We start from the raw sequence: 56,824 nt of genomic DNA, 5'->3' as shown, positions 1-56,824 counted from the left end.
TCCTCCGCCCGATTTCGGCTGGAAGGGTCGGGACGAGTCGGCCGTCAGGCCCGCTCGGGCGGGCTCCGCGTCTCGTGTGCAGGCAACCGCCTACGACGCAGCCCGTTTTGGTCCCCAGGAGGCGCTACTCGAGCGACTGCGTCAGGGGGGCGATGACGCGCCGACCCTTGCGGAGTTCCTGCGCCGGATGTGAGCGCCCGGTGCCTGGGTGCGGCCTACTTGGGCCCGAGCAGCAACCAGGCGATCAGACCGACCAGGGGAAGAAACAGCAGGATCAGGATCCACAGTACTTTCACTATGGGGGTCGCGGGGCTTTGTGCGGTCCGCACGATTGCCCAGATCACGATCAGCAGCCAGATCAGGCCCAGAATGCCGGTGACTTCAATGCCCATGTAATGCTCCTTGCGAGGCTTGGCCCGGAAAGGCCAAGCCTGTCGGTTGACGTCTCCCAAGCTGATAGCACGTGTACCGCCCCGGCGCCAATCCGAACGGTGAGGAAATGTGCCGGGCGCCGCAAACGACTACCCTGCGGCCCGATCATCAGCGAGCTTTCAGGAAGGAGAACCATGAAGATCTGGGTCGACGCGGATGCCTGCCCCGCGGTCATCAAGGAGATTTTGTTTCGTGCGGCGAAGCGGACGGGGGTTCCGGTCACGCTGGTGGCCAATCAGCCGATGCGCACGCCGCCGTCGAAGCTGATCGACTCGATCCAGGTCGGCGCCGGGTTCGACGTGGCCGACAACGAGATTGTCCGGCGCCTTGGCGCCGGGGACCTGGTCATCACCGCGGACATCCCGCTGGCCGCGGATGTGATCGAGAACGGTGGGCAGGCGCTGAATCCCCGGGGCGAGCTCTATACTCCCGACAACATCCGCGAGCGCCTCAGCATGCGCGACTTCATGGACACGCTGCGCTCCAGTGGGGTCGAGACCGGCGGCCCGGCGGCGCTGGGCCCGCGCGACCGCCAGGCCTTCGGCAATGCCCTGGATCGCTGGCTTGCTCAGAACGTGAAATAGCGTCCTCGGTCTCCCTGAGGACAACCTATTGAGAGATCACACCTAGATGCGTAGCTGGCGGATCAGTTTCAGGGTTTCGTTGGCGAGCTGTACCCAGTCATCATCCTGCGCGGTACTCCGGGATTCCTGCGCAACGGTGATTGGATGGTCCCGGCCGGGGCTGACAGTCCCTTGTCGATATTCCTTCGGCGAGGATGGGGCGTTGTTCCAGGTCCGCGGGGCCTGGCGATGGTGGCGTGAAGCGTTCACTGGTGGGTCCGTCCTTGATCGCGGGTGGGTGTGCGATTTACCTGCCGAGGGTAACGGCGGCGATGCCATCAGCTTGAGCGCGCACCTCCGAACGAAAGCGCTCGTGAAGTTCGACGGGGCCGACGTCGCGCGAATGCATCCGGGTTTCCTTAGGCCCGTCATTCAGGGGTGAATGGGCGTGACATGGCGCAGTTTCGGTAGGCTGGAGCCGGATAAGCGTCGGCAGTCGCCGCGAGTGCAACTGGGAGAGAAGATCGTGCTGAAAGGGATCAATGCCGTGTGGCTGGGGCTGGCCATGACCGCCGTGCTGGTGGCTTGCGGGGGCGAGCGCGTATCGCCAGTGACCCTGGAACAGCTGGCTGCATCCGCGCCGGCCTTCAATGGCGAACTGGTGGAAACCGAGGGTGTCGTGAATCGTTTTGATGATCCGGAACACTACTGGCTGGAAGACGATGACATCAACCGCGTGGCGGTCAAGCCCGGTTCGGCGGTGCGCGATCACCTGGGCGAGAACCTGCGGGTGGTGGGGCGCTTCTCCTACCACCCGGAAGAGGGCCGGCGGATCGAGATCGATGCGGCCGCGACCGCAGCCCTGCGGGCGTCTCCCTGAACTGCCAGCGCAGGGGGGCGATATCGGGAATTTTCAGAAGCAAAGGAGTCGTGATGACGGAATGGATTGACGTAGCCCCGGTGGGGACCATCCAGGATGGCGATCATCGCCTGGTGGAGACAGCGGATACCGAGGTGGCGATCTTTAACCTGGGTGGTGAATATTTTGCCGTGGAGAACCTCTGTACTCACGAGGATGTGCCCATCGCGGATGGTGAGATCGGCGCCGATGACTGCATCACGTGTCCGATGCACGAAGCCCAGTTCTGCCTGCGAACCGGCGAGGTGATGGCCGCGCCTGCCGAGGAACCACTGACCCGGTTCCCCGTGCGTGTCGAGGGCGAAATGGTTCAGGTGGGAAAGCAGCCGCTGGACGCTTAACGAGACGCGGATCGCGCGTTCGCGGTGGGGCCCCTGTTTTCCGAGACAAGGCGCAATGCGCAGCGCCGTAGTCACTCTCCGGCCAAGCGGCGCAACGCAGGATCGGGGAGCAGGGGGCGCCAACCCCTTGAGGGACCGGCCGCCCGTGCTTGGTGGCAATGGGCCCGCTGACCGCGTTGCGGCTCCCTTATGTAGCACGGCTACACTTCGCTCACCGCGCCTTGTCATCGAGAAAAATGGACTCGAGCGCGAACGCTCGAATTGATCCGCATCTCCTTAACGAGCTCCCTGTCCGACGCGGAAACTGTGACGGATGCCCCACTTTGGCCGCGCCTGTACACTATAGGCGGGCTCACGTGGAACTCACGCGAGCCACCACGCGGCAATACGAGGACACCTCACCATGGCAGGCAGGGAGCATACAGACAGAGAAGCACGGGCCGCGGTCTGGTCGGGTCTGTCCGGTTTGTCGGATGCCCAGCGCCAGCAATTGGTGCGCGGGATCGTCCCGCGGGTGACCGATCACCTTGAGCGCTGTCTGGAATCCGTCGCGCAGGAGTGGTTCGCTGGCGGTGACGAGGCCGACAGCGCGGAGTGGGCGAACCAGCTCCAAGGCTATCAGTATGTGCTGCGTCGCCAGTTCGAGGAGGCCCTGGAGCGTGACTTTGTCTCCACAACCTACCCACCCGAGTACGAATTCTCCGGTTCCAGCTACGCCGATGACAACTCCGGCCTGCAAATCCTGGACGATTACCAGTCCACCCGACGCTCCCTGCGTCACAAGCTCGAAGGGCTGGTCCGTGAGCAGAACCGCTACTCCTGGTTCGTATTCCTCCAGGCCGCGCGCGAGGATCACCGCTTCGAGCACCCCGGCTGGGCGCCGTGGTCGCCGCTGAACTGGTACGAGCGTCTGATCGAGTCGGCCGAGGAACAGTTCGGCCGGACGGATATGACGCTGGGCCTGATGCGAGCCTATGTGCGTTGTCTGGGCCAGACGGCCGCACCGACCCTGGCCTTCGTGGTCGAGACAGTCGAGGCCTGCGGGCTGGTCAGAGAGCCGGTGTCCGAGGCCCCGGAGGGCGACTTGCCCGGAACGTCGCGGCGTGCGAGCTGGGCCCAGGCCACCCGGGAAGGGGGCCCCGCCTCGGCGTCGGAACCGGCCGCGGCGGAGGGCGGCGCACCTGGGGTCAGGGGAGCAGGGGGCGTTGCGGTTGCCGGCGCTGTGATGCCGGCCGCGGATGCCGGCCCGGCGGACTGGTTGCAGTGGGCGGCGGCGGCCGGCTGGGTGCCATCTGGCCATGGAGCTGTGGTGGGCGGGGGCGGCGGCCCGGCGACCGGCGCCGCCGTGGTGGCCGAAGCGATGGCGGAACCGCCGATCGAGAGCGTCATCGAGGGTGTCCTGGCCGGCGTGTTCGCCGAGGTGTCGCGCCACCTCGATTGCCATGCGGCGTTTCGCGCGATGATGCTGGATTTGCAACCGCTACTGGTGCGCGCGGTCAGCCGTGACCTCGACTTCTTCCACGACCCCAGGCACCCGTTGCGCGAATGGGTCGGCAGTCTGATCAATACGGGCGTGCGGATCAGCCCCGAGGTCAGCGCGGAAGACTCGGAGGTGGTCAGCCGCTACCTTGATGCGATGCGCCAGAGTATCGAACACTTGGGGAACGTGATCGATGATCTGGATCGCCCGGCGGCGCAGGCGTTGCGGGAGAACTGGGACGCGGCCGTGGCCGCGGAGGACGAATACTGGCGGGCACAGGCCGCCGCGCGCGCGGCGCCGATGTGTCAGAAAGAACGCGCGGCCCGTGCCCGGCGCACCCTGACGGTCTGCGTGCTGGAGACCGGGGCCGAGCTTCCGGAGCGCTCCGCCGAGCAGATCGCCGAGGCCTGGGAAGACCTGCTGGCGGTGGACGAGGCGGCCGTGCAGGTGCTGGACGCCGAGGTGCAGGACGTGGTGCGGGCCATCTGCAACCAGGCGACCCCGCAGGAAGCGAATCCGCTGGTGCAGCGGATCGTGGTGACCGCACGCGAGTTTGGCGCTGACGAGGCGCGCGTCAAGGCGGTCGTGCAGCACCTGGGCCAGGCCCATCTGCAGCGCATCCGGGCCTCCGCTGACGAGCCGCGTTTCGATCCCCAGGCGCGAATCCAGGCGCGGCGTGCCGTGCGCCTCGAGGATGACGACCCCGACCTGTTGACCGATCTCGACGATCCCTGGGTCTTCGATGCCAGCCGGATCCGCACCGGCGAGTGGTTCGAGATGGTCGACAAGGCGACCGGGCAGTTTCACCGCATGGGCCTGGTCTGGCGCGGTGAGGCGACCCGCGGCTACCTGTTCCTGTCGCTGGATCTGGGCGCCAGCCGGCGCCACTCCCTGCAGGGTGTGGCCCAGGAGCTGCGCGAGGGCCGCATGCGCCCGCTCCCCGACGACAACCCGCTGGATGCCCTGCTCGCCTGACCGGCGCCTTTGCGCCAAAGGTCAAAGCCATCTCTGGCACCACGAAGGTACGAAGAGGGATCAAGGGTGGGGGCACCCGAGAGGGTCCGGAGACGGCGAGGGAATCGGGGTGAGAGCGTTGGTGCCGAGTGCCGTACGGGCTTTTCACGACGACGCGCCTGGTATCGGGCTTGAGGCACCCCGGATTATGGTGGAGGTAGGGTGCGTTGAGCCCTGCCAAACGCACCGTTCGGGGACTTTCGCGTCCATCTGGAGTGTCCCGACGTTAGGCCCGGGGCAGGCGCACTCGCAGGTGGGTCGCGCCGATGACCGCGGCCGGTACCAGCAGCAGATTCACTAGCGGGACCATTGCCAGCAGCGTGGTCCCGGCGCCGAAGCTCAGGGTCTCCAGCCGGTGGGCGCGCACGGTCTTGCGGACCTCGGCGAATGCCAGGCCGTCGTTGGCCAGCGGCGCCTCCAGGAACTCCACGGCCAGCACCCAGCTCCCGAACGTGAACCAGGCGATCGGAGCCAGCAGGTTCAGGCCGGGAATGATCGTGATCAGGAGTACGGGGATAAAAAGCAGGCCGTAGTAGCCGGCCTTGCGCAGCGCGGTTACGGTCGCGTGGCCCATCTCGCCAAGGAACGAGCGCGCCGGCTGGCGGGGCTCGTGGCCCAGTCCGCGCGCGGTGCGGTAGGCCAGCGGCCCGGAGAACGGGCTGGCGATGATTGCCGCCAGCGCGACGGCGGAGACCCCAAAGGCCACCAGCAACGCCAGTGCGAACAGGGGCCACAGTAGCCAGGCGAGCCAGTCCCAGCCGCCGGGCAGCCAGGCCGCCAGAAGGGCCTCGAAGCCGAGCCCGGCGGCCGTCGCGAGCCCGATTACGACCAGGATGTTGATGATCAACGGGCCGATCACCAGACCGCGCAGGCCCGGGTCGAATACGCGCGCGAGCCCGCGAAACGGCGCGAGGAAGGCGAGCAGCGGCGTCAGGCGGAGGGTGCCGGCGGGCACGGATGTGCCCTTAGCGGCGTACCCCAAAGATCGCGAGTACGAGGCCCACGACGGACATGATCCCGCCGGCGATCAGGTACATGCGCGTGTCGTCCGTATAGCGCCCCATGAACTCCTGGTGCAGTTCCTCGCCCAGGCTTTCCGTGGCGTTGTAGCCCATCACCAGCAGGATGATGCCGCCCACCAGCAGTGCAATGCCGAGAATTCGCGTCCAGTGCATGTCGTATCCCCTTGTTGTTGGGTGCCTCCCCCGAATGTAGCACCGATCCGCTCCCTCGGCGTCATGGCAGTGCACATCATGGGACGGGTTTTGTAGGAACGGCCTGCCCGTGCCTTGTTCTGGCAAACAGCGCCGTAGGATGCGACGAGCGCAGCGAATCGCATCCTACGTTTGTTGTCCGAGTCCGGCTTTGTCGGGGGCTTCGCGGCCAAGGCCGTTCCCACAAGATCCCCCTCATGGAATTGGTGGCCCCCAGCCGGCATCGCGATCGGCTTGCAGGCGAAGCCCCGACCAAAGCGGGCGATTGCCGAGCCTCTCGGCCTGGCCGGTCAACCCGTGAAACCCGGCTCCAGCCCCACGCCGATGCGCGCGAGTCGGGCGGCGCCGCTGGCGGCATCGTCGTCCTCGGCAGTGGTCACCGGCAAACCCAGAATCCGGCTGCGGATGCGTGTCCACACGGGGTTCTGGGCGCCGCCACCCAGGGACACGACACGCTCCACGCGCGGGGCGCCCAGCTCGGACAGGCGCTCATAGCCGTCGTGCTCCACCCGGGCAACCCCCTCGAACAGCCCCTGCAGGAAACGCACGTCGTCCTCGGGGCGGGGCGTGAGGCGGGGCTTCAGCTCGGGGTCGTTGACCGGGAAGCGCTCGCCGGGGCAGGGCAGGGGGAGATAGTCGAGCCCGCTGTCGGTCTCGGGGTCGATCGCGGCGCTCAGCCGCTCCAGGGCCGCATCGTCGAACTGCTGGCGCAGTACCGCGCCGCCGCTGTTGGAGGCCCCACCCACTAGCCAGCGCCCCAGCAGCCGGTGGCTGTAGATCCCGAGTTCCGGGGCGTAGATCGGTTCCGGGGCCAGCTGCTTGATCACCAGCGTGGAGCCCAGGCTGGTCACGCCGGTGGTGTCGTCGACCACACCGGAGGCGAGGAACCCGGCGATGCTGTCGGTGGTGCCGGCGACCACCCGGCAGGCCGGGTTCAGATGCAGCGATTCCGCCATTTCCGGGTCCAGCGGGCCCAGTACCGTCCCGGCCGGGACCACCTCCGGCAGCAGCGCCGCGTCACTGCCCAGGGTCTCCTGCAGCCAGTTCGGCCAGCCGCCCCACAGCGCGTCGTAGCCGAGCTTCAGGGCGTTGTTCTCGTCCATGCGGTCGAAGCGCCCGCGCAGACGTCCGGTAACCCAGTCGGCCTGGTGCAGGACGCGGCGCACGCCGGAGAGCCCCTCGTGGCGCCGCAGCCACAACAGCTTGGCCGCCGACGAGCTGGGGCTGTGCACGGCGGAGTCCGCGGGCGCGACCCCGGCCAGCACCGACAGCATGTCGGTGGCCCGGGCATCGTTGTACATCAGGGCCGGATGGGTCGGGCGTCCGTCGGCATCCAGGCGCAGCAGGGTGGCGGAGGTGCCGTCCACCGCGATGGCGGCGGGCGCGCCGTGCAGATGCGCGGCCGCTTCGCGCAGCAGCTCGCGCACGATGGCCCACCACAGCGCGGGGTTCTGTTCCGCCCGCTGCTCGTCGCCCCCGACCGACGCCGGCAGTGCCCGGTGCGCGCTGTGGATGCGCGCGCCCTCCGGGTCCAGCAGCGCCAGCCGGATCCCGGAGGTGCCGAGGTCAATGCCGATGGCGTGCATGGCGGGCTCGGTCAGCCGTTCATGTCCAGCGGGCTGCGCGTCGGCGCCGGCAGGTGCACCGGCTCCGGGGGCGTCCAGCCGGGCTTGCGATGTTCCGCAACCACCGTGGTATAGACGCCGCCACGCACGTTGAAATACGAGGTCAGGCGCATGTAGCGCGGGTCGGTCGCCGCCACCAGATCCGCCAGGATGCGGTTGGTGACCGCCTCGTGGAATGCGCCCTCATCGCGGTAGGACCACATGTAGTTCTTCAGCGACTTCAGCTCCACGCACTTGCCGTCGGCAACGTACTGGATATGAATCTCGGCGAAGTCCGGCTGCCCGGTGGCGGGGCACAGGCAGGTGAACTCCGGGACGCGGATATAGATCGCGAAATCGTTCTCCGGCGCCGGGTTGTCGAAGGTTTCCAGGGTCTTGCTCGGCTGGCTGGGCATGGGTTTGTCGCGTCCTCGGTCGTTCCTGTGGGAGCGGGCCTGCCCGCGAAGCCCCCGCCAAAGCGGGAGGCAAGGAAGGCTTGGCGTGCAGGCGCGCCGCAGGGTTTTGTATGGTTTCGTGAAGCGGTTCGTTTGTCGAACGGGTAGTGGGTCACGGTAAAGGTCGAAGCGTGTACCATTCTAACCCCGACTTTCCTGACCGCGGATAGCGCCGAACGTGCGACTCGCCCGAATCAAGCTGGCCGGCTTCAAGTCGTTCGTGGACCCGACCACACTCGTCCTCCCCGGCAACCGGGTGGGCGTGGTCGGGCCGAACGGCTGTGGCAAGTCCAATACCATCGACGCCGTGCGCTGGGTCATGGGCGAGTCCTCGGCCAAGCACCTGCGCGGGGACTCCAGCGAGGACGTCATCTTTAACGGCTCCTCCAGCCGCAAGCCGGTGGGGCAGGCCTCCATTGAGCTGGTGTTCGACAACTCTGACGGCCGTCTGGGCGGCGAGTACAGCGGCTACGGCGAGATCGCGGTCAAGCGCGCGCTGACCCGCGACGGCCAGTCCAAGTACTTCCTCAACGGCCAGCGCGCGCGCAAGCGCGACGTGGTCGACCTGTTCCTCGGCACCGGTCTGGGCCCGCGCAGCTACGCCATCATCGAGCAGGGCATGATCGCGCGACTGATCGAGGCGCGCCCCGAAGAGCTGCGCGTCTACCTGGAGGAGGCGGCCGGCATCTCCAAGTACAAGGAGCGCCGTCGCGAGACCGAGAACCGCGTGCGCCACACCCGCGAGAATCTGGAACGCCTGGACGACGTGCGCGACGAGGTGTCCAAGCAGGCCGAGCGCCTGAACCGCCAGGCCGCCACCGCGGAACGCTACCAGGCGCTGGCCGCCGAGCGCCGGCGCAAGCGCGCCGAGGCGATCCTGCTGCGCCTGCAGGCCCAGGAGCAGGAGACGGAGGCCAGCCGTGCCCGCCTGAACGACGCCGAGACGGCGTTGGCTGCGAGCCAGGCCGAGGCACAAAAGGCGCAGACCGGCACCGAGCAGGCACGCCAGGAGCGGGTCGAGCTGGAGGCGACCACCACCCAGGCACAAAGCGCCTATTACGACCGCGCCGCCGAGGTCTCGCGCCTGGAGCAGTCCATCCGCCATGCGGAGGACGAACTGGCGCGCGAACAAGCCGAACTGCGCCAGCTGGAAAACCGCATCGAGGCCGCCGCCAGCGAACACCAGTCGGTGGAGGCGCGCATCGCCCAGGCGGAACAGGAGAGCACGCAGCGTCAGGAGGCCGCCACGACCGCCGAGGCCGAGCGCGAACGCCTGGAGGCTGCCGCCGAAGGTGCCGAAACCGAATACCAGAGCGCACGCGAGGCGCTGACCGAATGGGAGCGCTCGCTCGCCGAGCCGCGCCAGAACGCCCAGCTCGCGCGCTCGCGCATGGACAATGCCGAGCATCTGCTCAAGCGCGTCGCCCAGCGCCGGGAACGCGTGGAGGCTGAACGCGCGGCGCTGCCACAGACCCACCCGGGCACCGAGGCCGACCGCCTGGACGCGGAACTCACCGGGCTGCGCGAGCGCTTGCAGGGGCTGCAGGGCGATCGCGACCAGCAGCAGGCCGCGCTGGCCGATCTCGAACAGGCCCAGCGCGAGGAGCAGGACACCCTGCATGCCACCGAACGCGAGGCCCGCGAGGTCGCCGGGCGCTTGGCCGGGCTGGAGCACTTCGCCGGCGAGGACGACCCGAAGGAGACCCGCGCCCGCCGCGAGGCCTGGGCGCGCGAGCACGGTCTGGACCTGTCGCGCCCGCTGGTGCAGCAGCTGGAGGTGGCCGAGGGCTGGGATACCGCGGTGGAGATGGTGCTGGGCAGCTGGTTGGAGGCCGCCGTCACCGATCAGCCGGAGACCGCGCAGGATCTCCCCGAAGCGATGCTGCGCCTGGTCGGCACGGGCCTGTCGCACACGCCGGAGGTGCCGGCGGGGAGCCTGGCCGGGCAGGTACAGGGCTCCCCGGTCGTCACGGGCTGGCTCGCCTTGGTGCATTGCGCGGAGGACGCCGACGCGGCGCGGGCACGCCTGGCCACGCTGGCGCCGGGCGAGAGCGTCATCACGCCGGACGGCACCTGGCTGGGCCCGGGCTGGGTCGCTCATCGCACGCTGGAGGGTGGGGCCAGCGGTGCGGTGGCCCGGGTCCGCCTGGCGCGCGAGCTGCAGGAACGCCAGGAGGAACTGAGCACGCAGGTGAGCCGGCTGCAGGCCGCGCTGGAAGAACGCAACGAGACCATCGCGGCCACCCGCGCCCGGCGCGAGGCGCTGGACGGGCAGATCCGCGAACAAAAGGCGCAAATCGACGACCGCGAGCGGCGCGTCCAGCGCCTGCGCGACCAGGCGCGGCAGCTGGAGCAACAGCAGGAACGCATCGACCGCGAGGCGGGCGAGCTGGACGAGGAGGCCGCGCGCGCCCGCGAGCAGTTCGCCGCCGCGGAGGCCGAACGCAACGAGGCCCTGACCCGCATCGAGACCCTGGAGGCCGACCGCGCCGCTCTGGAGGCGCGGGTCGAGGCCGCGCGCACGGCCCAGACCGGAGCCCGCGACGCGGTGCGCGCGGCGCGCGACGCGGCCAACCAGGCGCGCATGGCCGAGCAGGAGGCGCGCCATCGCCTGGAGCGCGAACAGAACGAACGCGGGCGACTGGAGCGCCAGCGCGAGGACGACGCCCAGCGCCGGGAGCGCCTGGCGCAGGGGCTCAGCGACCGCCAGGGCCCGCTGGAGCAGTGGCGCGCGGACCTGCAGACCGCGGCGGAACAGCGTCAGGCCGCCGAGGCCCGCCTGACCCAGGCGCGGGCGGACCTGGAGGCCTGCGACGCGCGGCTGCGCGAGCTGGCGAGCACCAGCACCGAGCTGGGCAACCGGGTCGAGGCGCAGCGTTCCACCTGCGAGGAGCTGCGCCTGGACCTGCGCGAACGCTCGGTGCAGATCGAACAGCTCAAGACCCAGTTCCAGGAATCCGGCTTCGCCGCCGAGGCCCTGGCGCCCGAGCTACCGGAGGACGCGACCGTCCCCGCCTGGGAACAGGCGATCGGTGAACTGGATCGCAAGATCGAGAAGCTCGGGCCGATCAACCTGGCGGCGATTGACGAGGCGCGCAGCCTGGAGGAGCGCTCGCGCTACCTGGAGGAGCAGCACGCGGACCTGATCGAGGCGCTGGAGACCCTGGAGGCGGCGATGCACCGCATCGATCGCGAGACCCGGGCCCTGTTCAAGCAGACCTTCGACCAGGTGAATGCCGGGCTCGGGCACAAGTTCCAGCGCCTGTTCGGGGGCGGCGAGGCGCGCCTGGAGATGACCGGCGATGACCTCCTGGATACCGGCGTCACCATCATGGCGCGCCCGCCGGGCAAGCGCCTGTCGACCATCCACCTGATGTCCGGCGGCGAGAAGGCGCTCACCGCCTCGGCCCTGGTGTTCGCGATCTTCGAGCTGAACCCTGCGCCCTTCTGCATGCTGGACGAGGTGGACGCCCCACTGGACGAGGCCAACGTCGGCCGCTTCTGTGACCTGCTGCGCGAGATGTCGGAGCAGATCCAGTTCATCTTCATTACTCACAACAAGGCAACGATGGCCATGGCGGAACAGCTGATCGGCGTTACCATGCACGAGCCGGGCGTGTCGCGCCTGGTTAGCGTGGATATCGACGAGGCTGTGGAACTGGCCGAGGCCTGACCGTCGGTACCGGGATCAACGAGGTTTTTTGTGGATTGGATGCGTATCAGCCTGGTCATTTTGGGGATTGTCCTGATCGCGGGGATCTGGGCCGCCCATCGTCTGCGCGCGCGGGCGCAGCAGCGCGATATGGAGGACGATGCCGCGGACTGGGGCGACGAGGCCGTACATATCCGTGCCAGTGACGAGCCGGGCGACAAGCGCTGGTACGAGCCGGCCGAGCCCGGGGACTCCGCTGAACCGGAGGCCGGCTGGGGCGATCCGCTCGATACCGGCCGCAGCGTTCGCACCGGCGGCGCGCGCGAACCCGCGTTCGACGAGCCGCGCATCCCCGGCGCGGCGCGCGAGGAGCGCCACGAGCCACACCTCGGCGTGACCGCCAATGACGACGAGCCGGATCTGGAATCGGACTACGGCCGGCGGGGTGAGCGCGCCCAGGACATCTACGGCGTGCTGGACAGCGACGACGAGCCCACGCCGCCCCCGCCGCACGGGGCATTCGAACCGTCGCCCGAGGATCGCCCGGCCCGTGCCCGGCGCAAGGGTTCGGCCAGCGCCCCGGTCGAGCGGGCCCGCGAGGCGTTCGGGGGGCTGGGTGCACGGCTGCGCTCCGGCATGGATCGCCTGCGTCCGGGCAAGCTCAAGCCAACGCGCGCCGATGACACCCTGGGCGAGCATCTGGATCCGGACCACGAGATGAACCCGGATCTGATCGAGCAACCGGCGCCGGATATGGACACGCTGGGCGAATACGTGTCCGAGCCGCGCGTGGTGGGGCGCAATCCGAGGGCCGACCGCCACCCGGCGGAGGAGAAGATCCTGGTGCTCCATGTGGTCGCGCCGCGCAACAAGCCGTTTACCGGCGTTGCCCTGGGTGCGGCGATGCAGCGCGCCGGAATGACCCCCGGCGAGATGGATATCTACCATTTCTTTGAACCGGAGACGGATGCCGGCGTGCCGCTGTTTTCCGCCGCCAACATGGTCCCGCCCGGCACCCTGCGCGAGGAAGACCTGGCGGACATGATGACGCCCGGTGTCACGCTGTTTACCCAGGTGCATCGTAGCGCCGAGCCACAGCGCGCCTTCGAGGCGTTGCTGGAGCATGCCCACGTGCTGGCGCGCGATCTCGGTGGCAGCATCCTGGATGCCCAGCAGTCCACCGCGACCAACCAGACGCTGGCCTACATGCGCGAGGACCTGAGCGACTGGCTGCGTCGCCACCGCCCGGATGTGCTGCGCCGGCGGAGTACGCGGTGAGCCGGTCGGGTTCGCCTGCCTCGCAGGCTGGCTCGACGGATTCTCCGAAGACGCGCATCGACGCGCTGCGCCGCCAGATCGAGCATCACAACTACCGCTACTACGTGCTCGATGACCCCGAGATCTCGGACGCCGAGTTCGACGCCCTGATGCGCGAGCTGGAGCAACTGGAGGCGGACCACCCGGAGTTTGTCACCCCCAATTCGCCCACCCAGCGCGTGGGCGCCACCCCGGCCGAGGGCTTTGCCACGGTCCGGCATCGCCTGCCAATGCTGTCGCTCGCCAACGGCTTCGAGGCGGACGCGATCCGCGACTTCGACCGCCGCGTGCGCGAGCGTCTGGCGAAACAGACTGGCGACCCTGCGCGCGGCGAGGGCGCCGTCACCTACATGGCCGAGCCCAAGCTGGACGGCCTCGCCATCAGCCTGATCTACGAGGATGGCCGCCTGGTGCAGGCCGCCACCCGCGGCGACGGCGAGACCGGCGAGGACGTAACCGCGAACGTGCGCACCGTGCGGCCGATCCCGCTGCATCTGGGCGACCGCTTCACCGACGATGCCCCGCGGGTGCTGGAGGTGCGTGGCGAGGTCTTCATGCGCCGGGCCGATTTCGAGCGCCTGAACGCCGGGCTGGAGGCCGACGGCCTGCGCGGGTTCATGAACCCGCGCAATGCCGCTGCCGGCAGCCTGCGCCAGCTGGACTCGAAGGTGACCGCGCGCCGCCCGCTCAGCTTCTTTGCCTACTCGGTGGGCTTCGTCGAGGGCGGGACGCTGCCGGACACCCAGTCCGGCACCCTGGACTGGCTGCAGCGCCTGGGCTTCCCGGCCTGCCCGGAGCGCGAGGTGCTGGAGGGCGTCGAGGCTTGCCTCGACTACTACGAGCGCCTGGCCGCCCGCCGCACGGGGCTGGATTACGAGATCGACGGGATCGTGTACAAGGTGGATGCCCTGGTCGATCAGCAGCAGCTCGGCTTCGTCTCGCGCGCGCCGCGCTGGGCCATCGCCCACAAGTTCCCGGCGGAGGAGCGCACCACCACGCTGCGCAATGTCGAGTTCCGTGTCGGCCGCACCGGCGCGCTCACCCCGGTGGCGCGCCTGGAGCCGGTGCTGGTGGGTGGGGTGATGGTCAGCAACGCCACGCTGCACAACATGGACGAGATCGCGCGCAAGGACGTGCGCATCGGCGACCGCGTGATCGTGCGCCGCGCCGGCGACGTGATCCCCGAGGTGGTCGGCCGCGCCGGCGGCGAGCGCCCCGCGGACACCCGCGCCATCGAGATGCCCGCGGCCTGCCCGGAGTGCGACTCGCACATCGAGCGCACCGAAGGCGAGGTCGTCGCCCGCTGTACTGGCGGGCTGGTATGCCCGGCGCAGCGGCGCGAGGCCCTCAAGCACTTCGTCTCGCGCCGCGCGCTGGACATCGAGGGCTTCGGCGAAAAGATCATCGAGCAGCTGGCCGACGGCGGCATCGTGCAAAGCCCGGCGGATCTGTTCGCCCTGGATGCCGAACGCCTGGAGGCGCTGGAACGGGTCGGCCCCAAGCTTGCAGAGAACCTGGTCAACGCGCTGGAACAGGCGCGCGAGACTACGCTGGCGCGCTTCATCTTCGCGCTGGGCATCCGCGAGGTGGGGGAGGTCACCGCCCGCAACCTGGCCGAATACTACGGCGACCTCGACACGCTGATGCAGGCGGATGCCGAGGCGCTGCAGGAAGTCCCGGATGTCGGCCCCATCGTCGCCGAGCACATCGCCAACTTCTTCGCCGAGCCGCACAACCTCCAGGTGATCCGCGCCCTGCGCGAGGCCGGTGTGCACTGGCCCGACCCGCCCGCGCGTCCGGAAGCGGAGGAGGGCGATACAGTCCCGCTGGCAGGCAATACCTATGTCCTCACGGGCAGCTTCGACACCATGACCCGCGACGAGGCCAAGGCCGCCCTCGAGGCCCGCGGCGCCAAGATCACCGGCTCCGTCTCCAAAAAGACCACCGCCGTCATCGCCGGCGCCGACCCCGGCTCCAAGGTCACCAAGGCCGAATCCCTCGACATCCCCATCCTCGGCCCCGACGACCTCGCCCAACTCCTCGGCTGAGGCAATTTGGGCTGTCGCAATTTCACTGTGGGAGCGGGCCTCGCCCGCGAAACGCCTGCCGGTGTCGGGCTTGGGCGGGAGGCATTCGCGGGCAAGGCCCGCTCCCACAAAGCTCGTTCTGCAAGTAAGTGCTTCAACAAGTCAGGGAGGTTGGAATGCCACGGAAGGCACGAACGCACCGTCTGCGCCTCGGCCGTTTCAGCGAGCCGGGGCGGGTCTATCTGATCACCGCGGTCTGTGCTGATCGGCAAGCCTGGTTTTCGCAATTCGACCAGGGTCGCTGCGTCGTTCATGCGTTGCGCGATCTGGAAGGCGCGGCGTCGACGCTCTGTTTCGTGGTCATGCCTGACCATGTGCACTGGCTGATGCAGTTGGAAGGGGGTGACCTCTCCAGTACCGTGCAAAAGCTCAAGAGTCTCACTACCCGCCGGATTGGGCGACTGCGGAGGTGCACATGTCGAGTGTGGCAGAGCGGCTTCCACGACCGCGCATTGCGCCGGGAAGAGGATCTCCAGGCGGTCGCCCGCTATGTGGTGGCGAACCCGCTGCGGGCAGGGCAGGTCGGCAATCTCGGTGATTACCCCCTGTGGGATGCGGCCTGGCTGGAGTAAGGGGCTGGATGGAGTTTGGCGGGGGCTTCGCGGCCAGGGCCGCTCCCACAGTGAATGAGGCAGGGAGCGGGGATGGAGTCTGCTAGCGGCAGCGGCCCTGTGGGAGCGGGCCTGCCCGCGAAGCCCCTGCCAGCATGGAATGATGACAACCCCTTCAGCGATGAGTGCATTTTTATCACGGTTTGCTTATGCTCCGCTCGCCGCGATGGAGAGCGGCAGCGCCCGGCACGTACACTTGCTGTAGTGTAATTCAGGCAATTTTTGTGGACGGGAGAGTCGGGCGAGACATGCCGGAACGGTGTTGCAAATCATGCTGAGCCGGAGCCTGGAAAGGCTGCTCAAGCTGCCGCGCTCGACAAAGCGCTGGCTGATGGTGCTGGCGGATGTGGCCATGCTGCCGTTGGCGCTGTGGTCGGGCTTCGCGATCCGCCTCGCGGAGCCGTTCCCGACAATCATGCAGGAGACCTGGTGGCTGTTCCCTCTGGTGGTGCTGGTGGGCATACCAGTGTTCGCAAAGCTGGGTTTGTACCGGGCGGTAATCCGCTTCATGGGGTCCCGCACGATCTGGGCGGTGGGGTCCGGTGTGGCGGTCCTCGCTCTTGTTTTGTGGGCCGCCGTTGCGATCGGTCGCGTGGACAGCTTTCCGCGTTCCGTGCCGATCAACTTCGCGATCGTGGCCTTTATCTATGTCGGCGGCAGCCGGTTCCTGGTGCGCACGTGGTATCGCTCGATCATCGAGGCGGCCTCGGGTGCCGAGCCGGTGGTGGTATTCGGGGCGGGCGAGGCCGGAGTGCAGCTCCTGTCGGGCCTCAAGGCGGGCGGCCGCTTCCGCGTGGTCGCCTTCGTGGACGAGGATCGGAGCCTGCAGGGGAGTTCGATCGACGGGATTCCCGTCCATAGTCCGGATCGTCTGGAGCGGTTTGTGTCGCGTTTTCGGGTCAAGCGGATGCTCCTGGCCATCCCGTCCGCGACGCGCCAGGAACGCCGGCGCATTCTGGAACAGCTGGAACCGCTTCCGGTGTACGTCCAGACGGTCCCGTCGATGGAGGCCGTGGTCTCCGGGCATGCGAGTTTGGAGCAGCTGGAGGACGTCGACATCGCCGATCTCCTCGGTCGTGATGCCGTACCGCCGGACCCGGAGCTACTCACCTGCAGTGTGCGCGACCGCATCGTGATGGTTACCGGGGCGGGCGGCTCCATCGGTTCGGAATTGTGTCGGCGCATCATTCGTCTCGAACCGGCGACGCTGATCCTGTTCGAGCGCAACGAGTTTGCGTTGTACAGCATCGAACGCGAGTTGCAGGAAACCGCGGCGCAACTGGACCGGTGCCCAGCCATTCACGCGGTACTGGGCTCCGTCACCAATGCGCGGCGCGTGGCCTCCGTGTTGGCGGAACACGGCGTACAAACGCTGTACCACGCCGCGGCCTACAAGCATGTTCCGATCGTCGAGGCCAACCTGATCGAGGGCGTGCGTAACAATGTCTTCGGTACCGCCGTGCTCGCGGAGGCAGCGCTCAATGCCGGCGTGGACCGCTTTATCCTGATCTCCACCGACAAGGCCGTGCGCCCCACCAACGTCATGGGCGCCACCAAGCGCCTGGCCGAGATGGTCCTGCAGGATCGCGCCCGCGCGCAGGGCGGGACCATCTTCAGCATGGTGCGCTTCGGCAACGTGCTGGGTTCGTCCGGCTCCGTGGTGCCGCTATTCCACCAGCAAATCCGCGATGGCGGCCCGGTCACGGTGACCCATCCGGAGATCACGCGCTACTTCATGTCCATCCCCGAGGCGACCGAACTGGTGATCCAGGCCGGTGCCATGGCCGAGGGCGGCGAAGTCTACGTGCTCGACATGGGCGAGCCGGTCCGCATCGTGGATCTGGCGCGCCGCATGATCCACCTGCATGGGCGCCAGGTGAAGGAAGACGGCGTGCCCGAAGATGGTGTGGAGATCGTATTCACCGGCCTGCGTCCGGGCGAGAAGCTCTACGAGGAGCTGCTGATCGGCGACAACGTCCAGGCCACAGGCCATCCGCGGATCATGCGCGCACGCGAGGACTGCGTATCGGCGAAGGACCTGCACGCAGCCCTCAATCAGCTGGACCAGGCCGACCGCGACATGGACACCGAGCGGGCCTGCCGAACCATCCGCGCTGTAGTACACGAGTACGCCCCGGCCAATCACCCACCGCAGGAACGCGTTGCGGGGTAAGGCGGGCGTTAACCTTTCGTGCCCCCGATCGCATCATTGTTCATGGCGCCCCAGTATCCTTGGGCGCTGGGCAAACGTGCCAGCGCCCTTGCGCCCCTGTAGGAGCCCGCGCCGGACTTTGGCAGGGGCTTCGCCGCCAAGGCGGCTCCTACGGGTGGCAGGCGCGCGGCCAATGATTTTGGCTACACCGATTGCAACAGGAAGGAATCCAGGAATGAAAATCGCAGTCGCCGGGACCGGCTATGTCGGGCTTTCCAACGCCGTCCTGCTCGCGCAGTACCATGAGGTCGTCGCGCTCGACGTGGTGCCGGAGAAGGTCGAGCAGATCAACCGCAAGCACTCCCCGATCATCGATGTCGAGATCCAGGACTTCCTGGAAAACCATGCGCTGAACCTCAAGGCCACGCTGGACAAGCAGGAGGCCTATGCGGACGCGGACTTCGTGATCATCGCCACGCCGACGGACTACGACCCGCAGACCAACTACTTCAACACCTCTACGGTGGAGTCGGTCATCCGCGACGTGCTGGAGATTAATCCGCACGCAGTGATGGTCATCAAGTCCACCGTGCCGGTCGGCTACACGCGCGAGATCAAGGCGCAGCTGGAGACCGACAACATCCTGTTCTCGCCGGAATTCTTGCGCGAGGGCCGCGCGCTGTACGACAACCTGCACCCCTCCCGGATCATCGTCGGCGAGCAGTCCGACCGCGCCGAGACCTTCGCCCGGCTGCTGGCGGAAGGCGCGATGGACGACGATATCCCCATGGTCTTCACGCACTCGACCGAGGCCGAGGCGATCAAGCTGTTCGCCAATACCTACCTGGCCATGCGCGTGGCGTATTTCAACGAGCTGGACAGCTACGCCGAAGCCAACGGCCTGGATACGCGCCAGATCATCGAGGGCGTGTGCCTGGACCCGCGCATCGGTAGCCACTACAACAATCCCTCTTTTGGCTTTGGCGGCTATTGCCTGCCGAAAGACACCAAGCAGTTGCTGGCCAACTACGACGAGGTCCCGAACAACATCATCAAGGCCATTGTTGACGCGAACCGCACGCGCAAGGACTTTGTTTCCGACGCGATCATCAAGCGTCAGCCAAAGGTCGTCGGCATCTACCGCCTGGTGATGAAGAGCGGTTCCGACAACTTCCGCGCCTCCGCCATCCAGGGCGTGATGAAGCGCATCAAGGCCAAGGGCATCGAGGTCGTCGTCTACGAGCCGGAGCTCCCCGACGACGAGTTCTACCGCTCCCGCGTCATCCGCGACCTGGACGAGTTCAAGCGCGTGTCCGACGTCATCGTCGCCAACCGCATCACCGACGACATCCGCGACCAGACCGACAAGATCTACACCCGCGACCTCTTCAATAACGACTGATAGTCCGCCTCCCACCGCCCACCTGTAGGAGCCCAGCCTCTGGACGAACAGGCCTGTCCGACGTCGCAATCGCCGAGAGGCTCGGTTCCTACAGGCCCAGAGCCACCGCAGCGAAGCGAAGAGCCGGGATCTCCAGCGGTAGCATCGTCCCGATGGGGCCGCCAGAATCCAGTCCCTCGCGTTGCCCTTTCTTGCGCGCGCGTCCCATTGCCACGCGACCGGCCCATATGCTCTACTTTCGCCCTTCGTTCACCCCGTGAACGCACAGTCAGTAGCTTCCCCCCGGGCGGGCCCGCGAAAATCCGGGTACACCGTCCCGGCGGTAGCGTGCCCAAACGCCGCCCACCGGCTCGATAACCTATTGATTGAAGAAGACCTTCACCTGGAAGTGCTCCGCCTGCTGGAGCGCGAACCGGACATGAGCCAGCGCCAGCTCGCGCGGGCGCTGGGCCTGTCGGTGGGCAAGACGCACTACGCGCTCAGGGCCGTGCTCGACCGCGGCTGGGTCAAGGCGCAGAACTTCCGCCGCTCGGATAACCGCTCCGCCTACCTGTACAAGCTCACGCCAAGCGGCCTGCAGGAAAAGGCCCGCCTGGCGTACGGCCTGCTGCAGCGAAAACGCGCCGAGCACGAAGCCCTGATGACCGAAATCGAACAACTCCGGGCCGAGCTCCGGGACGCGAGGCCCGAGGCCGTAGCCCCGGAGCCCCGCAATCCGTAGGAGCCGCCTTGGCGGCGAAGCCCCTGCCAGAGTCGGACGCGGGCAGGGGCATTCGCCTGCGAGCAGGCTTGTATGTTTAACCCCGGCAGGCCTAGAAAGGGTCTGTCGGGGTGGAGGGACGAAGCTGGCATCTGGCCTGTGGCACAGACGGTAGGAGAGTTCGTCCCACCCCTCACCTTAAACGCCGATAAGGAATCGATCGGCTCGGGACCGACGATAGATGGCAAGCCAGCGTTCGGTGAGGCCCCGACAGACAACTCCAAGCTAGCTCGGGAGGTGTAATGATGGCAACGCATCGGATCGGGGTCGATGTCGGCAAGGCCGAGTTGTGGATCAGTATCGACGGTGAAACCGCACAGCCGTGTCCCAACGAGCTCCCGGCGATCCGCCGGTGGGTCCGTGGCCTGGAGGGGCCGGCCGACTTCGCCCTGGAAGCCACCAACGACTATCACCTGGCCCTGGCGCTGGAGGCTCATCATCAGGGCCACCGGGTGTATCTGGTCAATGGCTATCGCCTCAATCGCTACCGCGAGAGCATCGGTGGCCGGGCCAAGACCGATGCCGGGGATGCTCGGCTTCTGGTGCGTTATCTGCAACGCGAACAGGACGAACTGCGCCCCTGGACACCGCCGCCCGAGGGCTACCGGACCCTGCAAAAGCTGCTGCGCCGGCGTGCCACGCTGGTGCGGGCACGGGTCATGCTGGAGCAGAGTCTGCGAGGCGTACCCGAACTGCAGTCCAACCTGAAGCAGCTGCTTCAGGAGATCGGTCGGCTGGATGCCGTCCTGCAGCGTGTGCTGCGCGAGACGGTCGGTCGCGCCGGCTGGTCGGATCACGCCCGACGCTGCCAGCAGATCGAGGGCGTCGGACCGCTCACCGCGGCAGGCCTGACCATGGCGTTCCAGCGGGGGGCCTTCCGCAGCGGTGATGCGTTCGTCGCCTTCCTGGGGCTGGATGTCCGCATACGCGACTCCGGCACGAAACGGGGGCAGCGCAAACTCACCAAACAGGGCGATCCAGAGTTGCGACGGCTGCTCTATCTGGCCGCGATGCAGGCCAAGTCGAAAGCCACCTGGAGCGACTACTACCAGCGCTGCCTGGACCGTGGCCTGGCGACGACCCAGGCCCTGAACGCCTTGGCTCGAAAGCTGGCCCGCGTCGCCTTCGCCCTGATGAAAAATCAGACCGATTACCAACCTAAGATCCCTTGTGGAGAGACATAGAATCTCCTACGGGGCGCGGCTCAGCGTCACGCCAACCGTCATCTGTGCGGACCACCCGTCCCCACCGTCATCCCGGCCGCGGCGAAGCGGAGAGCCGGGATCTTCAGCGGTTGGGGCACCGTCCGCGTTGGAGATCCCGGATAACCGCTTCGCGGTTTCCTGGATGACAAGCCTGAGGATTTCGCGGTTTCCGGGATGACGAACGGTAGGGGCATCGTGGGGACCCGAGGAGAGGGGGCATTGCGGGTGCCGTTGGGATCATGTCGGTGTGACACCTGCCGAACTTGGGCAGCCCCGCGCCGTGCTATACTTGTATAGCAATTTCTCGGAGGTATCCCCATGCTGGCTTTGCGTCTACCTGAAGATGTGGAAGAACGCCTGGCTGCCTTGGCCAAGGCCACAGGCCGTAGCAAGAGCTACTATGCGCGTGAGGCGATCGTTCAGCATCTGGAAGACCTTGAAGACATCTACCTGGCCGAACAACGCCTGATTGACCACCGCAAGGGAAGCGGCGAGACGGTCTCCATGGATGAAATGAGACGTCGACTTGAGCTGGACGATTGAGTTCGACAAACGCGTGGAAAAGGATTTCCGCGCGCTGGACAAGCAGGCCGCCAGGCGGATTCTGGAATACCTGAACGAGCGGATCGCGCCCCTTGACGACCCACGCAGGCCGGGTAAACCGCTTACTGGAGAACTGGGCGAATACTGGCGCTATCGCGTTGGTCCGTACCGTGTCATCGCGTCGATTGAGGATGAGCGGTTCCGGGTGCTGGTCATCCGCGTGGCTCATCGCAATACGGTCTATCGCCAGGGGAAGGTATAAGCCCCGCATAACCACGGATTCTGCCCTGTAAGAGCCCAGCCCTCTGGGCGATAGGGCCCAACCAATGCCCCAATCGCCGAGAAGCTCGGCTCCTACAGGTCCAGGGCCACCTTGCGTAGAACGGTTATGCCGGCCGAAGCGAAGGGAAGGGCCGGGATCCGGGGGTGCGGTCGCACAATGGGTTCGGGACGGCTATCATTGTCTTTATGGCAAAGATTGCCAATAAAGTTGGAGGTTTGTGAGGCTATGGCGACCATGAACGTATCGCTTCCCGACCCGATGAAGAACTGGGTCGAAAAGCAGGCCGAATCCGGTCGGTACAGCAACGTCAGCGATTACGTGCGCGATCTGATCCGTCACGACCAGGAGCGTGCCGAGAAGGTCGAGCGCATGCAGACGTTCGTCACGGAAGCGCTGGAGAGCGGTCCCGGCCAGCACAGTATGGAAGAGCTCCGCGAGCGGGCGGCGCGCCAATGTTCCGGTTCCTGACCTGGTAGGTAATGCCCTTTTACCTGAGTGAAAAGGCGGAGGAGGATGTCATCTCCATCTTCGTCCAGGGCGCAGCAGAGTTTGGTCTTGACCAAGCAGGGCGGTATCACGCAGCGCTGGAGCGCCATTCCGGTTCCTGGCGGAGAACCCGCTGGTGGCCCGCGAACGCGCCGAAATCGCTCCGCCTGTCCGTGTCCACCCGTTTCAGGCGCATATCGTCGTCTACATCCTCGACCCGGTTGGCGACGTCTATATTCTCCGGGTGCGCCACGCACACGAAGATTGGCTTCCCAACCCTTGAGGTTCGCCGCAAGCCGATACGAGCCAGCCAACGCCCCAATCGCCGAGAGGGCTCGGCTCCTACAGATTCGGAGCCAACGGAGCCAAATGGTCATCCCGGCCGCAGCGAAGCGAAGAGCCGGGATCGCCACCGGTTGGGCCGTCCGGACGCACGAGATCCCGAATAACCGCTCCGCAGTTTCCGGGATGACGGTGGGGTGGTGTGAGAAAATAAATCTGTCCCCGTTTCATGTCCCCCTGATAGCGGCGCACGCGCGGGCAACAGAATCCGTGCTAGTGACCAACAATGGGCGCGAGTTCGAGCGTGTGCCCGGGTTGCAGGTGCAAAACTGGGTGTCGGCACATTGACCGCGCGCCGGTATCCCCGCGCCGACACGCGGCAGCGTTAGTCCGCGGCCGGAGCGGCACGATTCGCCAGTTCGTTCCTCCTCAGCATAATGCTCCACCCGACAATAAATTTGTCCCCTTTACCCGTACCCCCACCCCGTCATCCCGGCCGTAGCGAAGCGAAGAGCCGGGATCTCCACCGGTGGGGGCCGCCCGGACGCACGAGATCCCGGATAACCGCGACGCGATTTCCGGCATGACAGGGTGAGAGGTGCGGTTGCCGGGAAGAAGCCTCCAAGCCCAGCCCCCTGGGCGATGGGCCCAACCAGCACCCCAATCGCCGAGAGGGCTCGGCTCCACAGTTAAAGGCCACCCGCACCGACGCCCTTCGCTACACGTCCTCCCGGCCATCGTCGCGGCGAGTGTGAACAATCAGTCTGTGTCGTTTTGCTCTCTTACACGCCCGTTCCGTTGCCACGCGACCGGCGCATATGCTCTACTTTCGCCCTTCGTTCACCCCGTGAACGCGCAGTCAGCAGCTTCCCCCAGGGCGGACCCGCAAGAAATCGAGGTGCACCGTCCCGGCGGTAGCGTGCCCAAACGCTGCCCGAGACCCATATAATCCATTGATTGAAGAAGATCTTCATCTGCAAGTGCTCCGCCTGCTGGAGCAGGAGCCGGACATGAGCCAGCGCCAACTGGCGCGCTCGCTGGGCCTGTCCGTAGGCAAGACGCACTACGCCCTCAAGGCTGTGCTCGACCGCGGCTGGGTCAAGGCGCAGAACTTCCGGCGTTCGGACAATCGCTCGGCCTACCTGTACAAGCTCACGCCAATCGGCCTGCAGGAAAAGGCCCGCTTGGCGTACGGCCTGCTCCAGCGCAAACGCGCCGAGCACCAAGCCCTGATGACCGAGATCGAACAGCTCCGCGGCGAACTCCAGGGCACCGAGCCAGCAAACGAGCCCCCGACGCCCTAGATGGTACGAAAAGGCGAGCTGAACGCACCCGCAGCTGGGCCCAGCCCCGCGTAGGAGCGGGCTCGCCCGCTAAGCCCCGGCCAAAGTCGGACATGCACCAGGCGGGTCGCATACGCGACGTCCGACCGCCACTCGCTCTTGGTCAGCCAGGCCGCAGCGAAGCGAAGAGCCGGGATCTCCGGCGGGTATTGAAAATGGCGTCACCTAACCAGCGAACAATGACTTGATCCGCGACATCCTGCACAGCCTGAAATGGAGCAGCCGCCTGGGCGCCAAGTTTTTCTGGGCGGCCCCGGCCGCGACCAGCGGGGTGGTGTTCTTCACCCTGGTGTCGCAGCTCTCCATGCTGCTGGCCTTCTTCCTCCCGCTGAAGGTTATCATCCTCCTAGGGTCGGACGGGATCCCGCGCTATTTCCCGCCGGCGTTCGAGCAGTTCGACCGCGATGCGCTGATCGTCTGGCTGAGCGCCGCCGCCGTCGCGTTCTACGGCCTATATCTTCTAGCCGAGCGGTTGATCACCTTCGGCGCGGAACGGGGTGCTCGGACACTGCTGGCCCGCAGCCGCAAGATGGTGCTGTTCGAAAATCAGGACGAAGAGGCTGCCCAGGCATACAAGCGCCACGCCGAGATTATGGCAGCGGGCGTTTTCGTTCTGCTCGCCATTGCAGTCCTGTACTGGTTGTATTCCAGCGTGGCTTGGCTGGTCAGTGGATATGTGGTTCTGGTTGCCGTGACCTTGCTGGCGGGTTGGGGCATCAGCGAACGCTGGAGAGCAGTGCTGGAGGAGAACCTGAATGGCTGGCTGAAGGTGGCTGCTGGCGTGGGGTTCATGCTCGCGTTTGCGTATCTCGTGATCGACTTCCTTTATCGCGATCCCCCGGGTCTGATCCCGGCGATCATTGCGCTTCTTCTGTCCCGCCAAGGTTTCAGTCGCTTGGAGAGCATGATCTCGGCCCTGGTCAAGCAACGCGCCCTGCGTGCCAAGCTCGATGCGTTGTTTTTCCACGGAACCGCGTTCAGGCCCGAACGGGACATGAACAAGGAGACCATATGGAACCTGTTGACGCCGGAGCAGCGGGCAAAGTGGGTGCCCGAAATCCTTGCTGAAATCTGTGGAGAGGGCGTCCCGACTCAGGTGGACGCTCATTGGCTGCAAACGGGCGTCCCCCATGTGGCCGTGTTGCGATGTGATATGCCCGACGGTGCGGGCCTCATTATCAAGCTGTATGAACGCCATCGCACCTCTCTGGCCATGCACGAATCGACGTTGCTGGCCGATGCGCCCCGCGGTCTGCCAAGCCTTCGGTGGTTGGGAGGAACTGATTTTCGCGGCTTCCGCTGCCATGTCCTCGAACTACCTGTGGGGATGCTAGACGGGCAGAGCGTCTCCGCTGGGGGCGTTCAGGAGCTCCGAAGCAGCCTGTTTCAGGTATCCCCTTCCCCGGCTCTGATTACACGCTACACCCGTTCGCGTCTCCTGCTCTGGCAGCGGCTGACTCATGAGATGCTGACAAGAATCAGAAGCGTGGAAGATGGCACTGCCGCAGTTCAAGCCGTCGACGCCTTGCGGGAACGACTGGAAAACTGGCGCAAACATCTCGCGCAGATGCCACTTGCGTTTGTCAGCCCGGATATCCGGCCCATGAACATTTTGTTGGCCAACGGCGACAAGCCTCGACTACTCCATTGGGGCCGATGGGCGCTCGAACCGGCTGGGGCGGGTTGGCCAACCAGTCCTAATGACCTGAAGGCTCTAGAAGAAGCATGTGAGAGAGCTGCCGCAGGGCGTGCTCCTGACGGGGCTGTCATTCCCGAGCAGGCAAAGTTGGCGGCTTTCAGTACCGAATTTGAACGCCTCTGGCAACAGCAGCAGTACACCCGGGCTCTCAAAAGCGTCCACCAAATCCTGGAGACGCTGGAGCGACTGGACGCCCCGATTGAGCGAGATGAAACTCGGGCATGACTTCTGCTCATTCTCCTTTGATGCCATCAGGTGAAGCGCTTCGCGCGACCGCGCCTTTGTGTTCGGTCATTGTGCCCGTGTATGACCACTGGACCCTGGTTCCGGGGCTGCTCGACAGCCTGGCCGTTCAGACTCTGCCGCAAGCGGACTTCGAAGTCATCTTGGTGGACAATGGCTCCACACACTTTTTTCCGCCCAGCACGCTTCCGAACAATGTTCACATTGTCCACGGCGAATCTCCCGGCTCGTATGCAGCGCGCAACGAGGGCGTGCGCCACGCCAAAGGAAAATGGCTCGTGTTTACCGATGCGGATTGTCGAGCATGCCCCAACTGGCTCGCTAGCATCCTGGAAAAGACAAAAGAGGCCGGCAAACCGGAACTGATTGCCGGGGGTATCCAGATGTACACTGCGTCATCTCAACCCAATGCATACGAGATCTACGATATGATCCGCGGCATACCCCAGGCGGCCTACGTTCGCCGGGGCTATGCCGCGACCGCAAACTTGATGGTGCCAAAAACCATTCTTGCAAAGCTCGGTGGCTTTGACGCCCACCGGTATTCGGGCGGCGACGCAGACCTGTGCAAACGGGCTCGCGCCCGTGGGTATGCCCTGCGCTACGCGCCCGACGCCATGGTGTATCACCCGGCCCGCCGCACGTGGGACGAACTGGCTACCAAGGCACGGCGGATCAAGGGAGGGCAATTGCGTTGCGGAGCACCGTGGACCCGATTTTACTGGGCCATTCGCACGCTCTTGCCTCCGTTTCCCCTCTATTACCGTTTTGCTACCTCGACGGGATATCCCGTTCGTTTTCGCGCTGTGGCCGTTGCCATCCAAACTCGTTTGTGGGGGCATGAGTTTCTAGAGATGGGGCGCCTTGTGTTAGCAGCGGGAGCGCGGGAGCGGCGCTAGGTGTGGAGTCTTACTCCGCTAACCTCGGACCTTCCGAAGCAGCCTATTGAGAGCGCTTAAAGTTTTGGTATCTAGTATTGAGTAAGAGCTGTAGCCCGCTTCAATATCGGTCCATATGATGGAATTATATCGTTACTGTGTTAATTAATTTGGAGAGAGTTCTACGTGTTTGAAAATGCATCCATTCTTGTCACGGGAGGGACTGGGTCGTTCGGCCATACCTTCATTCCCATGTTGCTTGAGCGCTATTCCCCGAAGCGTGTGATTATCTTCTCGCGCGACGAGATGAAGCAGTGGGAAATGGCCAAGAAGTTCGACGGCGATCCGCGCGTGCGCTTCTTTATCGGTGACGTGCGTGATCGCGAACGTGTCTACCGCGCGCTGGACGGAGTCGATTACGTGATCCACGCAGCCGCCTCCAAGATCGTCCCTACCGCCGAGTACAACCCTTTTGAGTGCGTAAAGACCAACGTCACCGGCGCCATGAACGTCATCGACGCCTGTATCGACAAGGGCGTAAAAAAGGTCGTGGCGCTGTCCACCGACAAGGCCAGCAGCCCGGTCAATCTCTATGGCGCCACCAAGCTAACCTCCGACAAGCTGTTTGTGGCGGGCAACCACTACGCGGGTCATCGCGACACGCGCTTCGCCGTAGTGCGCTATGGCAACGTCATGGGATCCCGCGGTTCGGTGATCCCATTTTTCATGTCCATTCGCGACCAGGGCGTACTCCCGATAACCGACGACCGCATGACGCGTTTTATGATCTCGCTGGAGCAGGGCGTGGAACTGGTCTGGCATGCATTCGAGGACATGGAAGGCGGGGAGGTGTATGTCAAGAAAATCCCCTCCATGAAAGTAACCGACCTGGCGCGAGTAGTCGCGCCGGAGGCGCGGCAGCAGATTGTCGGCATTCGTCCGGGTGAAAAGCTGCATGAAGAAATGATCGGCGCCGACGACGCCTATTACACCTACGAATATCCCGATCACTTCAAGATCCTACCGGCCATCAACGGCTGGGACCGGGACGCCAATCGCATCAAGGATGGCACGCGCGTGCCGGAAGGCTTTGTCTATGCCAGTGACACTAACACCGAGTGGATGAGCGAAAACCAACTCAGTGAATGGGTTGACGCCAACTGGGAAAAGATCGGGGCCATTTGATGATTCCCTACGGGCGACAGGACATTCGTCAGGAGGACGTGGACGCCGTCGTCGAGGTGCTGCGTTCGGACTTCCTCACCCAAGGGCCGGTGGTGCCGCGTTTCGAGCAGGCCGTGGCGGATCACGTTGGCGCCCGGCACGCGGTCGCGGCCAATAGCGCTACATCCGCGCTCCACATCGCTTGCTTGGCCCTCGATCTGGGCGAGAGTGACTGGCTCTGGACTTCGCCCATCACCTTCGTGGCCTCGGCCAATTGCGGTCTCTACTGCGGTGCGAAGGTGGATTTCGTTGATATCGACCCTAAGACGTACAACCTCTGCCCCGAGGCATTGGCTGCGAAGCTGAAGCAGGCCGAGGAGGAGAGGCGTCTGCCCAAGGTGCTGGTTGCCGTTCACCTTTGCGGCCAGCCCTGCGATATGGCGGCAATCCACGAACTGTCCCAGCGCTATGGTTTCCGCGTGATCGAGGACGCCTCGCACGCGATTGGCGGCCAGTACCGGGGAGAGCCCATCGGTAATGGCTCTTACAGTGATATCACCGTATTCAGCTTCCATCCGGTCAAGATCATCACGACCGGTGAGGGTGGCATGGCCGTCACCAATGACGATGAGCTTGCCCGGCGCATGTCCCTGTTGCGCAGTCATGGCATAACGCGAGACCCGGAATGCATGACCCACGAACCGGACGGCCCCTGGTACTACCAGCAGGTCGATCTGGGCTTCAACTACCGCATGACCGAGATGCAGGCGGCACTTGGGGTTTCGCAGATCGAGCGGCTGGATGCCTATGTCGTGCGGCGCAATGAATTGGCCGAGCGTTACGACCGCCTGCTCGCCGACCAGCCGGTCACCACGCCCTGGCAGCATCCGGACAGCTATTCGGGGCGCCATCTCTATGTGGTCCGGTTGCAAGTTGACGCGATTGCCCCATCTCACCGTGCCGTATTCGAATCACTCCGTGAACAGGGCATTGGGGTCAATCTGCACTATATTCCCGTCCATCTTCAGCCCTGTTATCGGCAGATGGGCTTTCGGCCGGGTGACTTCCCGGAAGCGGAGCGTTATTACGCCGAGGCCATCAGCCTGCCACTGTTCCCCCTGATGACCGAGGGACAGCAAGACGCGGTCGTCTCGGCCCTCGAGGAGGCGCTTGCCGGATGAGAGTGGCCATCATCCCCGCCCGAGGTGGCAGCAAGCGCATTCCCCGTAAGAACATTCGATCTTTTTGCGGCAAGCCGATGATCGCGTGGTCGATCGAGGCCGCCCGCGCCAGCGGCTGTTTCGATCGCGTGATCGTCTCCACGGATGACAGCGAGATCGCCGCCGTGGCTGAAGAACATGGCGCCGAGGTGCCCTTCCGGCGTCCGGCGGAATTGGCCGATGATCACACCGGCACGGTCCCTGTCATGGCTCACGCTATCGAATGGTTGCAGGAAAGTGGCGAGCGGTGCGAAGCCGTTTGTTGCCTGTACGCCACCGCGCCCTTCGTTCGGCCCGAAGATCTCCGCCGGGGACGAGACGTATTGGAAGCGGCGGATGCGGATTACGCCTTCTCCGTGACCAGTTACGCCTTCCCCATCCAGCGCGCATTACGGATCAACGAGGGCGGTCGCGTGGCGATGTTCCATCCCGAATACGCGAACACTCGTTCCCAGGATCTTGAGGAGGCCTGGCATGACGCGGGCCAGTTCTACTGGGGGCGTTCCGAGGCATGGTTGTCTGGCAAGCCGATCATGACGTCCGATGCCGTCCCCGTTCAGTTGCCGCGTGAGCGTGTGCAGGATATCGATACGCTCGAGGACTGGCGACGGGCCCAGTGGTTGTTCAAGGCCATGCAGGCTGAGGCTGGCGGGACCCAATGACGCGAACCGTTATCTTCCGGGCCGATGCCTCGGTGCAGATCGGCACCGGACATGTCATGCGTTGCCTTACACTGGCTGATGCGCTTCGAGAGCAGGGTCACGCCTGTCATTTCATCTGCCGAGGACACCCCGGCAACCTCATCGAGGCCATCAGGCAGCGTGAATTTCCCGTGCACACCTTGCCCGTTGCCGAAGAAGGAGGTGGTGCCGAAGATGGGAACAGCGAAATTGCCGCGGCCGAACCCGCCCATGCCCGCTGGCTTGGGGCGTCATGGGAGGTCGATGCCCGGCAGTCGCGGGCGATTATTCGGGAACTGGATCCGGCCTGGCTGGTGGTCGATCACTACGCGCTGGATGCCCGTTGGGAAGCCGCCGCCCGGTCCGAAGGTATGCAACTGCTGGTCATCGATGACCTTGCCGACCGTTCCCATGAAGCGGATCTCCTGCTCGATCAGAACCTAGGTCGCGAAAGCAGCGATTATTCCAGCCTTGTGCCGGAAAGCTGCCGGCGGCTGATCGGGCCTCGATACGCCTTGTTGCGCCCGGAGTTTGCTCGCTTGCGCGAGGACAGCCTGCGAAGACGCCACTCATCGCGCCTGAAACGGGTGCTGGTCACCATGGGTGGCGTGGACAAGGACAATGCCACCGGCAAGGTGCTCGATGCACTACGCGAGTGCCCCTTGGGCGATGAGGTCGAAATCGAGGTGGTGATGGGCAGCAACGCGCCTTGGCTTGAAGCGGTACGGGCACAGGCCGCGGGCATGCCTTGGCCGACCGGGGTGCGGGTCGATGTTCGAGACATGGCTAAGCGCATGGTCGATGCCGACCTCGCCATTGGCGCTGCGGGCAGCACGTCCTGGGAGCGCTGTTGTCTGGGACTACCTGCCATGATGGTGGTATTGGCCGAGAATCAGAAAAGTATCGCCGAAGCGTTAGCCAAGGTGGGTGCGTGTGTCTACCTGGGTGACGTCAAGAATGTGGATCAGTTTCCCGACTATTGGGGCAGACTGTCCGAGTCCAGGGCGCGGGAGGCCATGTCCAAGGCAAGTGCGGCGGTAACCGACGGGCAGGGAGTGGCAAGGTTGTGCCAACAGATGGGGAACAAGCCAAATGCACGAGAACTCTAGCGCTGTGTTGCGTCCTCTCGCGGCAGATGATCTGGAGATGGTTCGCGCCTGGCGCAACCATCCCGACGTTCGTCGATTCATGTATACCCAGCACACGGTGGAGCGCGACGAACACGAGGGTTGGTTCGAGGTCGCCGCATCCAATCCGGATAAGAATTTGCTCATTTTCGAGCGGGGTGGTGTCCCGAGTGGTTTCGTCAACGTGACCATCGCAGACCCGTCGGCCCGACGGGCCGAGTGGGGTTTCTATCTGGCGCCTAACGCGGAGAAAGGAAGCGGGTTTCTGCTGGGCCAGCTTGCCTTGGGTCACGTGTTCCGGGATCTGGGGCAACACAAGCTGTGTGGTGAAGCACTGGCCTACAACCACCGTTCAATTCGTTTCCACGAGCGCCTCGGGTTCCGACAGGAGGCCTGCCTGCGTGACCATCATTTTGATGGCAACCAGTTCCATGACGTTATTGGCTTCGGACTGCTAGCAACAGAGTGGCTCGAGGAAAAAGGAGATCAGACCCAATGAAGACACCGAGTATTGTCATCGATGGGCGCCGTATCGCTATCGACGAACCGCCGTACGTGATTGCCGAGCTGTCGGCAAACCACAACGGCAAGCTGGAGACGGCGCTCCGGATCATCGACGAGGCCAAGAAGGCGGGCGCCGATGCAATCAAGCTGCAGACCTACCGCCCGGATACCATCACGCTCGATTGCGACAGCGACGATTTCCGGATCCACGGTGGGTTGTGGGACGGGCGGACACTCTATGAGCTGTACGAAGAGGCCCACATGCCCTGGGAGTGGCACAAGCCGCTATTCGAACACGCCCGCAAGCTCGGTATCACCATATTCAGCTCACCGTTCGACGCCACGGCAGTGGAGCTGCTGGAGGACCTGGGAGCCCCCGCGTACAAGATCGCCTCCTTTGAAGCCGTGGACTTGCCCCTGATCGAATACGTCGCCCGCACAGGGAAACCCATGATCATTTCCACCGGCATGGCCGATGCCGAGGAGATACAGGAAGCCGTCGATGCCGCGCGAGGCGCCGGCTGCGACCAGTTGGCGATTCTGCATTGCGTTAGCGGTTATCCTGCACCGCCAGGGGACTATAACCTCAGGACGATACCCGACATGATCGACCGTTTCGGTCTGGTAACCGGCCTGTCCGACCACACGATAGACAACACCACAGCGATTACGAGTGTCGCCCTGGGTGCCTCCCTGATGGAAAAGCACTTCACTCTCGACCGTAGTGGCGGAGGGCCCGACGATAGCTTCTCCCTCGAACCCGAGGAACTAGCTGCCTTGTGCCGAGACGCCAAGACAGCATGGCAAGCTCTGGGAAAAGTCGATTATGGAAGGAAAGCTAGCGAACAAGGCAACGTAAAGTTTCGGCGTTCCTTGTATTTCGTGAAGGACCTGAAGGCGGGGGATGTCATTACGGAAGATGCGGTACGTAGTGTCCGGCCTGGATATGGGATGGAGCCTAAATACACTGCCGACATTATAGGGAAAACCGTGGTCACTGACGTTAAATCCAAGACCCCAATCAAAAAAAGTCTCATATCATAATGCCCCGTGCCCCCTTGCCGTCGTTTATAAAGTGGCGTCAGCCTGTGGCTATCGGTTTGTCTTTCTGCTTTAGGTAAACTGTTTTATGTATTTTCGCATTCAGCTCCTTGAAGGGGTCCGTTCATTTAGGCCTGTATATCAACGGTATCGCGGGTTTCTCTATCCGTTAGCACGTTTGGCTGTAAAAATTCCAAGTATAAAAAAACTCAGAGATGTTGCAATAAATGGGGATCAAGCGGAGTGCCTCCTGCATGAGCAGGACATAGAAAACGGACTTCAGGGCCAGGATGTTCATGAGGCTGTACCACGGCTTATTGGAAAAACGCCGCCGCGCCATCAAGCCGCCACTTTCGAATATGTAGTCTTATTTTATCGCGAAGCTGTCCAGTACGACGACCTGAAGATCGCCGCGGAGTATTTTTCCGATTGGCTAGATAAAAACTACCATCGTCTTCCAGGACGGCACTTCATTCATTACCTCGAAGTCCTGGCATTTTCTCTGCGAAGCCTCAATGGCCGCGTGCATGGTCCACTCCCAGTTGTCAACTTCAACCACATCCGTTCCGAAGCACAACATTGCCGAGCATATCTCACTTATATTTCCGCGTTGGCTGATAACCTGGAGTTTGCACGCGTAGAACGTCTCTTTGATTCCCCTCCGGGGGGAATCGATACTTTGTTTAGAGCAGTCAACGGGTTAGGGAAAAAACCTGTCCGTGTCGAGTTGGATGTTTCGCCCCGACTTAATGCACAACATTACGGCCTTGCTGCACTCAAAGCGCGCCTTCTTGATCTCGGCCTGGAAAGGTCCTTTGTCGGAATGATAGAGGCGACAGTTCTGTCGGACTCAGAAAAACTGATCGCCGCCGTGAACGAAGAGTTGAACTTGCGTCCGGTGGATAACTATCTTGGTCAGAACAGATTGCGCGTAAGTACGCTGTTTCCACCGGTCCTTGACCGGCTCATTGTAATCGGACGAACAGATGTTGGCCGTGAACTGCTCGAGCGAGTTAGGCCGAGCCTACGTGAATGGGCTATTGAAAACCTTGAAACGCGATTAGCAGTTCACGGCTTGGATAAAGAACGCGCGACCCGTTACCTTCAACGCAAGTCCACGCGTTCAGCGGTTGCGCGGAAAGAACTGATTTCCCATCGATGGAGTGGCGGGGATTTCACAGGGGCAAGAGAACTTGTGGAGGAGGCAGCCTCAAGAAATTCCCCCATCCGTAAGCGGGTAGCGGATCAACATGCCATAAACCAGCTACGTTTTCTCGAAGAGACCTCGTTCTTCCTAAAGCGTGTTTCCCAGCCCGCTCAACCGTCGGGCTACGTTCTGATGGCATCCTTGGGTTGCCTAAATACGCTAGCAATGGTCACGCCTGCATTATTGGAGTTAAAAAGACGTGGGTTTGTCACGGGATCCCTAATGAAAGGGATTTTGGATCAGGATCCGCCAAGCACGGCGCATCGCAAGATAAAAAGCCTATTTAATTGTATAGAGTCTAGAAAAGAAGACGGTGATGTGGTTCTGGATTGGGAAATAGATTGGGATAATTGCGTCGTTGCGGCTGAGGGTGTAAACGTCTACCAAGGAATTTACGAAAGTCTGAGCGTTACTTATAGGCGCGCAAGTATCTCAATCGACGAGGAGCCCTTTGCTTCTACTTTCGACAAAATATTGCGTCAATGCGACTTCATGATCCGCGTTTGTAAACGTATCGAAAGCGCGGCAGAAAGTGTGACCGAGCCGGTCGTCCTTCTCGGGAGTAACGCCCATATCGCCCCTTTTTCAGTATTCCGAGACTTCGTTCTGCGGCGTTGCCATCCGAACCTTCGCTTCGTGGTCGCTAATGTGGCTTACGAAAACTACTACTCAAACCTTGGTAGCAAAGAGTCGGGTTCGATGGCAGTGGTAGATATGTCGCTCTATCCTACGTGTCGAGCGCCATTCCTAGCCCTTCCTCAACGATTTGAGAAGTGGTACGAAGAAAACAGGGATAGCGCGGAGGTGGCCGAAAGATTTTCCGAATTGGTACGAAAAAATAGAAACGGCCGAACGGGTGAGATCGCAGCGGCGCCCATCATAACGCGGCTGGAGGAAGCGCGGCGCGAAGGGCGGCGCATCGCCTGCTGTTTCGGAAAAATACTCTGCGATTTGGCAGTACCGTATGATGGTGGCCCAGCCCACCGTGACATGAGGGATTGGCTACATCATTCGGTCGAAGTCGCTCGTGAAAATCCGGATCTTCTGCTGTTGATTAAGCCTCACCCTCACGAGTTGCGCCCTGAGATAGCGCTGGAACTTACCGAAAAACTAGAGGATATTGTGCCGGAGGATATTCCGGAAAATGTGGTCTTTCTCGATCATTCGCAGTTCAATACGATTGATTTGGTTCCATATCTAGATCTTGCGGCTCTTTGGAATGGCACGGCATGTTTGGAATTGACCGGCTTGGGAGTGCCCGTGGTGATGTGCAGTCATTTTGGGCGTCATGACTATCCGGTGCGCCTAAATTACCCGAAAGATCGTGATGATTATGAATGTCGGCTTGCCACAGCAGAATTTCGGGAACCTGGGGTTGACCTGAGGAAAAAGGCGATGGCTCTGCTTCATTACATGGGCACGCACGACGTGGCTATCCCGAATCGTTATGCGCGTCGCCCTGTCAGCAATGACGGTATTGGGGCGCCCGTTTGGTACACGGATCGAATGGAGGAGTTTCTCAGGTCAGGAGACCCTCACATGTCCTTGGCTGCGGATAGGATCATAGAAGGGGTTGAAGGGACCGATGGCTCGGTTTAATCGAGTGTTCGGTGAGGTCGGGGTGTTTGATGCCTGGCCTCGGCGGCTTGGCGTAAATATTTACTTCGCCTGAAAAGGTTCGCAAGTGGAACGAACCTAAGCCGCTGTTTTTGTCAAGCTTAAGGAGCGTGTCCTGTTGCAGGCTGGCTGAAAACGAGCCGGCCGGTCTGCGTTGGATCCCGCGGTGAGGCAAAGCGCTACGGGCCGCGAGCTTATTTTAGGCACCCGTCGTCGGGCAAGGTGCAGTTATCCCGGGTAGGGGGGGCATTGCCCGTGTCGCTGACAGCTCTGCGAGACTGGGACGTGGGCCTAAAAATATACTTCACATGTGTTTCGCAAAGGTTTTTTATGTTCTCGAGGCTGCGCTCTTGCAACAAAGCGATAAGGCGAAAGCTCAAGAAGGGCAGCACAGCAGCCTTCGGTCCAGCCTTGGATTTCAACGACCGTGCCTTGGACGTCAAGCTACTGGGAAGCTATTTGTCCGAAGGCGTCTCGGCGAACTTTCGTTACCAAATTTTTTGGCACCTCTTCCGTCTGAAAAATTTTGCGACTGCTGCGCGAGTGGGTGCCGGGATCGATCCCCGCAGACTGGAGCTCAGAGAGCAACTTTTTATTGTGCAGGCACTAATAAGTGGTTCACAAGGTGTTAATGCGGATCGTGTTCTGGAAAGGGTGATATCGGATCATGCGGTTAAGGAGCTGACTCCCACTGAAAAAGTGGCGCTTATCGACAGAATTGTAGCGTCTGGTCTTCCGCGTGAACAGAAGATCGAGATTCTGAAGTCGTTTTATTCGTGCAGATGCCCCGCGCATGGCTTTAAAGATGACGAATATGTGAAGTTCTCGATTTATCGGACCTTGGCTGATGCGCATGAAATCGTTTTGCTGGAAGACTATCTCGATCTAACCGGTCTCGAACGAAGATCGCCGAGCTTTTTGTTTAGGGTTTTCGCCCATCTTAGGTCTGAGGGTAATGTTCGACAACTCAGCGAGTTCGCGCGCACCTGCTCACGCGAGAAGGTTGTGCGAGATCTTGATTGGTTCAGGCTCGCGATGAAGTATTTCCCGGAGTTTTTGGTTGAGAACCGGGTTGGCGTCGCCGAATTGCGTTTCAAGTGGCGAGATGACTTAAATATTCTCAGACGTGCGCATGAATGCGGGAGCATGGGTGAGTTTTTTCGAGAAGTGACGCGCCAATGTTCTGAGCACCATCAAGGCGCGTTTGATAATAAATCAATATACGAGAAGGACGCGTTTCTGTATGTCCTTATTGGTTTGGATTTGTTGGATGATGCGAATGCGCTCATAAGTAGTGCCGCGCTGCCCAATACGGTGCTAAGTGCACAGGTTGTTTCGGGGTTTGATCGACTTTTGGATGACGATTATCAATCGGCATATTATCTTTTCGCGAATGTTTTAAAGGAAAATCCGGCGAATACCCATGCGGCCCTTGGGTTGCGGTTTTGCTTGCCCCGGAATGGGCAATCGGTTAGCGAAATGGCTCGCATTCGTGGGGAGATTGGTTTTGGTGCGGCTGGTTATGGTCGGCCTGGGCCTTCCCGCGCGAAAGGTAACTCTGTTTCGGAGTCGGTTATTTGCGATCTGATGGCCGGGGAGTATCAGAAGGGCTATTTTCAAAAACGTCATCAACCGCATTGGAAACTATTGAAGCGGAAATTGGGCGCTAGGTTTCTTAACTATGACCCGCTGCCTGAAGGTGGTTCCCTGTTTGTGATCGCTGATGATGGTGTGGGTGACGAAGTTCGGGCCGCACAGTTCTACGGGTTGTTGGAGAAACGCTATGATCGTGTGTCTGCAACTTGTGACCCCCGACTTTTAAATATCTTTCAAAGGGCGTTCCCGTCGATACAGTTCGTTCCAGTGCCTCGAGCTCGGAGCGGCGTGGTGAATAGTGTAAATAAAGGCGAGAGGATGTCCGGGCTAGGGTTGAAGCTGCATAATTACTTGACGAGGGAGGTTTTTGAATCGTTTGATCGTTTTGATCACGTGACCTTTGGACAGAATCTGTTCTTTAATCATTTCATCGGTAATCTTGGTCGCCCGGAAACGGGTGGGTATCTCGAGCGATTTGGGCGGGAGTCAACACGTCCGCACCTTCCCGAGGCCAAGTTTAAAGTTGGCCTCCTTTGGCGAAGTCATTTGGCTAGCGGAGGGCGCCGTTTTATGTATTTGGCCATCGAAGAGCTTTCTTCGATTTTTGATGTGGATGGTGTCGAGTTTTGGTCGTTGCAACATGAGATCACAGGCGAAGAGGCAGAGTGTTGTCGGTCTCATGGAGTTCGCCTAATTGAAGACGTAAACTTATTTAATGATTTTGACGGTTTGTCGGAGCGGATTAAAGATTTGGACGTAGTGATCGGGATCAGTTCACTCCCGGTCGAGTTGGCGGCTGCTTTAGGTGTTCCTGTATGGTTGCTTGGGTATTCGCCGGAGAATTATTACCTCCGGACCAAGGGGGGGCGGTCTGAAGTGGATCATCTGACGCTGAATTCGAGGATAATTGCTCCATCGTGGATCGATTTCACCGCCCCCAGGCGTGACTGTGTTTATTTGACGGTTAGCGAGGCGAGGGCACGTCTCGAACATCTCATGCATGGATCGGGCCATCAACCTGCCGGGCTTAATTAGTGTTTAAGTCGCACTTATATATGTTCCGATCGCCGCTAAAAACCGCGTTTCAAATGATGTCCTTGATGGGCACGTTTGGGTTGTTAAAACTGTTTCGTCTCACTCGTTCCGCTGTTGTTGGTCTTTCGCAGATCTTTGAGGTTATCAACAGGGGCGAGTTTTCCGATTACCAGATTAGGGATCTGAAAACTAGACACGGAATGACTTTTGAGAAATTGAGTCGAAAGAGTATGCGTGCCCGGTTGGTTGAGAAGGTTTTAAACACCAGCCCCGGCTCGTATCAGCATTCCGTTGGTCAAGTGTTGTATTTTGGAGGTTCGTGGAACAACGAGCGGGAGTTTTACTTTTTCTCGGATGTAGTTGCCGATGGGGCCCCTCTTTTCTTGTATTCTCGGGAAAATAATCTCGCATTTTTTGAACGGGCTCCGTTAACTACTAGTCCGGTGCTCGAAGGGCTCAAGAAGATTTTGCTTCTCGCCACGGTGGCCTTTTCCTATAGGCTTGAGGCAAATGCGGGCACGGTCACCCATTTGGTCCTGTTCTTGAAAACCTTTGTTCGGATGCTGATGTACTTCGAGCAGGACGTGAACCGGCTTCCCCGGCTGGCGGTTGTTGCCAACGACCACTCGGTTACTGCCGTGGCGTTTTTTTCCGTCATGCAGTTTTTTCGTGTGCCAACCGTGTACCTGCAGCATGCCGAAGTTAGCCATGCCTTCCCGGCTCTGAGATTTGATCACAATATTCTTCGGAATATTCATTCTCTGGATGTTTATCGTTCAATCGGAAAAATTCGTGGGAAAGTTTATGTAATTCCCCGTGACCCTAAACTCGTTGATTACGCTGCTCTTGATCAAGAGATTGATGAGCCGGTTCTTGTTGGGGTATACCTGACGTCGATTGTTGATCGGCATGGCGTGCGGGAAACGGTCCAGGCGCTCAGGTCCAATCCTTCTGTTGGTGGGATTTTCATCAAACCTCATCCGAGAACTGGAATAGATAACCTACCGAAGTTGTCGGGCGTTGATGTGGTTGACGAGGTGCCTGACACCCCGCACGTTGCTGTGGTGGGTAACTCGTCAATCGTCGTCGAGATTCTCCGTTCGGGAAACCGGGTTTATAACCTTTTCAGACTTGATGAGGTGGATAAAGATTATTACGGATTTGTTGGTAATCGTTTGGTTCCCGAGGTTTCACTGACTGATATTCGGGGGCGATTCTGGTTGGGTGCTTATATGGGTCCAGGTTGGAGGGAGTCGATAGAGTATTATGCTCCGTCGCCAGGCCCGGACATTGAGAAAGAGATTTCCAGGTTAAAGAATGACATTGCGAGATATGTGGCGTAGGTTGCCCTTGCCACGGGCGGCCAAAAGGTTAGTCGTGTTGACACTCCTCTCGATTTGGCGGGTGATCGCCCCAACGAAGGCGCGCAAGTACGTTGGCAGGAAGGGTGTGTATCTGTTCATGCCGATCAATGGCGTGGGGCTTGGGCACTTGAATCGGTGTCTCTCCGTTGCCTCGGCCTTGAAGAAGCAGGAGCCGGAAGCAGAGATCGTATTTCTGACGACGAGTATCGCTCTGCCCATCGTGCATCGGTTCGGATTTTCGTGTCACCACGTGACGCCCGCAGCGCTGGCGGGCGCAGACGTGGGTCCTTACGAATGGAACCGACTGTTTGCGAACACGATCGAGGAGGTGATGTCGATCTATCGTCCCGGCAAACTGATCTTTGACGGCAGCTACCCGTACACGGGATTGCAGAAGGTCATTGCGTCCTACAAGGGAAAAATGTCCTTCTGTTGGATCAAGCGTGGGTTGTACAAGAGTTCAGTGGATACCGACCGGCTCGCAGAGCAGCTACGGTTATTCGATAGTGTGGTCTCCCCTGGTGAGATATCTGGCACCGACAGGGCAGGACCTCAATCGGGTCGAGCTCTGGAGGACGGTCGTTTGCATGACGTCAATCCGATCTACCTGCTGGAGCCGGCAGAAATACTCACCCGATCAGAAGCGCGGGAAGCACTGGCGCTCGATCCCAAAAGAAAGGTTGCATTCGTGCAGCTCGGTGCTGGGAACATCAACGACATCGAGGATTTGCAGAAAACGGTGGTGGAGGTGTTGCAAGAGTCCGGGTTTGAGGTTGTCGTTGCCAAATCGCCAATCTCGCTTGGGGAGTCTTCGGGCGGAACGGGGGCAGACCGGGAGATTGTCGACTTTCCTACCAGCCGATTCATGAATGCCTTCGACCTCGCCGTGGTGGCCGGCGGGTATAACTCGGTTTGCGAGTCGGTTGTCTATGACGTACCCACGATTTTCGTGCCCAATTTGTCGACGGGCTCGGACGATCAGTTGAAACGCGTTGAATCCGTAGCGAAAGCCGGGCGCTTCGAGGTGATTGCCGAATTTGGCAGGGATAAGTTCTCGGGACTTGTCGAGCGTTTGACCGGTGAGGAGCTGAGGAAGCGGGAAGAACGGGAGGGGTTTCACTTCGAGAATGGTGCCAAAGAGGCGGCGCGGATCATCAGCAGTCGGTGAACGACGGCTGCGAAGCATTGTGTCGGGTCGGAGCCCATTTTCATTTATTCTGCGGGGTTTTCCGGCGCGACTGGGTGCTGGACACATGCTTACGGTCACGATAGGGGCTACGGTATGGACGGACTTCTAGCTGAGGGTCTTGTCGCTCTAGGGCGATGGGGTCTGGGACCCGCTTAACGGGACTGGGTAGACGGCGGCTGCAGTTGATGCTGCCTTTTCGGGCGGCCGCCGTCGCGCTGTCTATGAGAAGATAACTGGATTTGTGACCGAGCACGGACGCGGCCTGAGGCGTGTGCTTCCGATTCAGCTAGCAAAAAAATTGACATGGATGAGAGGAAGCGCAGGGGATGGACATGACGAAAGACCGCGTCGCAGTAATCGGCCTGGGTTACGTGGGGCTGCCGCTGGCGGTGGCCTTTGGGGCGAACCGGCCGGTGGTGGGGTTCGACGTGAATGCGGCTCGGGTGGCTGCGCTGCGCGCGGGGCATGACGACACCCTGGAGGTGACGGACGCGGAGCTCGCGGCGGCGGTGCAATTGAGGGTGACGGACGATACGGCGGCGCTGGGGGAGTGCAACGTGTTTATCGTTACCGTGCCTACGCCGATCGATAGCCACCGGCGACCGGACTTGGGTCCGCTGCTGACGGCCAGCCGCACGGTGGGGCAGGCGCTGTCGCGGGGGGATCTGGTGGTATACGAGTCCACCGTGTATCCCGGGGCGACGGAGGAGGACTGCGTGCCGGTGCTGGAGAAGGTCTCCGGGCTGCGCTTCAACGAGGACTTTTTTGTCGGCTACAGCCCAGAGCGCATCAATCCTGGGGATCGCGAGCATCGGCTGAGCTCCATCGTCAAGGTGACCGCCGGTTCCACGCCGGAGGCGGCGGAGCGCGTGGACGCGCTCTATCGCGAGGTGGTGACAGCGGGCACTCACAGGGCCAGCAGCATCCGCGTGGCGGAGGCGGCCAAGGTGATCGAGAATACCCAACGCGATGTGAACATTGCGCTGATCAACGAGTTGGCCGTGTTGTTCAATCGGTTGGGAATCGATACCGAGGAAGTGCTACAGGCCGCCGGGTCCAAGTGGAACTTTCTTCCGTTTCGGCCGGGGCTGGTGGGGGGGCACTGCATCGGGGTGGATCCGTATTATCTGACGCACAAGGCGCAGCAGGTCGGACATCATCCGGAGATCATCTTGGCCGGACGTCGTCTGAACGACGGCATGGGCGCGTATGTGGCCGGCGAGCTGCTCAAGGCGATGATGCACAAAGGCACGCGCGTGCAGGGCGGGCGCGTGCTGGTGATGGGGCTGACGTTCAAGGAGAACACCCCGGATCTGCGCAACAGTCGGGCGGTGGACGTGGTGCGGGAGCTGGAGAGCTACGGGCTGGCGGTGGATGCGTTTGACCCCTGGGTGAACCCGGCTGACGCCGAGCACGAGCTGGACGTGGCCCCCGTGGCGCAGCCGGAAGCCGGTGCCTACGACGCGATCGTGCTGGCGGTGGCCCACCGCGAGTTCCGCGACCTGGGCGAGCAGGGCATACGCGCGTTCGGCCGCGATCCGCATGTGCTGTACGATTTGAAGTACCTGCTTCCTCGAGGTGCAGCCGATGCGAGGCTCTAGTTGTCAGGTCTCCTTGGTCATATCTGCGTTTTAGGAACGAATCCTGGCGTTCATGCTGTCAGGCCTTGAGGGTTCCCACTGGGGTGCGGTGGCCCAGCCTTCCGGCCGATGTGATGGTTGTACAGACGCTGGTAGGCCCGATGCGCTTTGCCCAAGAGGTGGCCTGAGTCGAAGTCCTGGGTACCCAGCAGGTCGGCGGTGTCCGTTGAAGCGTTCGACCCTGCCGTTGGTCTGCGACCGCTAGGGACGGATCAGGCGGTGCTCGATCTCGTACTTGGCACACAGTGGCTCGAAGTCGTGATGCTCCGTTGGCTCGCGCTCTCCGGTCGCTGCAAAGCGGCTGGTGAACTCCCTGCCGTTGTCGGTCACGAGGTGGGTCACATGGAACGGGGCTTTCTGTAACAGCCTCTTCGGGGAAAGTGGTCGAATGACAGCGGACACGCCAGTTAAGCCACACTATCGGCAAGTGGAGGTGACGATGAGCAAACGGAGGCGAGCCCGGTACAGCGAGGGGTTCAAGGCCAACGCCCTTGCGATGGTGGAGAGCCGAGGGTGCGGCTGCACGGAGGTGGTGTGACGGCTCGGTATCAACCGGAGCATGTTAGGCCGGTGGCAACGTGTTCCTCTGCGTGGTGCTCAACCTGTTCAGCAATGTGAGGGGTGGGATGGTCGATGCATCACCTTCAGGGTCTGAAGTTTTCAGTCCTTATCTAGAACGCCCGCAGAAACGGGCTAGCGCGCGTCGCCTTGGCAGCAGAGGGAATGGGGCAGCCGTATTTTGAAAAGCACGGAACTGAATTGGTGAGCGACGAGAACGAGAGGGTCGCGGCGCGAATATCAGTGGTGACGCCGCTGTACAACGCGGCGGATCGGGTCGAGGAAGGCGTGCGTTCGGTGCAGGCACAGAGCCTGTTGGACTGGGAGCTGCTGGTGGTGGACGACGCTTCCACGGATGACTCGGTGGCTCGGGTGGAGGCGCTTGCGGCCGATGATACGCGGATTCGGGTGTTGCGCCTGGAACGCAATGCCGGGCCGGCGGTGGCGCGGAATGCGGGTATTCGCGAGGCGCGGGGGCGGTATATCGCGTTTCTGGACAGTGACGATGCCTGGGCGCCGGAGAAGCTGGCGCGGCAGGTGGCGCTGATGGAGCGCGGCGCGGTGTTCAGCTTTACGGCGATGGAGCGGTTCGATGAGCAGGGTAATCGGTTGGCTGTGGCCGGGGTGCCAGAGCGGGTCGGGTACGAGGAACTGCTGAAGACGAACTACATTGGCTGCTCCACGGCCATGTACGACACCCGGTTTTTCGGCAAGGTGGAGATGCCGCTGATCGATCGGCGACAAGACTATGGGCTTTGGCTTCGGCTGCTGAAACGGGTGGAGTTTGCGTACGGGCTGAATGAGCCGTTGGTGCGGTATACGGTTCGGTCGGGTTCGGTTTCTTCCAACAAGCTAACGACGGCGGGGTACACCTGGCGGGTGTATCGGGAGCTGGAGGGTTTGTCGCGGGTGCGGTCGGCGTATTGCCTGGCCCATCAGACGGGGCGTGCTGCTGTGCGAAACCATCTGCCGCGGGCGGCGCGGCGGCTGGGGTGGCTGCATCCGGTCGGTGGGTGATCTTGGGCGTGGGTGTGGTTAGGGGCGCTATGGCGCGGGGGCGGTTTCGTCTGGCGAGCTGAGAGCGTGACCAGGTGGCTTTCGGAGTTTGGCAGGGGCTTCGCGGGCGAGCCCGCGCCAACGGTGCCTTGTGTTTCGCATGAGGGGTGTGCGTTGACGGTGATGTGGGGGTGTTGATGGGCCGGGTGCTGGTGACGGGGGCGTCCGGTTTTGTCGGGAAGGGTCTGGTCGGTCGTCTCGCGGATGATGATTCGGGCTGGATGCCGGTGGCTGGAGTTCGGCGGTGTAGTGGCTTGTTTGGCGAGGAATGGGCGTTGGGGCCCCTGGAGACATTCAGAGCGGAGGTCGGCTTGCCCGGGGGCCTGGATGCGGTGGTGCACCTGGCAGCGCGGGCGCATGTGCTGGATGAGCCGGAGGCGGATCCGCTGGAGGCGTTCAGGCGGGTGAATGTGGAAGGGACATTGCGGTTGGCGCGGCAAGCGGCGGACTCTGGGGTCCGCCGCTTTTTGTTTGTGAGCTCGGTGGGGGTGAATGGGAACGCCTCGGAACGGCCGTTTACGGAGCGCGATGTGCCGGCGCCGCAGGAGCCATATGCGGTCTCCAAGTACGAAGCGGAACAGGGGCTTTGGAAACTGGCGGCGGAGACAGGAATGGAGGTGGTGGTGATCCGGCCGCCGTTGGTTTATGGCGCGGGGGCGCCAGGGAATTTCGGCAGCTTGCTGCGCTGGGTGCACAAGGGTGTGCCGTTGCCGCTGGGTGCGGTGACGCAGAATCGGCGCAGTCTGGTGGCGCTGGATAACCTGGTGGATTTGATTGTGACGTGTCTGGACCATCCGGCTGCGGCGGGGGAGACCTTCCTGGTGGCGGATGGGGAGGATGTGTCCACGGCCGGGTTGTTGCGCAAGGTGGGGGATGCGCTGGAGCGGCCGGCGCGGTTGGTGCCGGTGCCGGTGTCGGTATTGCGGGCCGGGGCGGCGGTGCTAGGCAAGCGGGAGATGGCGCGGCGGTTGTTGGGGTCGTTGCAGGTGGATGCTTCGAAGGCGCGGGAGGTGCTGGGGTGGGTGCCGCCGGTTTCGCTGGATGAGGGGTTGAGGCGGGCTGTTGGGCCGTTGCGGCGGTAGGGTTGGTGGTGTGTTCTGGCTTTGGCGGGGGCTTCGCCGCCGAGGCGGCTCCTACGGGGGGCTGCTCGTGCGCATCGATGGTTGCACCTGGTTGAAGGGTGACGCGTTAGAGGCGCTCGTTGACTGTGCGTGCAAAGGTCCGGAAGTCGTCGAGGTGGCGTGAGCACACGGCGTGAACGATCTCCCAGTTGATGCGCTCGTAGTTATGGACTGCGATGTTGCGAAAGCCGACGGCCTTCTTGAGCCGGTCGGCCAGGCTCGCTTCAATGATGCCGCCTTCCGCGAGACGGTCGAACGTCTCGCCCATGGTGTCCGGAGGGGGTAGTTCGAGCGCGGTCACGAGATGGGCTCCAATGTCGACACATTGTTGCACCGCACGGGACAGGTTCAGGGCGATGATGTCCTGTGTGTCCGGATCTTGCTGGAGTTGGTTGCACCAAAACGGGGACAGATTTATTTTCCGCTGCACGGATGCGGCGGTCGGGACGAGTGACCAGGGAGGGAAGGCATGCCAAGGATGGCGCGAGTGGGGGTGCCGCATGTGCCGCACCATGTGGTGCAGCGGGGACATAACCGGCAGGTGGTGTTTGCCGGGCCCGAGGATTATGAGCGGTACCTGGAGGATCTGCGGGAGCTAAGTAGTGCGCTGGAGATTCGGGTGTATGCGTACTGCCTGATGACCAACCATGTTCACCTGAGCAAAACGGGGACAGATTTATTTTCCGCTGCACGGATGCGGCGGTCGGGACGAGTGACCAGGGAGGGAAGGCATGCCAAGGATGGCGCGAGTGGTGTTGCCGCATATGCCGCACCATGTGGTGCAGCGGGGACATAACCGGCAGGTGGTGTTTGCCGGGGCCGAGGATTACGAGCGGTACCTGGAGGATCTGCGGGAGCTAAGTAGTGCGCTGGAGATTCGGGTGTATGCGTATTGCCTGATGACCAACCATGTTCACCTGTTGCTGGGGCCGGGCGAAGAGGTGGCCGCGATGGGCCGTCTGATGAAGGCGCTGGCGGCGCGTGCCACGCGGTATCGGAATCGGCTGGAGGGCCGCTCCGGTACGTTGTGGGAGGGGCGCTACAAGTCCAGCCCGGTGCAGACGGAGACTTATCTGCTCGCCTGCACGCGCTACATCGAGCTGAACCCGGTGCGGGCGCGCATGGTGCCAGCGGCCGGTGACTACGCCTGGTCCAGCTACCGCCAGCGCATGGGCGAGGAGGACTGCTGGATCGATCCGGATCCGGCGTACCTGGCCCTGGCAGACCACGAGGCCAAGCGGCGAGCTCGATACGCCCGGTTCGTGGAACGGGGCGTGCCGGAGCAGGAGCTGAAGCTGATGCGCGAGGCCCTCCAGCGCGGCCAGCTCACCGGCAACCCGCGCTTCGTGGACGAGGTGGAGCAGATCATCGGTGTACGCGTCGAGCGCCGCCGTCCCGGCCGCCCGTCATCACGCCGGGGGTGAGAAAATAAATGTGTCCCTGGTTTCTGTTGTATCCAGTGCTATTCTAGGTACTGAAATCCGTACTGGAGCGGCTGATGGAAACCGTTATCTCGGCGCAGGAAATCAAGCGACGTGGCATCAGTGCAGTCGATCAGGCGTTGAAAAAAGGGCCGGTGCACGTCATCCAGCGTAATCGACCACGCTACGTGATCTTGAGCGAAGAAGCCTTCCAGCAGTTGACGGCCGGTGTGGAGGCCCGCACGCGGCTGTGGAGCCGGCTGTTGGAAGAAGATTCGGCTGCCTCCACGCCGCGAAGTCGCTCGGAACTGGATCGTGAACTCCAAGCGGAGCGCGAAGGCTGGAATGATTGATGCTGGCGTTTCTCGACGCCAGTGCCGTCATCTACCTGCTGGAGGGTGACGCACTCACCCGGGAGGCCGTTCGTCAGGTACTCCGGGGGCTGGAGCGTGAAGCGGGCGAACCGCCTGTGCTGGTGGTCTCTGCCTTGAGTCGTCTGGAATGCCGGGTGCGGCCGCTACGGGACTCGAATGCTCGAGCGCTGGAACGGCTGGATGCGTTTTTCGAGGATCCAGGCCTGTCGGTCGTCGCGCTGGAGACGGCCGTCCTGGACAAGGCGACGGAACTGCGCGCCCATCACGGACTGCGCACGCCCGATGCCATCCAGGCGGCGAGCCTGCTCACGGTCGATCAAAAAGGGGCCTTCGTGACGGGGGATGGCGACTTCGAGAAGATCCCTGGCCTTCGTGTTGAGCGGATTCCACCCTGATGTAGCTGAACGGGAAAATAAATCTGTCCCCAATTTGCCCCAATTTGCCCGTTTGTCTCCTGTTCCCCGCGCGTATATGCTTATGGCATATCCTTTTCGAGGTGGGCCAAGCCATGAAACGACGCATCGCGAGCCTGTTCCGGAATGGTCGCAGCCAGGCCGTTCGGCTGCCGAAGGGTTTTACCTTTGATGCCGACGAGGTGGTGATCGAAAAGAGTGGCGACGCCTTGATCCTGCGCGCCAAACCCCGGTCCTGGGATGATTATTTTCGGGGTCCCGGCGAGACCCTTCCCGAAGACTTCCCCGATTCGATCGAGGATCACGTGGCGCAGGACCGCGAGGCATTGTGAGCCGTGCGCTACATGCTGGACACGAACATCTGCATCTACATCATGAAGCGCCGCCCACCCGAGGTGCATGAGCGGCTGCGTCATGTTCCGGTGGGCGATGTGGGGCTGTCCGCCGTGGTGGTGGCCGAACTGCGGTACGGGGTGCGGCGCTCGCATTACCGCGAACGCAGCGAGGCCGCACTGGAACGCTTTCTGGCGTTCACGAAGGTCCGCGACTGGCCGGAAGAAGCCGCCGAGCATTATGCCGACATCCGCGCGGAACTCGAACGCGCTGGCACGCCAATCGGCTCCAACGATCTGCTTATCGCGGCGCATGCCCGCGCCACCAACGCCGTCCTCGTTACCAACAATGGGCGGGAGTTCGATCGCGTGCCGGGATTGCAGGTGGAAAACTGGGTGTCGGCACACTGACGGGGAAGGAGCCGCTCATTCCGAAAAATGCATCTGTCCCCGTTCGTGGTCGTTTTTCTATGTAAAGTGTTATCCGAATTTACAATCTGCATAAATGGCGGTAGGGTGCGCGCATGATACCGCGCACTGCCGAAACACTGGTCCGGGAGCTGTTGAGCGGCTTTCCCATCGTCACGGTCACGGGGCCGCGCCAGTCCGGCAAGACGACGCTGGCACGCGCGGTCATGACGGACCGCCCGTATCGTTCCCTGGAAGATCCGGATGTGCGTGCGCTGGCGCTGGATGATCCGCGCGGGTTTCTGTCGCAGTGCCCCGATGGGGCGGTGCTGGACGAGGTTCAGCGGGCGCCCGAATTGTTCTCCTATCTGCAGACCTATGTGGACAGCGACGGTCGCATGGGTCGGTTTCTGCTCACGGGGTCGCAACAGTTCGGGTTGATGTCGGGGATTTCGCAGTCTCTGGCCGGGCGTTCGGCGTTTGTGGAGCTGCTGCCCTTGAGTCATGCCGAGTTGGTGGGGGCCGGGCAGGCACCATCGGCTCTGGATGCGATGATGTTTACCGGTGGTTACCCGGCATTGTATGACCGCCCGGTTTCTCCCCGTCAGTGGTTTCCGGCGTATGTGACGGCGTACGTGGAGCGGGATGTGCGCCAGTTGCTGCAGGTGCAGGATCTGGACGCCTTTCAGCGTTTCGTTCGACTGTGTGCCGGGCGCAGTGGTCAGGTTCTGAACCTCTCATCCCTTGCGGCCGATTGCGGTATTACCCACAACACGGCCAAGGCATGGATCTCGGTGCTGGAGGCCAGCTATGTGCTGTTTCTTCTGCGGCCGCATCACGCGAATTTCAACAAGCGGCTGATCAAGTCGCCGAAGCTGTATTTCCACGACACCGGGTTGTTGTGCTGGTTGCTTGGGGTTCAGACGCCGGAACAGCTTGTGGTGCATCCGTTGCGCGGGCAGGTGTTCGAGACGTACGTGATTTCGGAGTTGCGCAAGGCCTTTCTCAATCGCGGCGAGCCGCCGCTTTTCCACTTCTGGCGGGACAGCAATGGCAATGAGGTCGACCTGCTGATCGAGTGGGCGGGTGGCCTGGTGCCGGTGGAGATCAAGTCTGGGCAGACATTGAACCGGGATTTCTTCACCGGGCTGGAGCGCTGGACCGTGCTGGCCGGTGACATGGCCCGTTCTCCGACGTTGATTTACGGGGGCGAGGGCGAGCACCAGCGGAAGGATGTGCGGGTCCTGGGCTGGGAAAGGGTTGGCGAGGTTGTGTAGTGGATAAAGGTGGATATAGGGGGCTGTCCCCTTTTGTTCATGGACGGGAAATCGATATGTCCGATTCGGCCACGCCGCTGGTTTCTGTGGTGATGCCGTTGCACAACGCGGCGGATCGGGTTGAGGCGGGCGTGCGTTCGGTGCTGGGGCAGTCGCTGGCGGCCTGGGAGCTGCTGGTGGTGGACGATGCTTCCACCGATGACTCGGTGGTGCGGGTGGAAGCGCTGGCGGCGGGTGATGCGCGGGTTCGGGTGTTGCGTCTGGAGCGCAATGCCGGGCCGGCCGTAGCACGGAATGCGGGCATTCGGGAGGCGCGGGGGCGGTATATCGCGTTTCTGGATAGTGACGACGCCTGGGCGCCGGAGAAGCTGGCGCGGCAGGTCGCGTTGATGGAGCAGGGCGCGGTGTTCAGCTTTACGGCGATGGAGCGTTTCGACGAGCAGGGTAACCGGCTGGCTGTGGCGGGTGTACCGGAGCGAGTCGGGTACGAGGAACTGCTGAAGACGAACTACATCGGTTGCTCCACGGCCATGTACGACACCCGGTTTTTCGGCAAAGTGGAGATGCCGCTGATTGACCGTCGGCAGGATTACGGGTTGTGGCTGCGTCTGTTGAAGCAGGTGGAGTTTGCGTACGGGCTGAATGAGCCGTTGGCGCGGTATACGGTTCGGTCGGGGTCGGTTTCGTCCAACAAGCTGACGACGGCGGGATACACCTGGCGGGTGTATCGGGAGCTGGAGGGTCTGTCGCGGGTGCGGTCGGCGTATTGTCTGGCCCATCAGACGGGACGGGCTGCTGTGCGGAATCAGCTTCCGCGGGTGGCGCGGCGGTTGGGGTGGTTGCATCCGGTGGGTGGGTGATTGAGGCCGGGGTGTTGTTCAGGCGGCTATCGCCCAGGGGGCTGGGTTCCTACACCGTGCGGTTGCCCCGGATCTGTAGGAGCCGAGCCTCTCGGCGATGGGGCGTTGGACGGGGCCTGATCGCCCAGGGGCTGGGCTCCTACGGTGGGCGTTCCGGCGTTTGGTGGCAGCTTGCGGGGCTGGAGGAGTGAATGCGGCGTGTGTTGGTGACGGGAGCTTCGGGGTTTGTGGGCAGGGGCGTCATGGCGCGGTTGGCCGGGAACGGTTCGGGCTGGGTGCCGGTGGCTGGAGTTCGGGAGCGTCGTGGCCTGTTTGGAGAGGAATGGGCGTTGGGGCCCCTGGAGGCGTTCGGGGGGGAGGTCGGCTTGCCCGGGGGGCTGGAGGCGGTGGTGCACCTGGCGGCGCGGGCGCATGTGCTGGATGAGCCCGAGGCGGATCCGATGGAGGCGTTCAGGCGGGTGAATGTGGAAGGGACATTGCGATTGGCGCGACAAGCGGCGGACTCCGGGGTCCGCCGCTTTTTGTTTGTGAGTTCGGTGGGGGTGAACGGGAACGTGTCCCGGCGGCCGTTTACGGAGCGGGATGCGCCGGTGCCGCAGGAGCCGTATGCGGTTTCCAAGTACGAGGCAGAGGTGGGGCTTTGGGACCTAGCGGCAAAGTCAGGGATGGAGGTTGTGGTGATTCGGCCGCCGCTGGTGTACGGGCCAGGGGCGCCGGGGAACTTCGGCAGCCTGTTGCGGTGGGTGGACAAGGGTGTTCCGTTGCCGCTGGGTGCGGTCACAGAGAATCGGCGCAGTCTGGTGGCGCTGGATAATCTGGTGGATCTGATGGTGACGTGTCTGGAGCATCCTGCCGCGGCGGGGGAAACCTTCCTGGTGGCGGATGGGGAGGACGTGTCCACGGCCGGGTTGTTGCGCAAGGTGGGCGATGCGCTGGAGCGGCCGGCGCGGTTGGTGCCGGTGCCGGTTTGGATGTTGCGGGCCGGGGCGTCGGCGCTGGGCAAGGGGGAGATGGCGCGGCGGTTGCTGGGCTCGTTGCAGGTGGATGCTTCGAAGGCGCGGGAGGTGCTTGCGTGGACGCCGCCGGTTTCGCTGGATGAGGGGTTGCGGCGGGCGGTGGGGCCGTTGCGTCGTTAGGATTGGTGGTTTTCGGGCTTTGGCGGGGGCTTCGCGGCCAAGGCCGCTCCTACGGGGGGTAGCCTTGGGTGTAGGAGGCCAGCCCTCTGGCCGATGGGGCCTGTCCAACATCCAATCGGCCAGGGGGCTGGCCTCCTACAGGGGCGCGAGATCGGAGAATGTAGCGACGCCGAGGAATTCTGCTGATGCCAGGAGTGCCTGATCGAGGGTTAGTAAAGGGGCCTCGCACGCCTCGGCGCACGCCAGGTGCAGGGCGTCCAGCGTCCTCAGGCTTGTGCGGCGCGTGAGCAGCCAGTGCATGGCTCGGTCAAAGGTACTTGGGTCCAGCGAAACGAGGCGAAAACGCCCCTCACGAACGTCTTCGTGAAAGGCCGACTCGATCCGGTTGGCCTGGGGCTCGTCCAATTCGCCCATGTGGACCCACCGGGCCAGTGCCGAAGCAAACTCGACACGCACCAGCTCACTGATGACGGGCGGCTGGCGCTGCGCGAGCAAGAGCTGTTCGATGGTGTCACTGGCGGGTTCGCTGCGGTAAAACGGCAGGACTGCACTGGTGTCTGCGTAGAACATCAGTAGCGTTCGGTATCCCGCAGGGTGCGAACCGTATCGACGGACGCCTCCCGCATGGGCGGCACGCTCTGCCGCAAGTCTGCACGGGAACGAAACCCCGGGGGCTCCCCTGCGGGCCGCACGACGCGCGCGACGGGCCGCCCCCGGCGCAGGATGCAGACTTCCTCGCCTCGCTCCACCTCGTTGAGGATGCTGGAGAGCTGTTCTCGGGCGTCGCGGACGTTGAACTCTTTCATGTTGCTCCAGGATCCAATGTGTACACATAAGCTGTACACAAAATACGCTTCTAGGCAAGCCACGAGAAGCCGGCTCGCCGCGAAGTGCCTGCGCGCGTCGGTATACGGTCAGGAGGCTTCGCGGCCGGTTGGGCACATGCCGACGGGGATGAGGCTACCGTTGGGGGTGCCCATGGCGATCGCCGCGTCGCTCCTCGCGATGACGTGAGGGGGTCTGGAGCCGCCCGTCAAGGGGGAGAGGGTTGGTGGTTTTTGGGCTTTGGCGGGGGCTTCGCCGCCGAGGCGGCTCCTACGCGGGGTGGCATGTGGCTGCAGTGGCTCTGGGCCTGTCGGAGACGAGCCTCCCGGCGATGGGGGCTTTGGCGCGGGGGCTTCGCCGCCGAGGCGGCTCCTACGGGGGCATGGGACTATGCATCTACAGTGATTCTGGGCCGTGTAGGAGCCGAGCCCTCTCGGCGATTGGGGCGTTGGTTGAGCCCTTATCGCCCAGGGGCTGGGCTCCTACAGGTTGGTCAGGTTGGTATAGAGGGGAGGCGTTTTGATACGGGTTCTGGATGTAGTGTTGTCGGTTTTGGGGCTGGTGGTGGCGGCGCCGGTGTTGCTGGTGTTGTGGGTGCTGGGCTGGATGGAGTCGCGGTCGCCGGTGTTTCGGCAGGAGCGCGTGGGGCGCTATCAGCGGCCGTTTGTGCTGGTGAAATTTCGCACGATGCGGCCGGATACGGCGTCGGTGGCGACGCATCTGGCCGAGGTCTCTTCGATAACGCCACTGGGGCGCTTTCTGCGCAAGACGAAGCTGGATGAGCTGCCGCAGTTGTGGAATGTCCTGAAGGGCGAGATGAGCCTGGTGGGGCCGCGTCCCTGTCTGGTGAGTCAGGTGGAGTTGATCGCGGCGCGCGAGGCACGCGGGGTGTTTGCGGTGCGCCCCGGCATCACCGGGCTGGCGCAGGTGAACGGGATCGATATGTCGGACCCCGAGAGGCTGGCCGAGGTGGATGCGAAGATGATTGGGTCACTGACGCTGGCGGGCTATTTCCGGTATTTGGTTTTGACGGTGACGGGGAAGGGTTCCGGGGATCGGGTACGGGGTTAGGTTCCGTGGTGCTTTGGTGGTTTTCGGGCTTTGGCGGGGGCTTCGCGGCCGAGGCGGCTCCTACGGGGATCTGAGTCAGGCCATCATTCTGGAAACCGTGTTGCGGGTATCCGGGATCGGGGCGCTGAGGTGCGGCACGGTCGGCGCGTAATGCCGGCGCGGGAGACCCCGGCTCTCCGGTGCGCTGCGGACGGGATGACGAGGTGGGGCGGCGCTGCGGCCGGGATGGCGGGGGCGGTGGCGCTGCGGCCGGGTGATGGGATGGCCTTTGGGATAGCCCTTGGAGATCGCCGCGTCGCTTGGCTCCTCGCGTTGACGGGGTGGTTTGGGGCTTTTCCGGCTTTGGCGGGGGCTTCGCCGCCGAGGCGGCTCCTACGGGGGGCGGATCGTGCAAATCGATGGTTGTACCCGGTCGAAGGGGGGGCGCGTCAGAGGCGTTCGTTGACTGTGCGTGCAAAGGTCCGGAAGTCGTCGAGGTGGCGCGAGCACACGGCGTGGACGATCCCCCAGTTGATACGCTCGTAGTTGTGGACAGCGATGTTGCGAAACCCGACGGCCTTCTTGAGCCGGTCGGCCAGGCTCGCTTCAATGATGCCGCCTTCCGCGAGACGGTCGAATGTCTCGCCCATGGTGTCCGGAGGGGGTAGTTCGAGCGCGGTCACGAGATGGGCTCCAATGTCGACACATTGTTGCACCGCACGGGACAGGTTCAGGGCAATGATGTCCTGTGTGTCCGGGTCTTGCTGGAGTTCGTTGGGGGTGTCCGGGCAACGTTGCGCGACCCGCTGGACGCAATAGCGCAGCGTTTCGAGCTTTTGTTCGATTACCCGGCGATCCACGCTTGTCTCCGTTCGGCCAGAATGCGGTCGCGGTAGGGGGAAAAATCGGCCTGGTCGAGCAAGTGGCGTGTGAGGACGCGCGCGTGGGCCTCGTCTTGTCCGATCAGGCGGATGCCGCGTGTGACGATCTCGCCCAGTAAGGGTTCGCCGGCCTGGGTGAGGTCCACGAGGTCCACGGGACGCCCGGTGGTGGAGGCAATTTCTTCGATGAGCGCGATGCGCGTGGTGGCTGGAAGCGGCGCTCCCGCGCTGACGGCGAGGTCGACATCGCTATGTGGATGCATTTTTCCGCTCGCCAGGGACCCGAACAGAATGGCTAGCTCCAGCTCGTGATGGTGTCGCAACACTGCACGAATGCGATCGATTTCGGTGCGATGGCTCATGCATCCCAGTCTAGAGAGATGTCTTTGAATGTGCACGTTCGCATTCATGGGCGATTGGCGTCTCCTTAGTAGATGCGACACTGGGGCGGAGAGGATTTTGTTGTTGGCCGTTATCCCGGAAACTGCGGAGCGGTTATACGGGATCTTTGGCGTGGGTGGTGACTCTGCCGTTTGGTGTGGTCCCGACGTGGGAGATCCCGGCTCTTCGCTGCGCTACGGCCGGGATGACGGGGTGGGGCGGCGCTGCAGCCGGGATGACGGGGTGGGGCGGCGCTACGGCTAGGATGACGGTGTGGGGTGGTGCTGCGGCCGGGATGACGGCAAGGGGTTACCGCGGAGACGGCCTGCTCCGTCGCCCCGCAGGATTAACCTCCCGGGTCATCCCGGAAACGGCGAAGCCGTTATCCGGGATCTCCACCGTCCAGCGATAGCACAGTGGCTGTGGAATCCCATCCGTGCGCGATGCCGGCTCTTCGCTGCGCTGCGGCCGGGGTGACGTTGTAGTGGTGGCGCTGCGGCCGCCGATGATGGATCGGCTGCGGGGGTTGGCTTTGGAGATCGCTTCGTCGCTTTGCTCCTCGCGATGACGGGTTGTAGTGGGGTGTGGTCGGGATGGCCGGGAGGGGCTTGCGGGTCAGGTGAACCAGTCGGTGAGTGGGAGACTGGGGACCCGTTGGAACTCGGCCACGTTGTGGGTGACGAGGCTCGCGTTGTGGGCCAGGGCGGTGGCGGCGATCAGTGTGTCCATGGGGCCGATGGGTGTGCCCTGTTGCTCGAGGTGGGCGCGTATGCGGGCGGCATGGCTGGCGGTGGGTCGGTCAAACGGGAGGACGGTGACGACATCGAGTAGCTCGGCCAGCTGCTTTTGGCGTTTTTCGGGCTCGCTGGACTTGGCGATGCCGGTTTCGAGCTCGTACACCACAATGGCGGGAACGAGGACGTCGGAGGGTGCTGTGGCCAGCAGGTTTTCGGCGACCTTGCCCTGACCCTTGAAGAAATAGATCAGGGTGTTGGTGTCCAGGGCGTATTTCACAGCGCTTCGCGGGGGCTGTCCGGGGGCGTGTCGCGCAGTTCCTCGACCGTGGGGAAGTCATTCCATTGACCGGCCAGGGTGCGGACGGAGTGGGGCCACTCGGTTCGGGTGTTTTCTTCTACCAGCCGTGCGACGAAGCGGCTGACGGGGATGCCGGCCGATTGAGCTGCGCGCTTGAGGCGCTGTTCGTGGTCATTGTCGAGGTAGATGGTGATTTGGCCCATACGTTCCTCCTGCTAAGCATATAAGTGGGATTATATGTTCGAGTGTGTCGCCTGGCCAATCGTTCCGTGAATACGGGATGTACCGGGAATGCCCTTGCTGGGGCTTCGAGCACCCTAAGCTGCTGGCTTACGGTCCTGCTGTCATCCCGGCTCTTCGCTGCGCTGCGGCCGGGATGACGATTTGGGGCGGCGCTGCGGCCGGGATGACGGGGTGGTTGGTGGTTTTCTGGCTTTGGCGGGGGCTTCGCCGCCGAGGCGGCTCCTACGGGAGTGGCGTTTGGCATAGGTGGCCAGCCGCTGGCTGATGGGGTATGGGTTAGCGTGGTGATCGCCCAGGGAGCTGGGCGCCTACATGTAGGAATAGATGTGAGAGTGTTTTGATACGGGTTCTGGATGTGGTGTTGTCGGTGTTGGGGCTGGTGGTGGCGGCGCCGGTGTTGCTGGTGTTGTGGGTGCTGGGCTGGATGGAGTCGCGTTCGCCGTTGTTTCGGCAGGAGCGGGTGGGGCGCTATCAGCGACCTTTTGTGCTGGTGAAGTTCCGCACGATGCGACCGGATACGGCATCGGTGGCGACGCATCTGGCCGAGGCCTCGGCGGTGACGCCCCTGGGGCGCTTTCTGCGGAAGACAAAGCTGGATGAGCTGCCGCAGTTGTGGAATGTGCTGAAGGGCGAGATGAGCCTGGTGGGGCCGCGGCCGGGGCTGTTCAACCAGGAAGAGCTGCTGCAGGAGAGGGCGGCGCGCGGCGTGCTGGATGCGCGGCCGGGGATTACCGGGCTGGCACAGATTCGCGGGATCGATATGTCCACGCCGCGCGAGCTGGCCGAGGTGGACCGGCAGATGCTGGATGCCCTGACGGTCCGGGCGTACTTCCGGTATCTGGTGCTGACGGTGCTGGGGCGCGGATCGGGGGACCGGGTTCGGCCGTAGTTCGGTTTGCGGGTTTCCGCACTACCTCACAGCCAGGTCCCATGCGTCGTCATCCCGGAAACCGCGTGGCGGTTATCCGGGATCTCTGGCGTGGGTGGTTGTACTGGCGTTTGGTGTTGGTCCGGCGTGGGAGATCCCGGCTCTTCGCTGCGCTACGGCCGGGATGACGAGGTGGGGTGGTGCTGCGGCCGGGATGACGTTGTAGTGGTGGCGCT

General features: G+C 62.9%; 55 protein-coding genes and 4 pseudogenes (1 of these 59 cut by a window edge). 45 read left to right on the top strand and 14 right to left on the bottom strand.

Translation table 11 applies throughout. From position 1 onward, the window contains the following. On the top strand, positions 1 to 193 hold the end of the coding sequence (locus D575_RS0110995; RefSeq protein ID WP_018145967.1) for a MinD/ParA family protein. It extends 1,247 nt beyond the left edge of the window; only the last 193 of its 1,440 coding nucleotides appear in the window; its start codon lies off the left edge, out of view; its stop codon occupies positions 191 to 193. Positions 194 to 215: 22 nt separating this feature from the next. On the opposite strand, the gene D575_RS14205 is transcribed toward D575_RS0110995, so the two are convergent. After that, the gene (locus tag D575_RS14205) at positions 216 to 392 is read right to left on the bottom strand and encodes a PLDc N-terminal domain-containing protein (RefSeq protein ID WP_018145966.1); all 177 of its coding nucleotides are present in this window, start codon (positions 390 to 392) and stop codon (positions 216 to 218) included. Positions 393 to 566: 174 nt separating this feature from the next. Here D575_RS14205 and D575_RS0110985 point away from each other — a divergent pair, with 174 nt between their 5' ends. Beyond that, positions 567 to 1,016 carry a YaiI/YqxD family protein gene (locus tag D575_RS0110985; protein WP_018145965.1) on the top strand — a complete coding sequence of 150 codons (450 nt, stop codon included), beginning with the start codon at positions 567 to 569 and terminating at the stop codon, positions 1,014 to 1,016. 42 nt (positions 1,017 to 1,058) lie between these two features. Here the strand turns inward: D575_RS0110985 and D575_RS14200 are convergent, their stop codons facing one another. Then, a complete protein-coding gene (locus tag D575_RS14200) occupies positions 1,059 to 1,265 on the bottom strand; it encodes a hypothetical protein (RefSeq protein ID WP_081612132.1) in 207 nt (68 codons plus the stop codon). Positions 1,266 to 1,560: 295 nt separating this feature from the next. Here D575_RS14200 and D575_RS0110975 point away from each other — a divergent pair, with 295 nt between their 5' ends. The 3 genes from D575_RS0110975 (at position 1,561) to D575_RS0110965 (ending at position 4,710) form a co-directional block, all read left to right on the top strand. Continuing rightward, on the top strand, positions 1,561 to 1,875 hold the full coding sequence (locus D575_RS0110975; protein WP_369699427.1) for a hypothetical protein: 315 nt from the start codon (positions 1,561 to 1,563) through the stop codon (positions 1,873 to 1,875). Between the two features lie 53 nt (positions 1,876 to 1,928). Further along, complete coding sequence (locus tag D575_RS0110970; RefSeq protein ID WP_018145962.1) at positions 1,929 to 2,255, top strand: non-heme iron oxygenase ferredoxin subunit; 327 nt, start codon at positions 1,929 to 1,931, stop codon at positions 2,253 to 2,255. A 466-nt stretch (positions 2,256 to 2,721) separates the two neighbouring features. Continuing rightward, positions 2,722 to 4,710 (top strand): DUF1631 family protein, encoded by a 1,989-nt coding sequence (locus D575_RS0110965; RefSeq protein WP_018145961.1) that lies wholly within the window; start codon positions 2,722 to 2,724, stop codon positions 4,708 to 4,710. A gap of 265 nt (positions 4,711 to 4,975) precedes the next feature. Here D575_RS0110965 and cysZ read toward each other — a convergent pair whose 3' ends face one another. The 4 genes from cysZ to queF all read right to left on the bottom strand — a co-directional run bounded on the left by cysZ (position 4,976) and on the right by queF (position 7,983). Beyond that, positions 4,976 to 5,704, bottom strand: coding sequence for a sulfate transporter CysZ (cysZ, locus tag D575_RS0110960; RefSeq protein ID WP_018145960.1), 729 nt, complete (start codon positions 5,702 to 5,704; stop codon positions 4,976 to 4,978). A gap of 10 nt (positions 5,705 to 5,714) precedes the next feature. Then, positions 5,715 to 5,924 (bottom strand): DUF3185 family protein, encoded by a 210-nt coding sequence (locus D575_RS0110955; RefSeq protein ID WP_018145959.1) that lies wholly within the window; start codon positions 5,922 to 5,924, stop codon positions 5,715 to 5,717. 329 nt (positions 5,925 to 6,253) lie between these two features. After that, the gene (locus tag D575_RS0110950) at positions 6,254 to 7,549 is read right to left on the bottom strand and encodes an FGGY-family carbohydrate kinase (protein WP_018145958.1); all 1,296 of its coding nucleotides are present in this window, start codon (positions 7,547 to 7,549) and stop codon (positions 6,254 to 6,256) included. An 11-nt stretch (positions 7,550 to 7,560) separates the two neighbouring features. Further along, complete coding sequence (queF, locus tag D575_RS0110945) at positions 7,561 to 7,983, bottom strand: preQ(1) synthase (RefSeq protein WP_018145957.1); 423 nt, start codon at positions 7,981 to 7,983, stop codon at positions 7,561 to 7,563. A gap of 217 nt (positions 7,984 to 8,200) precedes the next feature. On the opposite strand from queF, the gene smc reads away from it, so the two are divergent. From smc to tviB, 27 genes and pseudogenes are all read left to right on the top strand, one after another. After that, positions 8,201 to 11,695, top strand: coding sequence for a chromosome segregation protein SMC (gene smc, locus D575_RS0110940; protein WP_018145956.1), 3,495 nt, complete (start codon positions 8,201 to 8,203; stop codon positions 11,693 to 11,695). 39 nt (positions 11,696 to 11,734) lie between these two features. Then, on the top strand, positions 11,735 to 12,952 hold the full coding sequence (locus D575_RS0110935) for a cell division protein ZipA C-terminal FtsZ-binding domain-containing protein (RefSeq protein WP_018145955.1): 1,218 nt from the start codon (positions 11,735 to 11,737) through the stop codon (positions 12,950 to 12,952). Then, on the top strand, positions 12,949 to 15,039 hold the full coding sequence (gene ligA / locus D575_RS0110930) for an NAD-dependent DNA ligase LigA (protein WP_018145954.1): 2,091 nt from the start codon (positions 12,949 to 12,951) through the stop codon (positions 15,037 to 15,039). Before D575_RS0110935 ends, ligA begins: the two co-directional genes overlap by 4 nt. A gap of 155 nt (positions 15,040 to 15,194) precedes the next feature. Next, a complete protein-coding gene (locus D575_RS0110925; protein ID WP_018145953.1) occupies positions 15,195 to 15,650 on the top strand; it encodes a transposase in 456 nt (151 codons plus the stop codon). A 310-nt stretch (positions 15,651 to 15,960) separates the two neighbouring features. Then, the gene (locus D575_RS0110920; RefSeq protein WP_018145952.1) at positions 15,961 to 17,862 is read left to right on the top strand and encodes a nucleoside-diphosphate sugar epimerase/dehydratase; all 1,902 of its coding nucleotides are present in this window, start codon (positions 15,961 to 15,963) and stop codon (positions 17,860 to 17,862) included. A 214-nt stretch (positions 17,863 to 18,076) separates the two neighbouring features. Then, entirely contained in the window at positions 18,077 to 19,243 is a 1,167-nt protein-coding gene (locus D575_RS0110915; RefSeq protein ID WP_018145951.1) for a nucleotide sugar dehydrogenase, read from the top strand. A 361-nt stretch (positions 19,244 to 19,604) separates the two neighbouring features. Beyond that, a complete protein-coding gene (locus D575_RS0110910; protein ID WP_018145950.1) occupies positions 19,605 to 19,964 on the top strand; it encodes a MarR family EPS-associated transcriptional regulator in 360 nt (119 codons plus the stop codon). 281 nt (positions 19,965 to 20,245) lie between these two features. Next, positions 20,246 to 21,187 (top strand): IS110 family transposase, encoded by a 942-nt coding sequence (locus tag D575_RS0110905; RefSeq protein WP_018145949.1) that lies wholly within the window; start codon positions 20,246 to 20,248, stop codon positions 21,185 to 21,187. A gap of 339 nt (positions 21,188 to 21,526) precedes the next feature. Next, positions 21,527 to 21,751, top strand: coding sequence for a DUF6290 family protein (locus D575_RS0110900; RefSeq protein ID WP_018145948.1), 225 nt, complete (start codon positions 21,527 to 21,529; stop codon positions 21,749 to 21,751). Continuing rightward, positions 21,735 to 22,013 (top strand): type II toxin-antitoxin system RelE/ParE family toxin, encoded by a 279-nt coding sequence (locus D575_RS0110895; RefSeq protein WP_018145947.1) that lies wholly within the window; start codon positions 21,735 to 21,737, stop codon positions 22,011 to 22,013. The genes D575_RS0110900 and D575_RS0110895 overlap by 17 nt, the downstream gene beginning before the upstream one ends. Positions 22,014 to 22,259: 246 nt before the next feature. Further along, positions 22,260 to 22,502 (top strand): type II toxin-antitoxin system ParD family antitoxin, encoded by a 243-nt coding sequence (locus D575_RS0110890; protein ID WP_018145946.1) that lies wholly within the window; start codon positions 22,260 to 22,262, stop codon positions 22,500 to 22,502. An 11-nt stretch (positions 22,503 to 22,513) separates the two neighbouring features. Continuing rightward, positions 22,514 to 22,803 (top strand): annotated as a pseudogene (locus D575_RS14190) (type II toxin-antitoxin system RelE/ParE family toxin). Between the two features lie 236 nt (positions 22,804 to 23,039). After that, a pseudogene (locus D575_RS14410) lies at positions 23,040 to 23,150 on the top strand (VapC toxin family PIN domain ribonuclease); the annotation flags it as partial. Between the two features lie 605 nt (positions 23,151 to 23,755). Beyond that, positions 23,756 to 24,106 carry a MarR family EPS-associated transcriptional regulator gene (locus D575_RS0110880; protein WP_018145943.1) on the top strand — a complete coding sequence of 117 codons (351 nt, stop codon included), beginning with the start codon at positions 23,756 to 23,758 and terminating at the stop codon, positions 24,104 to 24,106. Between the two features lie 223 nt (positions 24,107 to 24,329). Next, positions 24,330 to 26,069, top strand: coding sequence for a hypothetical protein (locus D575_RS0110875; RefSeq protein WP_018145942.1), 1,740 nt, complete (start codon positions 24,330 to 24,332; stop codon positions 26,067 to 26,069). Next, a complete protein-coding gene (locus D575_RS0110870; RefSeq protein ID WP_026182133.1) occupies positions 26,066 to 26,986 on the top strand; it encodes a glycosyltransferase family 2 protein in 921 nt (306 codons plus the stop codon). The genes D575_RS0110875 and D575_RS0110870 overlap by 4 nt, the downstream gene beginning before the upstream one ends. A 165-nt stretch (positions 26,987 to 27,151) precedes the next feature. Beyond that, on the top strand, positions 27,152 to 28,150 hold the full coding sequence (pseB, locus tag D575_RS0110865) for a UDP-N-acetylglucosamine 4,6-dehydratase (inverting) (protein WP_026182132.1): 999 nt from the start codon (positions 27,152 to 27,154) through the stop codon (positions 28,148 to 28,150). Further along, complete coding sequence (gene pseC / locus D575_RS0110860; protein WP_018145939.1) at positions 28,150 to 29,310, top strand: UDP-4-amino-4,6-dideoxy-N-acetyl-beta-L-altrosamine transaminase; 1,161 nt, start codon at positions 28,150 to 28,152, stop codon at positions 29,308 to 29,310. Before pseB ends, pseC begins: the two co-directional genes overlap by 1 nt. Beyond that, on the top strand, positions 29,307 to 30,011 hold the full coding sequence (pseF, locus tag D575_RS0110855) for a pseudaminic acid cytidylyltransferase (protein ID WP_018145938.1): 705 nt from the start codon (positions 29,307 to 29,309) through the stop codon (positions 30,009 to 30,011). The genes pseC and pseF overlap by 4 nt, the downstream gene beginning before the upstream one ends. Continuing rightward, positions 30,008 to 31,138 carry a UDP-2,4-diacetamido-2,4,6-trideoxy-beta-L-altropyranose hydrolase gene (pseG, locus tag D575_RS0110850; RefSeq protein ID WP_018145937.1) on the top strand — a complete coding sequence of 377 codons (1,131 nt, stop codon included), beginning with the start codon at positions 30,008 to 30,010 and terminating at the stop codon, positions 31,136 to 31,138. Before pseF ends, pseG begins: the two co-directional genes overlap by 4 nt. Beyond that, positions 31,122 to 31,655, top strand: a complete 534-nt coding sequence (gene pseH, locus D575_RS0110845) for a UDP-4-amino-4,6-dideoxy-N-acetyl-beta-L-altrosamine N-acetyltransferase (protein WP_018145936.1) — start codon at positions 31,122 to 31,124, stop codon at positions 31,653 to 31,655. The genes pseG and pseH overlap by 17 nt, the downstream gene beginning before the upstream one ends. Then, complete coding sequence (gene pseI / locus D575_RS0110840) at positions 31,652 to 32,704, top strand: pseudaminic acid synthase (RefSeq protein ID WP_018145935.1); 1,053 nt, start codon at positions 31,652 to 31,654, stop codon at positions 32,702 to 32,704. Before pseH ends, pseI begins: the two co-directional genes overlap by 4 nt. A gap of 85 nt (positions 32,705 to 32,789) precedes the next feature. Then, complete coding sequence (locus D575_RS14405) at positions 32,790 to 35,507, top strand: hypothetical protein (protein WP_155985185.1); 2,718 nt, start codon at positions 32,790 to 32,792, stop codon at positions 35,505 to 35,507. A gap of 348 nt (positions 35,508 to 35,855) precedes the next feature. Then, complete coding sequence (locus tag D575_RS14400; protein WP_155985184.1) at positions 35,856 to 38,156, top strand: hypothetical protein; 2,301 nt, start codon at positions 35,856 to 35,858, stop codon at positions 38,154 to 38,156. 20 nt (positions 38,157 to 38,176) lie between these two features. After that, on the top strand, positions 38,177 to 39,499 hold the full coding sequence (locus tag D575_RS0110820; protein ID WP_155985183.1) for a hypothetical protein: 1,323 nt from the start codon (positions 38,177 to 38,179) through the stop codon (positions 39,497 to 39,499). A 37-nt stretch (positions 39,500 to 39,536) separates the two neighbouring features. Further along, entirely contained in the window at positions 39,537 to 40,688 is a 1,152-nt protein-coding gene (locus D575_RS0110815; RefSeq protein WP_196799825.1) for a glycosyltransferase, read from the top strand. 347 nt (positions 40,689 to 41,035) lie between these two features. Further along, the gene (gene tviB / locus D575_RS0110810; RefSeq protein ID WP_018145929.1) at positions 41,036 to 42,310 is read left to right on the top strand and encodes a Vi polysaccharide biosynthesis UDP-N-acetylglucosamine C-6 dehydrogenase TviB; all 1,275 of its coding nucleotides are present in this window, start codon (positions 41,036 to 41,038) and stop codon (positions 42,308 to 42,310) included. A gap of 240 nt (positions 42,311 to 42,550) precedes the next feature. Here the strand turns inward: tviB and D575_RS14575 are convergent, their stop codons facing one another. After that, complete coding sequence (locus tag D575_RS14575) at positions 42,551 to 42,691, bottom strand: hypothetical protein (protein ID WP_018145928.1); 141 nt, start codon at positions 42,689 to 42,691, stop codon at positions 42,551 to 42,553. A 459-nt stretch (positions 42,692 to 43,150) separates the two neighbouring features. Here D575_RS14575 and D575_RS0110795 point away from each other — a divergent pair, with 459 nt between their 5' ends. Together D575_RS0110795 and D575_RS0110790 are read left to right on the top strand one after the other, a co-directional pair. After that, positions 43,151 to 43,924 (top strand): glycosyltransferase, encoded by a 774-nt coding sequence (locus tag D575_RS0110795; RefSeq protein ID WP_018145926.1) that lies wholly within the window; start codon positions 43,151 to 43,153, stop codon positions 43,922 to 43,924. A 176-nt stretch (positions 43,925 to 44,100) separates the two neighbouring features. After that, positions 44,101 to 45,045, top strand: coding sequence for an SDR family oxidoreductase (locus D575_RS0110790; protein ID WP_018145925.1), 945 nt, complete (start codon positions 44,101 to 44,103; stop codon positions 45,043 to 45,045). A 106-nt stretch (positions 45,046 to 45,151) separates the two neighbouring features. On the opposite strand, the pseudogene D575_RS13675 reads toward D575_RS0110790, so the two are convergent. Further along, positions 45,152 to 45,481, bottom strand: a pseudogene (locus tag D575_RS13675) (DUF86 domain-containing protein); the annotation flags it as partial. Positions 45,482 to 45,553: 72 nt separating this feature from the next. Between D575_RS13675 and D575_RS14690 the strand changes: the two are divergent. From D575_RS14690 to D575_RS0110745, 9 genes and pseudogenes are all read left to right on the top strand, one after another. Next, positions 45,554 to 45,730: pseudogene (locus D575_RS14690) on the top strand (transposase); the annotation flags it as partial. Positions 45,731 to 45,815: 85 nt separating this feature from the next. Beyond that, positions 45,816 to 46,508, top strand: coding sequence for a transposase (locus D575_RS0110780; RefSeq protein WP_196799823.1), 693 nt, complete (start codon positions 45,816 to 45,818; stop codon positions 46,506 to 46,508). Between the two features lie 74 nt (positions 46,509 to 46,582). Further along, positions 46,583 to 46,858, top strand: coding sequence for a type II toxin-antitoxin system Phd/YefM family antitoxin (locus tag D575_RS0110775; protein WP_018145922.1), 276 nt, complete (start codon positions 46,583 to 46,585; stop codon positions 46,856 to 46,858). Continuing rightward, on the top strand, positions 46,858 to 47,274 hold the full coding sequence (locus D575_RS0110770; RefSeq protein ID WP_018145921.1) for a PIN domain-containing protein: 417 nt from the start codon (positions 46,858 to 46,860) through the stop codon (positions 47,272 to 47,274). The genes D575_RS0110775 and D575_RS0110770 overlap by 1 nt, the downstream gene beginning before the upstream one ends. Positions 47,275 to 47,387: 113 nt before the next feature. Next, a complete protein-coding gene (locus D575_RS0110765; protein ID WP_018145920.1) occupies positions 47,388 to 47,624 on the top strand; it encodes an antitoxin in 237 nt (78 codons plus the stop codon). Positions 47,625 to 47,627: 3 nt separating this feature from the next. Further along, on the top strand, positions 47,628 to 48,035 hold the full coding sequence (locus D575_RS0110760; RefSeq protein WP_026182130.1) for a type II toxin-antitoxin system VapC family toxin: 408 nt from the start codon (positions 47,628 to 47,630) through the stop codon (positions 48,033 to 48,035). Between the two features lie 113 nt (positions 48,036 to 48,148). Continuing rightward, a complete protein-coding gene (locus D575_RS0110755) occupies positions 48,149 to 49,309 on the top strand; it encodes an ATP-binding protein (RefSeq protein WP_018145918.1) in 1,161 nt (386 codons plus the stop codon). A 92-nt stretch (positions 49,310 to 49,401) separates the two neighbouring features. Continuing rightward, positions 49,402 to 50,169, top strand: a complete 768-nt coding sequence (locus D575_RS0110750; protein WP_026182129.1) for a glycosyltransferase — start codon at positions 49,402 to 49,404, stop codon at positions 50,167 to 50,169. Between the two features lie 191 nt (positions 50,170 to 50,360). Then, complete coding sequence (locus tag D575_RS0110745) at positions 50,361 to 51,305, top strand: NAD-dependent epimerase/dehydratase family protein (protein WP_018145916.1); 945 nt, start codon at positions 50,361 to 50,363, stop codon at positions 51,303 to 51,305. Positions 51,306 to 51,440: 135 nt separating this feature from the next. On the opposite strand, the gene D575_RS0110740 is transcribed toward D575_RS0110745, so the two are convergent. After that, on the bottom strand, positions 51,441 to 51,875 hold the full coding sequence (locus tag D575_RS0110740) for a type II toxin-antitoxin system VapC family toxin (protein WP_018145915.1): 435 nt from the start codon (positions 51,873 to 51,875) through the stop codon (positions 51,441 to 51,443). Further along, entirely contained in the window at positions 51,875 to 52,111 is a 237-nt protein-coding gene (locus D575_RS0110735) for a type II toxin-antitoxin system Phd/YefM family antitoxin (RefSeq protein ID WP_018145914.1), read from the bottom strand. Before D575_RS0110735 ends, D575_RS0110740 begins: the two co-directional genes overlap by 1 nt. Positions 52,112 to 52,649: 538 nt before the next feature. Here D575_RS0110735 and D575_RS0110725 point away from each other — a divergent pair. Further along, positions 52,650 to 53,201 (top strand): sugar transferase, encoded by a 552-nt coding sequence (locus D575_RS0110725; RefSeq protein ID WP_026182128.1) that lies wholly within the window; start codon positions 52,650 to 52,652, stop codon positions 53,199 to 53,201. A 428-nt stretch (positions 53,202 to 53,629) separates the two neighbouring features. Here the strand turns inward: D575_RS0110725 and D575_RS0110715 are convergent, their stop codons facing one another. The 4 genes from D575_RS0110715 to D575_RS0110700 form a co-directional block, all read right to left on the bottom strand. Continuing rightward, entirely contained in the window at positions 53,630 to 54,040 is a 411-nt protein-coding gene (locus tag D575_RS0110715) for a DUF86 domain-containing protein (RefSeq protein ID WP_018145911.1), read from the bottom strand. Continuing rightward, positions 54,025 to 54,423: a nucleotidyltransferase domain-containing protein gene (locus D575_RS0110710; RefSeq protein WP_026182127.1), complete on the bottom strand. Its 399-nt coding sequence runs from the start codon at positions 54,421 to 54,423 to the stop codon at positions 54,025 to 54,027. Before D575_RS0110710 ends, D575_RS0110715 begins: the two co-directional genes overlap by 16 nt. Before the next feature lie 634 nt (positions 54,424 to 55,057). After that, entirely contained in the window at positions 55,058 to 55,456 is a 399-nt protein-coding gene (locus D575_RS0110705; protein WP_018145909.1) for a type II toxin-antitoxin system VapC family toxin, read from the bottom strand. Then, complete coding sequence (locus D575_RS0110700) at positions 55,453 to 55,680, bottom strand: hypothetical protein (protein WP_018145908.1); 228 nt, start codon at positions 55,678 to 55,680, stop codon at positions 55,453 to 55,455. The genes D575_RS0110705 and D575_RS0110700 overlap by 4 nt, the downstream gene beginning before the upstream one ends. A gap of 377 nt (positions 55,681 to 56,057) precedes the next feature. Between D575_RS0110700 and D575_RS0110695 the strand changes: the two genes are divergently transcribed. Beyond that, positions 56,058 to 56,609 carry a sugar transferase gene (locus tag D575_RS0110695; protein ID WP_081612129.1) on the top strand — a complete coding sequence of 184 codons (552 nt, stop codon included), beginning with the start codon at positions 56,058 to 56,060 and terminating at the stop codon, positions 56,607 to 56,609. The last annotated feature ends 215 nt before the right edge of the window (positions 56,610 to 56,824 follow it).

The sequence above is a fragment of the Thioalkalivibrio sp. AKL6 genome (assembly GCF_000376905.1).
GTDB classification, from domain to species: Bacteria; Pseudomonadota; Gammaproteobacteria; order Ectothiorhodospirales; family Ectothiorhodospiraceae; genus Thioalkalivibrio; species Thioalkalivibrio versutus.
This window is presented reverse-complemented; position numbering and strand designations above follow the sequence as displayed.

Bases quoted from the DNA above. Each gene is read 5' to 3' on its own strand.
- D575_RS14205 (WP_018145966.1), bottom strand. From the start codon at position 392: ATGGGCATTGAAGTCACCGGCATTCTGGGCCTGATCTGGCTGCTGATC.
- D575_RS0110985 (WP_018145965.1), top strand. From the start codon at position 567: ATGAAGATCTGGGTCGACGCGGATGCCTGCCCCGCGGTCATCAAGGAG.
- D575_RS0110975 (WP_369699427.1), top strand. From the start codon at position 1,561: ATGACCGCCGTGCTGGTGGCTTGCGGGGGCGAGCGCGTATCGCCAGTG.
- D575_RS0110970 (WP_018145962.1), top strand. From the start codon at position 1,929: ATGACGGAATGGATTGACGTAGCCCCGGTGGGGACCATCCAGGATGGC.
- D575_RS0110955 (WP_018145959.1), bottom strand. From the start codon at position 5,924: ATGCACTGGACGCGAATTCTCGGCATTGCACTGCTGGTGGGCGGCATC.
- D575_RS0110950 (WP_018145958.1), bottom strand. From the start codon at position 7,549: ATGCACGCCATCGGCATTGACCTCGGCACCTCCGGGATCCGGCTGGCG.
- queF (WP_018145957.1), bottom strand. From the start codon at position 7,983: ATGCCCAGCCAGCCGAGCAAGACCCTGGAAACCTTCGACAACCCGGCG.
- D575_RS0110935 (WP_018145955.1), top strand. From the start codon at position 11,735: ATGCGTATCAGCCTGGTCATTTTGGGGATTGTCCTGATCGCGGGGATC.
- D575_RS0110925 (WP_018145953.1), top strand. From the start codon at position 15,195: ATGCCACGGAAGGCACGAACGCACCGTCTGCGCCTCGGCCGTTTCAGC.
- D575_RS0110920 (WP_018145952.1), top strand. From the start codon at position 15,961: ATGCTGAGCCGGAGCCTGGAAAGGCTGCTCAAGCTGCCGCGCTCGACA.
- D575_RS0110915 (WP_018145951.1), top strand. From the start codon at position 18,077: ATGAAAATCGCAGTCGCCGGGACCGGCTATGTCGGGCTTTCCAACGCC.
- D575_RS0110905 (WP_018145949.1), top strand. From the start codon at position 20,246: ATGATGGCAACGCATCGGATCGGGGTCGATGTCGGCAAGGCCGAGTTG.
- D575_RS0110900 (WP_018145948.1), top strand. From the start codon at position 21,527: ATGCTGGCTTTGCGTCTACCTGAAGATGTGGAAGAACGCCTGGCTGCC.
- D575_RS0110890 (WP_018145946.1), top strand. From the start codon at position 22,260: ATGGCGACCATGAACGTATCGCTTCCCGACCCGATGAAGAACTGGGTC.
- D575_RS0110870 (WP_026182133.1), top strand. From the start codon at position 26,066: ATGACTTCTGCTCATTCTCCTTTGATGCCATCAGGTGAAGCGCTTCGC.
- pseC (WP_018145939.1), top strand. From the start codon at position 28,150: ATGATTCCCTACGGGCGACAGGACATTCGTCAGGAGGACGTGGACGCC.
- pseF (WP_018145938.1), top strand. From the start codon at position 29,307: ATGAGAGTGGCCATCATCCCCGCCCGAGGTGGCAGCAAGCGCATTCCC.
- pseG (WP_018145937.1), top strand. From the start codon at position 30,008: ATGACGCGAACCGTTATCTTCCGGGCCGATGCCTCGGTGCAGATCGGC.
- pseH (WP_018145936.1), top strand. From the start codon at position 31,122: ATGCACGAGAACTCTAGCGCTGTGTTGCGTCCTCTCGCGGCAGATGAT.
- pseI (WP_018145935.1), top strand. From the start codon at position 31,652: ATGAAGACACCGAGTATTGTCATCGATGGGCGCCGTATCGCTATCGAC.
- D575_RS14405 (WP_155985185.1), top strand. From the start codon at position 32,790: ATGTATTTTCGCATTCAGCTCCTTGAAGGGGTCCGTTCATTTAGGCCT.
- D575_RS14400 (WP_155985184.1), top strand. From the start codon at position 35,856: ATGTTCTCGAGGCTGCGCTCTTGCAACAAAGCGATAAGGCGAAAGCTC.
- D575_RS0110820 (WP_155985183.1), top strand. From the start codon at position 38,177: ATGTTCCGATCGCCGCTAAAAACCGCGTTTCAAATGATGTCCTTGATG.
- tviB (WP_018145929.1), top strand. From the start codon at position 41,036: ATGGACATGACGAAAGACCGCGTCGCAGTAATCGGCCTGGGTTACGTG.
- D575_RS0110790 (WP_018145925.1), top strand. From the start codon at position 44,101: ATGGGCCGGGTGCTGGTGACGGGGGCGTCCGGTTTTGTCGGGAAGGGT.
- D575_RS0110780 (WP_196799823.1), top strand. From the start codon at position 45,816: ATGCCAAGGATGGCGCGAGTGGTGTTGCCGCATATGCCGCACCATGTG.
- D575_RS0110775 (WP_018145922.1), top strand. From the start codon at position 46,583: ATGGAAACCGTTATCTCGGCGCAGGAAATCAAGCGACGTGGCATCAGT.
- D575_RS0110770 (WP_018145921.1), top strand. From the start codon at position 46,858: ATGCTGGCGTTTCTCGACGCCAGTGCCGTCATCTACCTGCTGGAGGGT.
- D575_RS0110765 (WP_018145920.1), top strand. From the start codon at position 47,388: ATGAAACGACGCATCGCGAGCCTGTTCCGGAATGGTCGCAGCCAGGCC.
- D575_RS0110755 (WP_018145918.1), top strand. From the start codon at position 48,149: ATGATACCGCGCACTGCCGAAACACTGGTCCGGGAGCTGTTGAGCGGC.
- D575_RS0110750 (WP_026182129.1), top strand. From the start codon at position 49,402: ATGCCGTTGCACAACGCGGCGGATCGGGTTGAGGCGGGCGTGCGTTCG.
- D575_RS0110745 (WP_018145916.1), top strand. From the start codon at position 50,361: ATGCGGCGTGTGTTGGTGACGGGAGCTTCGGGGTTTGTGGGCAGGGGC.
- D575_RS0110740 (WP_018145915.1), bottom strand. From the start codon at position 51,875: ATGTTCTACGCAGACACCAGTGCAGTCCTGCCGTTTTACCGCAGCGAA.
- D575_RS0110735 (WP_018145914.1), bottom strand. From the start codon at position 52,111: ATGAAAGAGTTCAACGTCCGCGACGCCCGAGAACAGCTCTCCAGCATC.
- D575_RS0110710 (WP_026182127.1), bottom strand. From the start codon at position 54,423: ATGAGCCATCGCACCGAAATCGATCGCATTCGTGCAGTGTTGCGACAC.
- D575_RS0110700 (WP_018145908.1), bottom strand. From the start codon at position 55,680: ATGGGCCAAATCACCATCTACCTCGACAATGACCACGAACAGCGCCTC.